Origin of the sequence: Empedobacter sp. UBA3475 (assembly GCF_002378465.1) — a bacterium.
GTDB lineage: Bacteria > Bacteroidota > Bacteroidia > Flavobacteriales > Weeksellaceae > Empedobacter > Empedobacter falsenii_B.
Genome location: NZ_DFRA01000033.1, coordinates 1 through 57,671, shown reverse-complemented (window position 1 = coordinate 57,671; position 57,671 = coordinate 1). Strand labels below are relative to the sequence as shown.

Here is a 57,671-nt window from a genome sequence, read left to right as displayed (position 1 = left end):
TCCTTTCTTGATATTTATCGATACATATTTAATTATATAATAAATAACAATAGGATTAAAAACAATTGGCAAATACATTGTAATTGAAGTATGATTAGCATTATAATCATCATTTAAATGAATACCTTCTTTTACAATATTGAGAAAAGTTGAAATACCAAGATAAATAACAATAGTAATAAATAAAACTATCCACATGCTTACATATGGTTTAAGCTTTATTTCTTTATCGTTCTTTCTGATTTTAAATTTTTTACCATTAAATTCATATTTGTACCACTTTCTATTTTCTAATGATTCAATTTCAATAGATACAACCTCATCTAACTTCTCTAAATTATTCATACTTAATATTTATATATAAAATATTTCACGTTTAATTTCCTGTTCTAAATTTTCGTTAATTGATTGTCTTTTTAATATCCAATCATTATTCTCGTTATATTCGTATATAGATTTTGATTCATTTTCAATATCTAAATTGTTTAAAAAATTATAAAAATCATCATCATTTACAAACTGACCTTCTTTTAAAAAATATACATCAATTTTTTTTCTATGTTCATCAAATATTTTGTAATTCTGAATAAATTTCTTTTTATACAACTCTTTATTTTTAAAATAAAACTTTTCAACATCATCAGAGTCACTTTTCTTTACACTCAAACAATTAAAAAACCATCTATAAGAATATTTACAGACTTCTGTTTTACCATTTTTTAATAATCTTTTCTCATAAATAAGATTACCATTACTATTATATTCAAAAATAACTTTTTCAAAAGGCTTTTCATTAATACATTCATAAAAATCAACTTGCCTTAGATTACATGAACCATCAAAATAAAAATCTCTAAAATATTTTCTATTTATAGGAGGTATCCATCCATCAGATTCAGAAATTTCATTACTTCTAATTTTTATTTTTTCTACTTGACCAATGTTATCTTCAATTATATCAATAAAATCATATTTATAATCAGGTTTATATTTAAAATTTAAAACTTCTGGATATTTTAATAGTTTACTATATAAATAGTAAATTAAAAATATAAGTACTAAAAAAACTAAAAGTAATTCAATATTCATATAGTGTAATTTTAGTATTTTTAAAAAGTTCGTTTTATAATATAGAAGATCCGGTACACATCATTTAGATTAATCGTAAAATCTTCACATTTAGGATTTCTCGAATGCAAAGTCAATTTTCCATTATAAGGATTATAACCTACAATATCTTTATGATAGATATTATTTTTTGTCATCAAGAATCCTCATTTATATTATCACCTTCTATAATGAGTTTTTTTCTTTTCTTGAATATTACGAAATAGTACAAAAGTAACCAAAACGTAACTCAGTAAAAATAGGAAAAATTACCTATTCAATAATAGTTTATGATCAAAAAATATTTTTCTAAAATCGTAAAAGATCAAAGAAAAGTATAAAGAAGTTATAAGTACTTGGTAAAACATTTTGTGCTCTTCAAAACGACTACAAAGAGAGTTTCTAACAAGAAGCTCTCTTTTTTTATGTCTTTAACTGAGAATTAAGATTGGATAAACTATTTTTGCATCATGAATGTAGAAGAATACAAAAAACAATATAAATCAGATCAAGCGGTTGGTGCAATTGCGATTGAAAATCGCTTAAAAGAAGTTTATGGGACTTTAGAGCCTCGTTTTTATTCGCCGCAGGTAATGTCTTTTCAAGGAGGTGATGATCCAATTGATGGAGTTGCGGTTTTTGATGTCAATGGGTATTATCATTTGGTGAGTTACGGAATGTCACATTTATACTATTCGGAAGAGAGTGTAGGAGCGGATTTTAGTAAGTGGGGATTTGAGTTTTCTTTCCGTGTGAAACCTGTTAAAGATGATAATGGTGAAGATCCTTTTTGGGTGGTTCAATTAATGAATAATTTGGGACGATTCGTGAACGAAACAAAAGTTTGGTTTGATGAATACCAATTTTTACCATTAGGAGGACCAATTCGTACAGATTCGGAAACGGATATTGTTGGTTTGGCTTTTATCAAGGATGATGATTTAGATGAAATTGATACGCCACATGGAAAAGTTACATTTATACAAATGATTGGTTTGAATTCGGAACAATTGAAAAGATTGGAAGATAATTCAACCAAAGAAGAAATAATGTCAGTGATAGCTGAAATAAAGTCAGTTAATCCAAAATTTGTGTGTGAATTATAGTAGAATTTCTAAAATAAAACATATTTACGTTAACCTATTTCTTAAATTATGTTAAATGTAAAAAACAGATTGTCAGTGTTTTAAGCTTGGTATTTGTTTTGATTATACCTAAATGTTAGTAGCACTAACAGTAGAATAAATTTTTCATAGGTTAGGTTAATAATTAGTAAAGCTAATTATGAAGCACTTCTTCGGAAGTGCTTTTTTTAGTATATTTAAGAAGAAAAAATAAAGATGTTTAAAAATTTATTCAACCGAAATAAAAATCAATCAAATAACAAAGAAGAATCAAAAACGATGACTTTCGAAGAAATTATTAATTCAGATAAACCAGTTTTGTTAGATTTTTTTGCAACTTGGTGTGGTCCTTGTCAAATGATGGGTCCAGTTTTGCAACAAGTGAAAGAAGAATTGGGAGATGATGTCAAAATCCTAAAAGTGGATGTTGATAAATATCAAGATTTAGCTGCACGATATCAAGTGCAAGGGGTTCCGACTTTTGCCATTTTCAAAAATGGTGAATTATTATGGAAACAAAGTGGAGCACGACCAAAAGAACAATTGGTTACAGAAATCAAAAAATATATTTAAAAATAGGTTTGCTTTGCAACCAAAGTCGATTAAAAAATCCGCTCAATGAGCGGATTTTTTTGCTTATGTAAATTTACTTAAAATTAGGTTTTCTTTTCTCAACAAAAGCAGTTGTTCCTTCTTTGAAATCTTCTTCGTCAAATAAATTTCCGAAACTTTCAATTTCAACTTCAAAACCATTGTCTTTATCTGACGCATTAATCGCTCGAATCGCGTGACGAATCGCTACAGAAGAATTTTTTGAAATTTTAGTCGCAATTTCTTTTGCTCGATCAATTAATTCAGCTTGCTCAACAACTTCATTCACTAAACCAATTTCATACGCGCGTTCAGCTGTAAACATATCTGCTGTCATAATTGCCTGCATTGCACGACCTTTTCCAATTAATTTTGGCAAACGTTGCGTTCCTCCATAACCTGGAATCAAACCTAATGTAACCTCTGGTAATCCTAATTTTGCATTGGTTGATGCTATACGAAAATGAGACGCCATCGCTAATTCTAAACCACCTCCTAAAGCAAAACCATTCACTGCGGCGATTACAGGTTTTTTAGAATTTTCAATTTTATCAAAAACATTTTCTTGTCCTTTTGCAGCTAATTTTTCACCTTGACGACCATCAAAACTTGCAAATTCTTTGATATCAGCACCAGCAACGAAAGATTTTTCACCAGAACCTGTTAAAATAATTACTCGAATAGCGGGATCAGAATCTGCGTCTGTAAAAAAGTTTGAAATATCATCTAATAAATCTTTGTTCAATGCATTTAATGCTTGCGGACGATTTAAGGTAACTAATGCAATTTTATTTTCTACTTCAACAATCAGATTGTTATAATTATATTCCATTTTGTTTGTGTTTTTATTATTCACTCAAAAATATCAATTGTTCACTCAACTAAAAAATTTATCAAAAAATAATTTGTACAATTCAAAATCCTTCCTAAATTTGTCCCAATGAAAACATTATTTACAAATAACTGGTGGTGGAATATCGAACAACAAAACGTTGGTTCGTAAGACCTCTATGCAGTTATATGTAGAAAAGGCTTGTCGTAACCGACAAGCCTTTTTTTGTGCTCTAAACCTAAATATTTAACAAATGAATTTAACTTTTAACATACAGAAAGAAACTGTTTTAGCCGATTTAACAACTCCTGTTCAGCTTTATTTGAAATTGCGAGATATTTATCCGAATGCCTTATTATTAGAGAGTTCTGACTATCATTCTAAGACAGATGCTAACTCTTTTATTTGTCTAAATCCGATCGCAACTTTTAAGGTTACAAACGGAATTGTGAATGAAACGTATGCGAATGGAGAAACAAAAGAATATGCGTTGAATGGTCAAGAATTGACAGAGAAATTCAAAAAATTTACAAGTCAGTTTATGATTCAAAATGGAGAAGATTTACCTGTAAATGGTTTATTTGGATACATTGCGTGGGATGCGATTCCACATTTTGAAACAGTAAAATTTTCAGCAAAAGGAAACGAAGCAACGATTCCAGAATTTTCGTATTCGTTCTATCAAAATATTGTGGTGTTCAATCATTTTCACAATGAAATTCAATTCATCGAATTTCAAAATGATGAAATAGATTCTAAATTTTCTGAAATTAAAAGTGTTGTTCATAACAAATCAATTGTTGAATATCCATTTAATGTAGAAAGTGAAATTCAATCGAATTTAACAGATGATGAATTCAAAGAAATGGTGACAAAATGTAAACAATCTTGTTTCCGTGGAGATGTTTTCCAAATTGTTCCTTCTCGTCAATTCAAACAAAAATTTTCGGGTGACGAATTTAATGTTTACCGCATTTTACGCTCTGTAAATCCTTCGCCCTATTTGTTTTATTTCGATTACGGAAATTATAAAATCTTCGGATCTTCACCAGAAGCGCAAATTATCATTAATAATAATCATGCAGAAATTCATCCTATTGCAGGAACAGTTCGCAGAACTGGAAGTCCAACTTTGGACAAAGAATTGACCGAAAAATTAATTGCTGACCCAAAAGAAAATGAAGAGCATGTGATGTTGGTCGATTTGGCTCGCAATGATTTAAGTCGAAATTCTGCTGATGTAAAAGTCGCACAATACAAAGAAATTCAGTATTTCTCGCATGTGATTCACATGGTTTCAAAAGTAACTGCTCAATTGGATCCAAGCGTAAATACGATGAAAGTTTTTGCAGACTCTTTTCCGGCTGGAACACTTTCTGGCGCACCAAAATTCAAAGCAATGGAATTATTAGACGGTTACGAAAATCAAAATCGTGGCGTTTATGGTGGCGGAATTGGATATTTAGGATTCAACGGTGACATCAACATGGCGATTGCGATTCGTACGTTCGTCAGCAAACAAAATACCTTATATTTTCAGGCTGGTGCTGGAGTTGTTTCCAAATCGGTCGAAGAAAATGAATTACAAGAAGTCAATCATAAATTAGGAGCGCTTCGTCGCTCAATAGAAATCGCTCAAAACCTATAAACTATGAAAATTTTAGTTATCGATAATTACGATTCGTTCACCTATAATTTAGTGCATTCATTAAAGAAATTCGCCGATGATATTACCGTTGTTCGCAATGATGGAATTACTTTGGAAGATGTGAATAATTATGATAAAATATTACTTTCTCCAGGTCCAGGAGTTCCTGATGAAGCCAATTTATTGAAACCAATCATCGAGAAATATGCTTCAACAAAATCTATTTTTGGCGTTTGTTTAGGACAACAAGCAATTGGAGAAGTTTTTGGAGGGAAATTATTAAATACACAAGAAGTTTTTCACGGAGTTGAATCTAAAATTGAAGTAATAAAAGACGAAGTGTTATTCCAAAATTTACCAAAAAAATTAGAAGTTGGACGTTACCATTCTTGGGTAGTTTCAAATGAAGATTTTCCTGAAGAATTAGAAATTACAGCAGTTGGTCCAAAAGGAGAAGTGATGGCTTTACGTCACAAAACGTATGATGTTCGCGGTGTTCAGTTTCATCCAGAATCTATTTTAACACCACTTGGAGATGAGATGATTAAGAATTGGTTAGAAGCTTAAAACGATGAAAAAATTATTAAATTTATTATTCGAAAATTATACTTTGAGCGAAAATGAAGCCTATCAAATTATGGTGGAAATTTCGGAAGAAAAATATTCGGCTGTCGAATTAGCTTCATTTATGACCATTTTTAATATGCGTAACATTACGTTGGAAGAATTAAAAGGATATCGTCGAGCGTTGTTAGATTTATGCATCAAAGTTAATTTACCAAAGCAAGCGATTGATGTTGTAGGAACGGGCGGTGACGGAAAAGACACTTTTAATATTTCGACATTGAGTTGTTTTGTCTTGGCTGGAGCTGGAGAGAAAATTATTAAACAAGGAAATTACGGAACGTCGTCTGTAAGCGGTTCTTCGAATATGTTGGATAATTTTGGTTACGAATTTTCTGTTAATCAAGATAAATTAAAACGTGAGTTCGAAGAAGTTGGAATTACATTTTTACATGCGCCACTCTTTCATCCGGCTTTAGCGAAAGTTGCTCCGATTAGAAAAGGTTTGGCGATAAAAACATTTTTCAATTTAATGGGGCCTTTGGTGAATCCTGTTCAACCAGAATTTCAAAATTTAGGAACATATGATGTCAAAACTGCTCGATTATATCATTATGTGATGCAAAATTCGGGCGTGAAATATTCGATTTCGACTGCGTTGGCTGGTTATGATGAAGTTTCGTTGACATCGCCTACAAAAGTGTTCAATAATTCGGGGGAATTTGTTTTAGAAAGTAAAGATTTTGGTTTAAATATTCTTCAACCTGATGAGATAAAAGGAGGAAAATCAATCGAAGAAAATTCAAAAATATTTTTGAGCGTTTTAGAAGGAAATTCAACTAAAGCACAAAAAGAAGTTGTTTTAGCAAATGCTGCTTTAGCGCTTAAAACAATTTATCCAACCAAAGATTTAATCGAATGTGTAGCAATTGCGAACGAAAGTTTAGACAGTAAAAAAGCATTGAATGTATTCCAAAAATTAATGAAACCATGAAAACGATATTAGACGAAATTGTCGCGCAAAAACGTATTGAAATTTTAGAAAAACAGAAAACTCAATCAATAGAAAGTTTTAGAAATTCAGAAAATTTTTTGCTTCCTGTTAAATCTACAAAAGCTTCAATTTTAGATAAATTAAAATCTGGAATTATTGCAGAATTTAAGCGAAAATCACCATCGAAAGGTTTTATTAACAAAGACGCAAATGTAAAAGAAGTTGTTTCCGGTTACGAAAAGTTTGGTGCTTCTGTCGTTTCTGTTTTAACAGATGAGCAATTTTTTGGCGGAAGTTTTGATGATTTAAAACAAGCAAAAGAAGTGTTGAATATTCCTGTTTTGCGTAAAGATTTTATTGTTGATGAATTTCAAGTGTACGAAACAAAAGCGATTGGTGCAGATTTGATGTTATTAATTGCAGAATGTTTAACAAAAGACGAAGTCTATAATTTAGCTAAAACTGCTAAGGGAATTGGATTAGAAGTTTTATTGGAATTACATTCAGAAGATCAATTAGAAAAGGTAAATGAATTCATTGATTTGATTGGAATTAACAATCGTAATTTGAAAAATTTCGAAGTTGATATTGAAAAATCAAAACAAATCTTGAAACAATTACCAACCGATTTAATTAAAGTTGCGGAAAGTGGAATTTCTGATCCTAAAACAGTAAAAGAATTAAGACAAGCTGGATTTCAGGCATTTTTAATTGGTGAAAATTTTATGAAAGCAGATAATCCATCTCAAGCATTTGAGCAATTTGTAAAAGAATCAAAATGAAACGTTTTCAAGTAAAGGTTTGCGGAAATAATAACATCGAAAATTTTAAAGAAATTGCAGCAATCGAACCCGATTATGTAGGCTTTATTTTCTATCCAAAATCAAAAAGATTTGTAGAAGACGAATCTATTTTTGAAGTTTTTCCGAATGCAGAAAAAGTTGGCGTTTTCGTGAATGAATCAGTCGAGAAAATTCTCGAAAAAGTTGAAGAATATAAATTAGATGTTGTCCAATTACATGGTGATGAAACAGCTGACTTTTGTGAAGAATTAATCAATCAAAAACATCAACGATTATTAACTGATGAAAACTTTTTAGACTTTAAAATTTGGAAAGCCGTTGGCATAAAATCGATTGAAGATTTTCAACAATTAACCACTTATCAACAAGTTATTGATAGTTTTGTTTTCGATACAAAATCAAATAATTACGGAGGAACTGGAAAGAAATTTGATTGGCAATTGTTAACAAATTATCAGTTATCAATACCCTTTTTATTAAGTGGCGGAATAACACTTGAAGATGCATTTATCTTGAAAAATTTTCAGCATCCGAAATGTATTGGATTTGATATCAATAGTGGTTTTGAGTCAGCACCAGGAATAAAAAAAACTGACGAAGTAAAACAGTTTATCGATACAATTGATGGACGAATTGAACAAAATTAAAAAAGAAACAAAATGAAATACGAAGTTGACGAAAGAGGTTTTTATGGTGAATTTGGAGGAGCATTTATCCCAGAGTTATTACATCATAATTGTGAAGAATTATCTGAAGCTTTAGCACAATATATCGATACAGACGAATTCAAAAATGAATTTAATTTGTTATTAAAAGATTACGTTGGTCGACCAAGTCCATTGTATTTTGCACCAAATCTTTCAAAAAGATATAACACCAATATTTTATTAAAGCGTGAAGATTTGAATCATACAGGTGCACATAAAATCAATAATGCGATTGGTCAAGCTCTTTTAGCAAAACGAATGGGTAAAACCAAAATTATTGCCGAAACTGGTGCTGGACAACATGGTGTTGCAACTGCTACTGTTTGTGCGTTGATGGGATTAGAATGTATCGTTTTTATGGGAGAAATTGACATTGCTCGTCAAGCACCAAATGTTGCACGAATGAAAATGTTAGGTGCAGAAGTTATTCCAGCAACCTCAGGAAGTAAAACCTTGAAAGATGCAACAAATGAAGCGATTCGTTATTGGATCAATAATCCTGAAACTTTTTACATCATTGGTTCTGTAGTTGGTCCTCATCCTTATCCAGCAATGGTAACGAAATTCCAAGCGATTATTTCAGAAGAAATTAAAGCACAAATGAAAGAGAAATATGGGAAAGAAAATCCTGATTACGTGATTGCTTGTGTTGGTGGCGGAAGTAATGCTGCGGGAGCTTTTTATCATTTTTTAAATGATGATTCTGTCAAATTAATCGCGGTTGAAGCGGCAGGTTTGGGCGTAGAATCTGGAGAAACTGCTGCTACAACTATCAAAGGAACAGAAGGAATTATTCACGGAAGTCGAACATTATTGATGCAAGATAAAGATGGACAAATTGTTGAACCTTATTCAATTTCGGCTGGATTAGATTATCCTGGCGTTGGTCCTTTACATGCGCATTTGTTCAAAACTGGACGTGCTGAATTCTTAAATGCAACAGATGATGAAGCCTTGGAAGCTGCTTTTATGTTGACAAAAGAGGAAGGAATCATTCCTGCATTAGAATCTTCTCACGCTTTAGCTGCTTTAGAAAAAATTAATTTTAAACCGCAAGACATTGTGATTCTGAATCTTTCAGGAAGAGGAGATAAAGATTTAGAAACATATATGAAAGTTTCCGAAAAATATTCTTAAAAATATTTGGTTAATTTTCAAAAATCACCTTACATTTGCACCCACGATAATGAAATCTATCGGGGTGTAGCGTAGCCCGGTCATCGCGCCTGCTTTGGGAGCAGGAGGTCGCAGGTTCGAATCCTGCCACCCCGACAAAATTTTCATCCGAAAATAGAAAGATTTATCGTAAAAGAATGACCGAATCGGGGTGTAGCGTAGCCCGGTCATCGCGCCTGCTTTGGGAGCAGGAGGTCGCAGGTTCGAATCCTGCCACCCCGACAAAATTCAATGAATTTTTGGATCGGTCCAGTAGCTCAGCTGGATAGAGCAACTGCCTTCTAAGCAGTAGGTCTCAGGTTCGAATCCTGACTGGATCACACGTTTTATTAAAAACCAGGAGAGGTGCCAGAGCGGTAATGGAGCAGATTGCTAATCTGTCATCGGGAAACCGATGCCAGGGTTCGAGTCCCTGTCTCTCCGCATTTTTTTTGAATGACCGAATCGGGGTGTAGCGTAGCCCGGTCATCGCGCCTGCTTTGGGAGCAGGAGGTCGCAGGTTCGAATCCTGCCACCCCGACAAAAACCTTTGTATATTTGCAAAGGTTTTTTTTATACATTTATTTCATGAAATCTATCTTAGGTAATAAAGAATCTTTTGTCTCATACTCTGTCGCTTTTCTATTTATTTTAATCATGATTGGAACAGCAATGATTTATGATGATAAAGAAATTATTTTACCAGAAGTTGCTGCATTATCTGTCGGAATTTTAACGTTTCGAGAAAATAAATGGCTACAACGACCATTTCATATTTTTTTACTTCCATCCATAACTGCTATTTTAGGATTTGGGATTAATTTTTTACCGATTATATTATCATTCAAATTAGCATTGGTATTGGTTGCAATGTTAATTGTCTTGAAAATTTTTAAAAGTCAACTTGCGCCAGCATTAGCTACGGGATTATTACCAATTGTTACAAATACAGAATCTTTTGTATTTCTATATGCGATATTTCTATTTGTCTTTTTACTTTTTCTATCAATAAAAATATTCAAACTAAAACCAACTGAAAATGCGGTTCCAATGATTTATACAAGCCATAACAGATGGTTAATCGGATTATGTGTAGTTTGGTTTACAGCTTGTTATTTTAGCGGTTTTGCACATTTCTCTGCTATTCCACCTATTATCGTAATTTCTTTTGAATCTTTAAATAATCCAACATTAAAATTAACCGTACGTCTAAAACGTATTCTTGTAATGTTCATGGCTACAATGGCTGGTTGTTTAACAATGCATTATCTTGATAATTGGTTAATCATTGGCTTGATCGATTTGATTATCGTAATGTTTATTTTGAAATTAACAGATTTACGCTTACCTCCTGCTTTTGCAATGGTTATTTTACCAATGATTTTACCTTCTGACTCGATAAAATATTTACCTGTTGCAACATTAATCATGAGTATATTTTTTATGCTATCGATTTATATTATTCAGAAAGTTGCTTATCCAAAAGCGATTGATTTCAAATAAAAAAGTCATCCAAAATTGAATGACTTTATGACTATTTTAATATGTTTCTTCGATTGATTTTACCATATTATAAATGAACTCGTTGTAAGGTGTCGGAATATTATATTGTTTTCCTAAACTGATAATTTCGCCTGCAAATTCATCCACTTCCGAATATCGTTTTGCTTCGCGATCTTGTAACATCGAAGTTTTACCAAATTCATCCACAATTTTCATCGTAGATTTCATTCGATCCACTTCTTCTTGACCAATTGCAACTCCATGTGCATTCCCAACTGCAAGAACTTCATTAGAAATCATATCCATTAAAACCTCGAGATGTTGATTGGTACGAAATTGTCCATATGGAAACTCCAACAAAAACGTCAATTGATTTCCGACAACATTTACCAAATATTTCGCCCACTGCGCTTTCTGAATATCATCCGATAATTGATTTGGAATTTCAGCAACATTCATCAATTCATGTAAATCGACTAATTTATCATGATTAATTGAATCCATTTTCCCAAAAATAATTTTTCCTATACTCGAAAACGTCACGCGATTATCAACTTTTACAGCATCCATATATGCAACTGCATTCACCACACGATCCCATCCAAAATGATCTGCCAAAACACGTTCAGAAGAAATTCCGTTCATCAAACTTACAATCATTGTGTTTTCACCAACAAAAGGCTTCATATCTTCTATCGCTTGCTGTAAATGTGAACTTTTAACGACTAAAAATATATAATCTGGATAATTATTCTCCTCGATTTTTGTGACATAATTAAAATCATACGCTTTATCATTCACAAAAATTTGCGATTTTTCGTATCGATTTTTTCGCTCCTCATCTACAATTACACTTACAATTTCTGGATTATATTCATAAAAACTCGCTGCATATTTTGCTCCTAAAGCTCCCAATCCAAGAAAATAAATTGATTTCATTTTTTTGTTATTTAGAAGATAAATTTAAAATAAAATCTACAACATTTACGAATTAAAGTCTTTGAAAAAATTTAATATTTCGGTTATAATTAGTTTTGATAAACTTTTGACAATTCTTTTGGATTGAGATACAAATAATAAATCAAATTACGCAAATCATCAAGGTTTGAGCTAGAATCTACAGCTATTTCATTCTCTTTTTGAAAATTCTTTTTCAATACATCATACAATTGATTTATTTTCTTCCAATTATCTTTTGCAGCAATTTTTTCAACAGATTTATTATTCGCAGATTTCGCTAATTGTGAGGGCATTTTCTGAATCGCTTCAAATAAAACATATAGATTGTTGACATGATTGATATAATTGTATGTTTCATTTACGGCAAAATAATTCAGAAGAGTTTTCTCTTCATCCGAAATTTTCAAGCTTGAAATTAACATCATTTCCTCACCTAACCATTCATAAGCCGACAATCCAATTTGAGAAGCATTTGACGTCACAACCATTCTTGGAATTGGTTCTGCATTTGCAATTTTATTTAAAGTAAATCCTGTTTTTTGATTCAGAATATTCAATCGATTATTTGCAGGAGCAAGACATTCAAAGCATAATCGCAATTGTATCCTAACGCAATAATCTCTTCAAATTCAGAAAAAATATCGGCAGAAGTATCGTTGTTAAAACTCTCAAAATTTTGCAAACAATTATCTTGATATTTTTCTATAAAATCATTCATAGAAGAATAATCTTTTTTATCATCATCCCAAATAAGATTAAAATTATAAGCAAAAATATTCACAAATTGCATCGTTTTACTTTGAGGATTTTCATCAACAAATTTTTGATATACTTCTACTTTAGGAGATTCTATATCGTAATCATCCATCAACGCAATTAAAAATCGTTCATTGATTGGAGTTTTAGTTCCAAATTTCTTTCCAACTGACTTTTTAAATTTCTCTTTATAATCAACAAAATATGATTTTTGATTATCATTCACCACAAAATAAACTTCGAGTTCAGAAAGAAGCCCAACTTTTTTGCCTAATTCTATATTATTATCCAACATATATTTTTCGAAAGTAGAATAATCAATTCCTTTTTCTTTCGTTTTTTCTAAGATCGTTTCATCAGGATAAACTCTCGAACCAAAAGGTAAAGAATATAAAAAAGGTCCATCTGCAAAAAGCTGAACAGAGGTAAATAATGTCAGTAAAAAAGTAAAAAGTAGTTTTTTCATAAGGTTGATTTTTATATAATTAGAAATTTTATTGAATATTTTTTCAATTTTTAGATGATTTAACATGAATAAAATTTATTATTAAAGCATTTTCTTTATATTAATTCAAACAAGACAATTCTTCAAATTGTTCTTTTAGAAAATAGTTTTTACATATATTTAACAAATTAATACATCACACGTGAGTCAAATAAATAATACTGAAGAAAAAGAATTACAAAGAGGCCTTACTAACCGACATATTCAATTGATTGCTTTAGGTGGCGCGATTGGAACTGGTTTGTTTTTAGGAATTGGACCTGCTGCTGTTTTAGCTGGACCATCTGTTATTTTGGGATATGCAATTGCAGGAATTATAGCCTTTTTTATTATGCGCCAATTAGGAGAAATGGTTGTTAACGAGCCTGTTTCAGGAAGCTTTAGTCATTTTGCATATAAATATTGGGGATCTTTTGCTGGATTTGCTTCTGGTTGGAATTATTGGATTCTTTACGTTTTAGTAAGTATGTCCGAATTGACTGCAATCGGAATTTATGTACAATTTTGGTGGCCAGAAATTCCATTATGGGCGTCGAGTTTGTTCTTTTTTATTGTGATTAACGCATTGAATTTAGGCTCAGTAAAAATGTTTGGTGAAGCTGAATTTTGGTTTTCTATCATCAAAGTAATTGCCATTATTGCTATGATAATCTTCGGAGCTTACTTATTAATAAGCGGAACTGGAGGTGAACAAGCAACAATACAAAATCTTTGGAACAACGGAGGTTTTTTTCCAAAAGGTTGGTTATCTGGTAATAGCGAAGGCGGTTTTAGTGGATTATTCGCCGCAATGGCTCTTATTATGTTTTCTTTTGGAGGTTTAGAATTGATTGGCATCACAGCTGCTGAAGCTAAAAATCCAGAAAAAACAATTCCAAAAGCAACCAATCAAGTAATTTATAGAATTTTAATCTTCTATGTTGGAGCATTAATTATCTTATTTTCGTTAGCTCCTTGGGAAACGATTACGGATAAAAGTAGTCCTTTTGTAATGGTTTTTGAGAATTTGAATCATTTGAAACTAAATATTTTTGGTAACACAATTGATTTTTCAAGATTAATTGCCAATGCACTAAACATTATTGTTTTGACGGCTGCTTTATCAGTTTACAATAGCTCTGTTTACAGTAATAGTAGAATGTTATATGGTTTGGCAGAACAAGGAAATGCGCCTAAATTCTTAAAAAAATTAAACAAAAATCACGTCCCTGTTATGGCGATTTTAGTTTCATCTTTTTTCGCAGCAATTTGTATTTTAATTAATAAAATAATTCCAGAAGATGCATTTCATGTATTGATGTCTTTAGTGGTTTCTTCGTTGGTAATTAACTGGATTATGATTTCGATAACACATCTTAAATACCGAAAACAAAAGAATTTGGAGAATACAAAAACATTATTTCCATCTTTCTTGTATCCTATCAGTAATTATATTTGTCTAATTTTCTTATTTGGAATTTTAGTGATTATGTGGTTTACAGGACTTAAAATTTCAGTAGAATTAATTCCAGTTTGGTTGATCTTCCTTTACATCGCTTATCGAATTGTAAAAGAAAATAAAAAGACTAAGAATTCTTGATAAATTTTAATTTAAAATAGTTCATATAAAAGCTTCAAGATTACTTGAAGCTTTTTAATTTTACATCATGAAAAAAATAGTTGTTGGATTCATTTTGATGATGAGTTCTATTGTGTTTTCACAAGAAATTTATCAAGTTATAGCGCAAGAAGGATTGACAGTTAGAACAAGTCCGAATGGAAAACGAATTGGTAAAATTCCGTATGGATATCCTGTTAAAATTTCAGAAAAAGGTGAAGCGTTTGCAATTAAAGATAATGGGAAAGCAAAAAGTGGAAACTGGGTGAAATTAGATGTTAGCTCGTCTAAATTAATTTTGGATGAAGGAGTTAATGATTCTTCTGCTCAAGGCGATTTGTATGCGTTTAGTGGTTATTTAATCACACAACAAAATTTTGTCAATCAATTCGAAACAGAAATTTCTACGCACCCAGCTTTTAGCGAATTTTATTTAGCAACAGCTTACAAATGCTTCGCAATTAAAGGCGACTTTTTTGGTGACGGTGTGGTGGATTATTTATATAGAATGATTGATACAAAAGGAAATATCCGTTTATTTATTGTGAATAATATGAAAAAAGGAAGTCAAATTTATGGTTTGGGAGGAGCAAAAGATCCGTTCAAAATTACAAATTATGATTTCGGAACGTTGATGATGATTCCAAAAGGAACGCCACTTTATTCGAATTATAAAGATGGAGTGAAACGAAATTTAAATGGAGTTTCTAAAAATGAAATCGTAACTTTAGATTATGATGCGATTTATGCGCATCAAGATAACGCAAAAGAAGGCGGATTTATTTACCGAAAAGATGGTAAATGGAATTGGCTGAACCAAAAATAAAACTAAAATAATTATGCAAAATATAGAAGGTAAAGTAGCTTATATAACGGGGGGAACAAAAGGAATTGGATTAGGAATTGCAAAATCATTGGTAGAAAATGGTTTGAAAGTGGCAATTTCTGGACGAAACATTGATGATGTTGAAAAAGCTCGTCATTATTTAGGAAATCAAAATGTATTGGCTATTCAGTCGGATGTGAGACATTTCGAAGATGAACAAAATGCAATTGAGCAAATTATTTCTGCGTTTGGACGTTTGGATATTGTGATTGCAAATGCTGGTTTAGGAAAATTTGCACCAGTTGATGAACTTTCTTTAGAAGATTGGAATGCGATGATTGATACTAATCTAACAGGAGTTTTTCATACGATAAAAGCGTCTGTTGAAGCACTAAAAGTTTCGAAAGGATATTATATTTCGATTGCTTCTTTGGCGGGAACAAATTTCTTTGCGAATGGAGCGGGTTACAATGCTTCGAAATTTGGCGTTGTCGGTTTTACACAAGCTGCGATGTTAGATTTGAGAAATTATGATATCAAATGTACAACGATTATGCCTGGTTCTGTGACTTCAAACTTTAATGATCATGTGCCAAATTCAGAGGATGGATGGAAAATTCAGCCCGAAGATTTAGGACAAATGGTAGTTGATTTATTGAAAATGAATCCAAATGTTTTGCCAAGTAAAATAGAAGTTCGTCCTACTAAAACAAAATAATTTAAAGATCTCGATAAGAGATCTTTTTTTATGAAAAAAATATTTCGTAATTACCAATAGTTTACATAGTTTCGTGGAAAAATAAGAAATACAATAAAGGTATTTTTTAACGAGCACTTTTTAATGAGTTTTAAAAAATCAGTCAATCATTTTCGTCGTACAATTATGCGTCGATTAACAGGAGGAATAGGTGATGGTAATTTGCCAAAAATAGACAAAGAAAAACCTCTTGAACTTAATAGAGTACTGATAAACAGACCTAATCAGCGTCTAGGAAATATTCTATTGATTACACCTTTGATTCAGGAAATTATCCGATATAATCCAGATGTTAAAATTGACTTATTTGTAAAAGGTAAGGTTGCCACGATTATTTTTGAGAACTATCCACAAGTTGATCAAATTATTGAATTACCTAAAAAACCTTTCAAAGAATTGATTCAATACGCTAAAGTTTGGCTAAAAATCAAGAAAAAGAATTACGATTTAGTGATTAATGTTGATAAAAATTCATCTTCAGGACTACTTTCGACTTCTTTTGCAAATTCTAAGTATAAAATTTTTGGAAATGAATTTGAAATGAATTCGAACCAAGAAATTCATATTCATCAAGCACAATATCCAGTTTATCAATTCAGAAAATATTTAGAATTATTTAAAAATAAAAAAGGAAATTTAGGTATTCCAATTCTAAATATTCAGTTAACAGAGCAAGAATCTACGAAAGGAATAGAAATGTTAAATGAATTGATTCAAGATCCTTCAAAGAAAACGTTGGCGTTTTTTACGTATGCAACTGGTGTAAAATGTTATGATGAGGAATGGTGGATAGAATTTTATAATTTATTTTATCCAAAATATTCGCAAGAATATAATCTAATTGAAATTTTACCTGTCGAAAATATTTCGATGCTAAATCATAGATTACCTACTTATTATAGTAAAGATGTGAGAGAAATTGCAGCGGTGATGAAAAGTTGCGAATTTGTGATTGCAGCCGATTCTGGTATGATGCATTTGAGTTGTGCAGCGCCTACAAAAACAATTGGTTTGTTTAAAGATCAAAGCTTCTTAGAGCGTTATAAACCTTATGGAATAGGAAATGCTGTAGTCTTGATTAATAATGAAGATAAGGGTATTCTTGTTCAAGAAATGGATAAATTATTGGTTTAAAAAAAAACTGTTTTTTATCATCAAACAAAGTTCGTTTCGATTTGATATGAAATAAATTAGCTTCAACAAAAATATTTTAATTTCGTTTGATTATTTCATAGCTTTGTCCTCTGAAATAATTTAAAAATGTCAACAGAGTTTACAATTATCATCCCAATTTATAATGAGGAAGATAACTTGATAAGATTGGAAGAAACAATGAATCAATATCTGTCAAAGTCAATAAAACGGACTGAAATTTTATTGATTAATGATGGTTCTAAAGACAAAAGTTTGGCTCTTATCAAAGAGATTTGTAATAGAAATCAAGCTTTTCATTATATTTCTTTTGACAAAAATTATGGTTTATCTGCAGCTATAAAAGCTGGTTTTGATACAGTGGAATCAAAATGGGTTGGTTATATCGATGCGGATTTACAGACTGATCCAGAAGATTTCAATAAATTATTAGCGTTAGCAGATCAATATGATTTGGTGACTGGAGTTCGTGCAGATCGCAAAGATTCTTTCGTGAAAAACATGTCATCTAAAATTGCCAATTCTATTCGTAGAGCATTTACCAATGATGGAATGGATGATACGGGTTGTCCATTAAAAGTTATAGATGCTGAAAAAGCGAAAAAAATTCCGATGTTCAAAGGATTGCACCGTTTTTTACCAGCTATGATTTTATTACAAAATGGAACGGTTACTCAAGTTCCTGTCAAGCATTTTCCTCGTATTGCAGGCGAATCAAAATTCAATTTATGGAACCGTTTATTAGGACCGTTAATGGATTGTTTTGCATTTGTTTGGATGAAGAAAAAATACATCAATTATAAAATTCAAGAAAGAGCGTAATGCCAAATTGGGTTATCATCAGTATTGGTTTTCTTGCACAAGCACTTTTTTCGAGTCGTCTTATTTTACAATGGATTGTTTCCGAAAAGAATAAGAAAGTTCTTACACCAAAATTATTTTGGGAAGTTAGCTTGTTTGCCTCTGTTTTGCTATTTTTATATGGTTATTTACGTCATGATTTTTCGATTATGTTGGGACAAACATTGACGTATTATATCTATATAAGAAATATTCAACTTCAAAATCATTGGAAAGAATTTCCGAAAATAGTACGCATTTTCTTGTATATTTTTCCTGCATTAATTGTTTTATATAGTTTCAATAACGGAATTTTTGATGTAGATTTATTATTCAAAAACGAAAAAATTCCGATGTGGCTTTTATTTTTAGGAGTCGTATCTCAGGTACTTTTCACATTTCGTTTCGTCTATCAATGGATTTATTCCGAACGAAAACACGAATCGCAATTACCAATGGGATTTTGGGCCATTAGTTTAACAGGATCATTGTTGATTTTAACTTACGCGATTATTCGAAAAGATCCCGTCTTATTTGTTGGTCATTTTATGGGATTTATCGTTTATGCTCGAAATATATTAATCAAACGAAAAGAAAAAAATGGTTCAGTGGATTAAGCAAAATTCAGTTTTATTTTTAATCATCGTAACAATTTTGATGTTGTTTGTCAATCTTGGCGTTTTACAAACGAACATTATGGAAGCTCGAAACATTATTTCGGCGCGAGAAATGGTACACGATGGAAATTGGATTTTTACCACGCTTAACGGTTTGCCTCGTTATGAAAAGCCACCTTTACCAACTTGGATTACAGCTGTTTTTGGAAGTGTTTTTGGTTTCGAAAACTTTTTTTGGCTACGCATTCCAGTTGTTCTAATTACCATTTTATTAGTCGTTTGGTTCTATAAAACATTAACGCATTTCGATTTAACAAAACAACAAGTTGTTAATTCTTCATTGGTTTTAATCACTTCATTTTACGTGTTTTTCTCAGGGAGAGATAACAATTGGGACATGTACACGCATAGTTTTGTGATGGGAGCAATATTGTTTTTGGTGAAAGAATTTCAATCATCAAAATTTAATTTATTCAATTTTATTGCTGCATTTTTCTTGTTGGCTTGTTCGATAATGAGCAAAGGTCCAGTTTCGTTGTATGCGTTATTTTTACCTTTTTTAATTGCCTATTTTATTGTTTATAGATACAAATTAGGAAGAAATTTAGGAATTACAATTTTAACGATAATATTAGGTTGTGTTGTAGGATTTGCATGGATGATGTATGTGAAATATTTTGATCCAGAACATTTTTTAGCGGCTTCTCAAAAGGAAGTGAACAATTGGCATAGCTATAATACTCGCCCAATTTATTATTATTGGAGTTTCTTTACGCAATCTGGTTTATGGACAATTCCGGCTTTGGTAAGTTTGATTTATCCCTATCTAAAGAATAAAGTTGCAAACAAAAAAGCCTATCAATTTGCTTGGTTATGGACGATTTTATCGGTGGTTTTATTATCTGTAATTCCAGAAAAAAAATCAAGATATTTATTACCAGTTTTAATTCCTTTAGCGATGAATATTGGCTTTTATATCGAATATTTACGATTAGAATTCAAAAATTTATCAAATAAAACTGAACGATATTTTACCAATTTTGCGTTTGGTTTATACGGAATAATAGGAATCGCAATTTCAGTTGGTGTTTTTATTTATACAAAAGATCGTTTGTCAGAATTTTTGGTTTGGTCGATTCCTTTTGCTGTCGTAGGATTAATTTTAGGAATCTCAATTTTTAAAGGATTAAAGATAAAATCATTCGAACAGATATTTTACTCAACTATTTTATTGATGTGCTCGGTTGTTGCATTTGGATTTCCACTTTCTAAATTAACTTTTTCCGAAGAGTTGTATTCTTCTGCTAAAAATCTAAAGAAATTAGAACAACAAAATCAAATTAAAACATACGAATGGCAAAGTTTTGTTCCAGAAATAGTGTTGGATTATGGGACTTCAATTCTTGCAATTAACGATGGAAAAGAAACTGTTTTCCCGAAAGAAGAGAAGTTTGGAATGTTAGCAAGTCCTTCAGATTCTACTTTTTTTGTGGATCATTTCAATAATTATTCAATAAAAAAAATTGGTGTGGTCGATTTGAATCATTCTTCAAAAGATCAAAAAAATTATAATGATCGTATTCAAAGAAACTATTATTTGATTCAAAAAAAGTGATTAAATTTCGAGTAAAATTTTTAGCTTAAATTTTCGTTATTCTAATAAAATCTTTTGCAGTTTCGGATTCTATTTTTTCTATGTTTTTGGTTAGTGAACAGTTTTGTTTTTGCTCAACATTCTGGGTGGAAAAATCCTAATTTTAGACAAGATTCTGTTCAACTTTCTGATACGATAAAGCTGAAAAATAAAGGAATTTTATCCGAAAAATTTCAAATTTTAGATTCGACAGGAAATCCAATTTCAAAAGAATTTTATACGATAAATTTCGAACGAAACGAAGTTTATTTTAATTCATCAATCGCCAAACAAATGGTGAAAATTCAGTATTTTGTTAATCCAAAATTAGCCGAATCTGTTTTTTATGCTAAAAATCCGAATATCATTGTTAATGATGCAAAACCAGTTGATATTTTTCATCGAATAGAACCGAATTCAAAACAAGCGAACAAAGATGTTTTTGATGGTTTGAATAGCAAAGGTTCGATGGTTCGTGGAATTCGTTTTGGAAACAATCAAAGTGCGTCTGTGCAATCTTCGTTGGATTTAGAATTGTCTGGAAAATTATCAGATGATATTACGGTAAATGCAGCAATTGCGGATAATAATGTGCCAATAGAATCGGATGGATACACGCAAAATTTGCAAGAATTTGACAAAGTTTACATTGAATTAGCGAGTAAAAACTCAAAAATTCGAGCTGGTCATATTGATATTAATACAAATCAAGAAAGAGATTTTTTCAATCCATTCAATCAAAAAGTAACAGGTTTACAATTATCAACTCAGTTGAAAGGAGAAAAATCGTCGACCAATATTTTTGCTTCGGGAAGTATTACACGAGGCGAATTTATGCGCGTTAATTTTGTTGGACAAGACGGAAATCAAGGTCCTTACAGGCTTTCTGGAAAAAATAACGAATTGTATGTGATTATTATTTCGGGAAGTGAAAAAGTATATATTGATGGCGTTTTGTTGGAGCGAGGAGAGCAAAATGATTATGTGATTAATTACAATACGGGCGAAATTTCTTTTACTTCAAACCGATTGATTACCGCAAATACGCGCATTAATGTGGAGTATTTGTACAATTCTCGAAATTATTCACAAGTTTTACTTTATGGTGGCGCTGAATATGAATCGGAGCGATTGAAATTGTCAGGTTTTTTCTTTTCTCAAGGAGATTCGAAAAATAATTCACTTGGAAATGATTTGACAGATGCTGAAAAGCAAATTTTGGCAAATGCAGGAAATGATCCTGATAAAATGTACACTGTTTCTGCTGAGAAAACGACTTATGATTCGAATAAAATATTGTATCGAAAAGTAAATCAAAATGGGTTAGATATTTTTGAGTATTCGACGGATCCAAATGATGAATTGTATCAAGTGGCTTTCACGTATGTTGGTGCGAATCAAGGAAATTATCGACAAATAAATGCGAATCAAAACGGAAAAGTCTTTCAATATAACGAAGCAATTGCTGGCGTTTTACAAGGTGATTATGAACCTATAAAGCAATTAATTTCGCCTAAAAAGTTACAAATTTATACATTGAATGGTCAATATCAATTGAAAAATAATGGAAATATTGGTTTTAATTTAGGTTTGAGTAATTATGATCAAAATTTATTTTCATCGATTGATGATCAAAATAATTCTGGTTTAGCAACTCGTGTTTATGGTGAAAAAACATTTTCTTTCAAAAATTGGAAAATTACACCTTATGCAGAATGGAATTTTATCAACAAAAATTATAAAAGTGCCGAGCGTTTACGAGCTGTTGAATTTGCTCGAGATTTTAATTTAGATCAAGAATTAAGTGGTGTTAATCAGAATTTTATCACAGCGAAAATTAATTCATCTTGGAAAGAAAAATTTACTGCGCAATATAAATTCGATTATCTTGAAAATACTGGTTTGTACAAAGGTTTGAGAAATCAACTTGATGCAAATTACAAAACTGAAAAAGATGAAATTGTTGCACAAGCAAATATTTTATCAACAAAAGCAACGCTTCAAAATACCAATTTCGCACGTTATATGGTGGATGGAAAACGAAAAATTGGAAATAAATTTTGGGTTGGAGCGAGAGTTTGGGGCGAAAATAATGACATGGATGATTTGACAAAAAATCAAAAATCAGATTTAAGTTTTAAATGGAATGAATTTCAGTTGAAAGGAGGTTTTGCAGATTCGCTTGGTCATAAAATCGATTTGACGGTTTATCAACGTCAAGACGATTCGGTTCGTTTAGGGACTTGGCAAAATATTCAACAAAGTAAAGGAGCTATTTTTAATTCAACATTAATACAAAAACAAAATCATCAATTAAATTTAAATTTCCATTATCGACGAGTTAATTATCAATTTTTAGATGCGCCGAACGAAGATTTTATGACAGGAAGCGTAAAATGGTACAAAGCTTTTTTCAATCAAGGTTTACAATTAAATGTAGATTATGAAGTGGGAAGCGGTGTGGAACCGCAGCGTGAATTTCAGTATGTAAAAGTTTCGGATGGAATGGGAATTTACAAATGGACGGATTATAACGGCGATGGAATTGAGCAAATTGACGAGTTTGAAGTGGCAGAATTTATCGACCAAGCAAATTATATTCGCGTGTATACGAATACAATCGAGTATTTGAAAACGAATAAAAATCAATTCAATTTTACGTTGCGTTTTCGTCCAAAACAAGTTTTTAATACCGAAAATGAATTCTGGAATCGTTGGATGTTTCAGCAAAATATCTCGGCAAGTAACTCGTTGCGCAAAGAAGGAACGACGTTAGAATGGAATCCTTTTACGAATTCGGCTCAAATTTTAGGTAAAACAAGAAGTATTCGTTCGTCGATTTTCTTTAATCAAGGAACACAATATAAATGGTCGTCAAATTTTATTTACAATCAACAACAATCCCAAACGTATGTTTACACAGGTTCTGAATACCGTGATTCAGACAGTTATTTGTTGCAAGCGCGTTATAAGATTTTGCAAGATCTAATCGCAAGTTTCGATACTGAATATATGGTGATTAACAGCGATTCTGAATTATTTTTGAGTAGACGATATAAGTTAAATAATCTTCGTTTATCACCAAAAATTACGTATCAAACAGAAAAAAATCTTGTTGCGTCGTTGTTTTATAATTATCAAAATAAGAAGAATGTTTCGGGTGAAGAGCAATTAAATCAGTCGGATTTGGGAACAGAAATTCAATGGAACGGTTCGGATAAAATGAGTTTGTTGGGAAGTTTTAGTTTTATCAACAATAAATTTATCGGAAACCAAGAATCTGTTGTTGGAAATCAAATGATGGAAGGTTTGCGCGCTGGAAATAATTTTGTTTGGCAGTTGCAAATCCAACGGCAAATCACAAGTTTTTTGCAATTGAATATTTCGTATGATGGACGAAAAACCGAAGAAAATAAGCCAATACATACGGGAAGTGTGCAAGTGCAAGCGAGGTTTTAAATAATAAAAGACGATTTTATAAAATCGTCTTTTATTATTATTTTTACATTCTATTTACTTCATCTTGATTTCCAGTTTCGCGATTTTTTACTGATAATTTATTACTTCCGAATTTATAATTCAATCCAATTCTTATGCTTTGAGTATCCCATACATTCGCAAAAGTTTGTACGATTCCATTGTTATTTTGTGATAAATATTCTTGCGCTTTGAAAATATCTGTTGCATTCAAACTCAATTCTAATTTTTTATCTAACATCAAATATTTGAACGAAAGATTGAAACGAGCATAAGGTTTTAGTTTATAATTTTGGAAAGTTTCTCCAAAATTTTGAAAATAAATCAAGTTAATAAACATCGTTTTTTGTTGATTAAGCGTAAAATCATTTGTCGAAAATAATGAACTCGACCAACCTTTGAATCGCTTAGAAGAAATTGCAACATTTGCGCTCGAATAAGAAACTTCAAAAGTAGTAACGCTTGACCACCATTTTGTAGGATTTATCGTCATATTTTGGCTCAAACCAAAGCTATCCGAATCTACAAAATTCATCCAAACAAAAGTATTATGTTTTGTGTTCTCATCAATGATTGAAGCTTGATTGACACCATCTCTCAAACTTGAATAATAAAGTCGAGTATCAAATTTTTTGTAAGTAAAAGTAAGTTCTAAATTGTGTGTAAAAGCTGGTTTCAAAAAAGGATTTCCTTCGTTGTAAACATATTCGTTTTGTATCATTCGAAAAGGATTTAAACTTTCGTAATTTGGACGATTGATACGACGCGAATAATTAATTCCTAAACTTTTACTTTTATCAAAAGTATGCAACAAATAAAATGACGGAAACAGTTTGATATAATCTGTTTTATTCGTTTGATTATTTTCTCTCGAAAAACCTTCTGTTTGTGTTGCTTCTAATCTCAAACCAGCTTGCATCTGCCATTTTTCTCCAAACTTTTTACTTCCGTTCAAATAAATTGCTTCGTTATTTTCTTTGTATTTGAAAAGATTCGACAAATTTTCATCAAATGTATAGTTGTAATTTTCGTCTGCTTTATATGCTTCAACCAAATTATTTGATTTTGATTGCGAAAATTTAGCCCCAAAACTCCAATTGAAATTTGTTAAAGGAAGTTCTACATCAATTTTAGATGAAAAATTCTCAATACGATTGTTTAAATTACTTTTTCCACCAAAAAAAGAATCTTCTATTAACTGATTATTTTTGTAAGAATTGGTTGCATAAGTTCTATTCATAGGAGATGAATAATTGGCGTAATCGGCATCAAATGAAATCTTTTTACCTAATGAATCAAGTGCAAATTCAGAATAAAGATTGACCAAAGATTGATTCGTCTTACCATTTTCGAATGAATTTCCTTTATTTGTTTGATAAACTTCGTTCGTTAAATTCTTGAAAAACATTTCTTGTGGATTTTCTGAATTATATTTCGAATTGTTGAACGAAAATTTAGAGCCAATTGTCCATTTATCGGTTAATTTATAATCAACAGAGAATCGTCCTCCTAGATATTTGTTGATATAATCTGTGTAAGAAATGTTGTGTCTGCGCGCATCAGAGAAAAATAATTCGTTGTTCCATGTTCTCAGAAATCTTCTATCTCCAGCATTCAACGAAGTCTGAACTGTCCATTTATCTTTTTGTAAATTGTAAGCTGCATTGTAGCGCTCTGTGTTTCTTTTACTTCGCGTATATGATGCTCCAATAGTGGAATTCCAGCTATTATTTTTTATTTTTTTTGTTACAATATTTATAATTCCACTATTTCCTTCTGCCTCATATTTTGCAGGCGGAGTCGTAATGACTTCAATTTTTGAAATATCAGAAGAGCTCATACTCTCCAAATAATTAATCAAATCCGTTTGCGACATATAAGTTGGTTTGTCATCAATCAAAACCATTACAGAATTTTTTCCAGAAACCGCAATATTGTCATTTGTTACATTCAAACCAGGAGTGACGCGTAAAACATCCATTGCAGTTCCGCCAGCAGCTGAAGTAGAATTTTCTACATTGAAAACAAAACGATCGATTTTTCGTTCCATGATTTTCTTTTCAGCTCCAACGACAACTTCTTTCAAGTTTGTAGATGTTTTGATTTCAATCTTTCCTAAATCGATAGAATTATTCAATTGAATATCTTTCTGAAAAACAATTTCTTCAAAATAGTTGATTTCAAATTTGTACGTACTTTTCTTTGCTTCAATAGCGAATTTTCCAAGTTCATCTGTTGTTAAATTGATGATTGTGTCTTGATTAGATAAGGTTATATCAACATAAGGAAGCACTTTGTTTTGCTCCATAACTTCTCCTGTTAATGTATAATTTTGAGCAAATAGAAAACTAGCGCTAAATAAAATGATAAGTTGAATAAATGTTTTCATGTTGAATTAATTTTAAACAAATATTCTCCAAATCGATTCTTTTTGAACTTTAAAATCGACAAACCCTACTATATTATCGACGAATTTGATTAAAACCAAAAACCTCGAGAATCTCTTGAGGTTTTTGATTTAATTTATTTTTCCTTCATAATAAACAGGATTTCCTTTTTCATCGAAACCAATTATAGTTAATTGATAATCTTTTGGTTTATCGTTGTTGAAATATTCTATTTCTGTGTCTTCTCCTGGAGCTGTATACAAATTAGGATTCCAAAATAAAGTACTTCTTATGTCATTCGGAACATCGTTGTAAAGCGATTCGTAATCATCATTGTTAAAATATGGAAGGGATTGATTATAACCACCAATTTGAATTAAATTATTAGGTAACATAGGCGTGTTATCAACTGGCGCATCACTTCCTCGTTTAGAGTAAATTGCAATTGCATTACCAAGTAAACCAGCGCCTTTGAAAATTTTTACCATCGCAATATCTCTAGGATTAATACTAGTTAAATTATCTGAAGTCATTTTCATTTCGTTCCAATAAATTGCAACTTCAGAATTTCTAATTTTTGGAACTCCGTTAGAAACCGTTAATCCTGCAACTCGTCCAGCTAAAAAGTCCATAATATTTGTATAACCTTCTATTGGCTGAGATTCGTTTACGAAATCTATCACAGTTTCGTTTATGTTATTGAACATTCCGCTACTTAATTCATTGTTCAGCTTCTCAGTTTTCGATTTTTTATCCGCTTTTACAACAACTTCTTTCAGACGAATACTTTTATCATTGATGATTTTGATGTTCTGTTTATACGTATTCTGCTTCTCGACTTCTTCTTTATTCGTAATTTCTTCTAATAAATAAGGCGTTGCAGGCAATTTGGATTTATAACTTGTACTTTTATAATTTGGCACAACAGATAAAGTTAAAGTTCCGTTGTTGGCAGATTTTCCATTTTCCGAATTCAAGAAATAATTCATCGCCATTGGCCCATAATAAAACAAATTATTCATCTCGAAGTTTCCTTCATAATCAGTATCAAGCGTTGCAAATTCTTTTCCATTATTCTGCATTTTATAAATAATACTCAACGAAGCATTGCTCAATTCTCTCCCGTTATTATATGCTTTCACTTTGTAGGAAAGATATCTACGATCGTTGTCAATAGTAGGTTTTACGATATTTCCAACCACTAAATCTTCCCAATTAAATCTTTTCCATTTTTCTGTTATTAAAAGCGCATCCAGATTTTCTGAGAATTCATTATTTTTAAAATATTGTGTAGGATGATTAATTTTCGAACTAAAATCTCGCGTCAATAACATTGCAGAAATTAAATTGTCTTCATCATTATTTTTTTGATCTTTGATAACAGCCGAAAAATTAATTTCTTCAGGATATTTTACCTTAATTGTGTTTAATTCTCGTGGATTAGCCGTTGTTTCGAAAGAAATTTCAGGTTTTTTGTACGATTCTTTTGGATTGATAAATATCAAACGATGAGCAACCTGAATATCATTTGCATCAAAAATGGCAATGTTCAAAATACCTTTGTCATTGTCTAAAACCTCTTTTGGAACATAAGTTGAAACCGATTCCACACTTTTTACAATTTGAGAACTCATTACAAGTTCATTATTAATTGTTCCAATAATTTTATGATTCAATAAAGGATTTTCTTGATTGATGCTTTTTAATTGGATCACAATGTCTTTGCTATTTCGAACAACTTTCATCAGAATCCCATTTTTTTTAGCTTCAGGTAAATCAATAATTTGTTGATTTCCTTTTTCGTCATTTAATTGTACTTGATAAGATTTGCCTTCTTCTGCTCTCAACGCAAAAGTCGCAACGTTTTCATCTAGATTATCAAATGTTGTAATTTTATTGGTAGGATTATTTTTCTCGAATACAAAACCATTCCATTTTTTTGGTAAATCTCCGTCCGATTTTAATCTTACAGCAAATTTAGTTGTCTGATTTTGAATGAAATTTCCACCTTCAGCAAAAGCTTTTGCATTCCATTTTAAATTTGGATTTGGAACAAGTTTTAATTTAGAATTTGGATTATAAATCTTGACTTGATTGATATGTTGAAATTCTTCTGAGAAGAAAGTCATGTACGTTGTGTAGGCTCTTACAAAGTAAATTCCTTCTTCGTTTTCGTTTTTGGTATTCAGTGTTCCGTCACTTTCACCGTTCACAATCGGAACCAATTTTCGGTCGATTAATTTTTTGTCTTTATCGTATAATTCAACAATAAGATTTGTAGAAATTAAGCTTGGTTTGTAGCCATTTAATGTATAAGCTTTGAACCAAATATTATCTCCAGCAATGTAATCTTCCTTATCAAATAATAAATAAACTTTTTCTTGAGCGTAATTTGTATCCAGACTTTTTATAGCCGTTTCCAATTTTGATTGCGCAAAAGTTGTAATCGAGCAAAAGTATAATGCGAGTAAATAAATATATTTCATGCGAGAATGATTAATCTAATAGAATGAATTTGAATTCTTAAAATTATCATTATTTAGATGATTTTCATTCATACTTTTTATTAAAATTTATCATAACTTTTGATTGAATGACGATTTTTCTTCTCGAATAATGTTAATTTTTGTTAATGAATTTAATTAAAAGACTTTAACAAAAAAACCTCGAGAATTTCTCGAGGTTTTGATTTATAAAGAAATGTTGTTGGATTAAATTCCGTCAACAATTGCATTTAATGTTGCAGATGGACGCATTGCAGCAGTTGTTTTAGCAAAATCTGCTTTGTAGTAACCACCAATATCTTGAGGTTTACCTTGTGCACCAATTAACTCTTCGTTAATTTTTGTTTCGTTTTCTTCCATAGCTTTTGCAACAGGAGCAAATTTAGCAGCTAAATCAGCATCTTTTGTTTGATTTGCTAATGCTTCTGCCCAGTACATTGCTAAGTAAAAGTGAGAACCACGGTTATCGATAGTTCCTAATTTACGACCTGGAGATTTGTCAGTTGCTAAAAATTTAGCATTTGCTTCATCTAAAGCATCAGCTAAAGTTTGAGCTTTTGCATTTCCTTGTGTTTGAGAAACGTGCTCTAAAGAAGCTTGTAATGCTAAGAATTCACCTAAAGAATCCCAACGTAAGTAACCTTCTTCTACGAATTGTTCGATGTGTTTTGGAGCAGATCCTCCCGCACCAGTTTCGAATAATCCACCTCCGTTCATTAATGGAACGATAGATAACATTTTAGCAGAAGTTCCTAATTCTAAAATTGGGAATAAATCTGTTAAGTAGTCACGTAAAACGTTACCAGAAACAGAAATAGTATCTTTTCCTTCTCTTGCACGGCTTAAAGTTTCTTTCATCGCGTCTTTAACGTCCATGATACGAATATCTAAACCTGTTGTATCGTGATCAGCTAAGTATTTTTCAACTTTTTTGATGATTTGTTGATCGTGAGCTCTTCCTTTATCTAACCAGAAAATTGCTGGAGTATCAGATAAACGAGATCTGTTAACCGCTAATTTAACCCAGTCTTGAATAGGAGCGTCTTTCGTTTGAGACATTCTGAAAATATCAGAAGTTTCAACTTTTTGCTCTAATAATGTGTTTCCGTTTGCGTCTTCAACTTTGATTGTTCCGTTTGCAGGAGCTTGGAAAGTTTTGTCGTGAGAACCATATTCTTCCGCTTTTTGAGCCATTAATCCAACATTAGGAACAGAACCCATTGTTGTAGGATCTAACGCTCCATTTGCTTTCATATCGTCTACAACAGCTTCGTAGAAACCAGCATAAGAACGGTCTGGGATGATCGCTACAGTATCTTCTTCAGCGCCATCTTTGTTCCACATTTTACCTCCGTTTCTTACCAATGCAGCCATAGAAGCATCAACAATAATATCAGAAGGAACGTGGAAGTTCGTAATTCCTTTATCAGAATTCACCATTGCTACACGTGGTCCGTTTGCTAGATCAGCTTCAATTGCAGCTTTGATTTCTGCTTCTTGAGGTTGACCTTTTATTTTTTCGAATAAATCTGCTAAACCATTGTTTGGATTAATATCTAATGCTTTGAAAGTATCAGCATATTTTACAAAAACATCTTTGAAGAAAGTTTCAACGATTGCTCCAAAAATAACAGGATCAGAAACTTTCATCATTGTTGCTTTTAAGTGAGCAGACAATAATACGTTTTTATCTTTTGCTTCTTGAATCGCTTCTTGAACAAATGATTTTAAAGAGTTTAAGTTCATTACAGAAGAATCAATTACTTCTCCAGCTTTTAGAGGCGCTGCTGATTTTAATTCTTGTACAGAACCATCTTCTCCGTAAAATTTGATTGTATATTCAGTTGCGTTTTCTAACGTAGTAGAATTTTCAGTACCGTAGAAATCACCAGATTTCATGTAAGCAACTTCTGTTTTGCTATCTGTAGCCCAAGCTCCCATTTTGTGAGGATTTGCTTTTGCATAGTTTTTAACAGCTTTAGGCGCACGACGGTCAGAGTTTCCTTCACGTAAAACTGGGTTTACAGCAGAACCTAAAACTTTTCCGTATCTAGCTTTGATTGCTTTTTCATCTTCATTTTTTGGTTCAGCTGGATAATTTGGTACAGCAAAACCTTTCGCTTGCAATTCTGCAATCGCTTCGTCTAATTGAGGAACAGAAGCCGAAATATTAGGTAACTTAATGATATTTGCTTCCGGAGTAGTCGCCAAAGCTCCTAATTCTGCTAAAGCATCAGGAATTCTTTGTTCTTCTTTTAAGAATTCAGGGAAGTTAGCTAAAATACGTCCAGCTAAAGAAATATCTGGAACTTCGATTGTAATATCAGCTGTTTTCGTGAATCCTTGTACGATTGGCAAAAATGAGTGAGTTGCCAACATCGGAGCTTCATCCGTAAGTGTGTAATGAATTTTTGACATTATGTTTTAAATTTTTTTGAGACTATTTTAATAATAGTCAATTAAAAATACATTTTTTCAATTTTGAATGCAGAAACTGCAAACTTTGCAAATATACAATATTTAGCAGATTAAGTTGACCATAAATCAATCATTTACACTAATTTTAGTATAATTTTTAACATGATTTTTGATAGGTAGTCAAGTTGATAATTTATTGAAACAAAATTGTTCAAGTTGATAATTTTTGACTGTTTTTTTTTTCAACTTCATGTATAATTTCACTTTTGAAAGAGCTGTCTATTTAATTCTTTTAAGAAACCAATTTTTATACACTTAGTTTCTTTCTTAATTTTGCATAAAAACAATTCTTTTGAAACAAAATCTAGCGACAATCGCATTTTATAATGTCGAAAATTTTTATTCTAAATCTTCAGACAAATCTTTTTTGCCAAGTAATTTTATCAAATGGAAAGATAATCGTTACGATACAAAGGTGAATAAGATTGCATTTTGCATCTCTAAAATTGGCAAATTAGAAACAAATGAATTACCATGTTTGGTTGGTTTGGCTGAGGTTGAAAATGAAGAGGTTTTGCAAGATTTGATTCAAAATGATTTTTTGAAAGATGGCGATTATAAAACACTTTTATATAAATCATTAGACGAAAGAAAAATAAATGTTGGATTAATTTATCGTCAACAATTTTTTGAAGTTATAGAAAGCGAACCAATTAGATTTATCTTTAAAGATCAGTATGATACAAAATCTTATACACGAGATATTTTGTATGTGAAAGGAATTTTAGTTGGCGAAATTATTCATCTTTTTATTGTTCATTTACCTTCTAAAATTGATAAAGAAGTCAATCAATTAAAACGTCAACATATTTTTAAAACGATTCGAAAAAGAATTAACGATTTGTTAACCGAAAATTATTCGGCAAAAATTGTTGTGATGGGAGATTTTAATGATGCTCCAACAAATTCTGACTTAATTGATGAATTGGATACACGTTCTAAACAAGAAGAGATAAACAGAAACGAATTATTCAATCCAATGGTCAGTCTACAATCCTATAAAAGAGGTTCGATGATTTTTAAAAAACAATGGATGTTGTTTGATCAACAGCTTTTTTCGAAAGGATTTTTTACTTCTCACACAAATTTAGAATATATAAAAACAGATATTTTTGATGCTGATTTTTTGAAGAATACAGGCGGAAAATCTACAGGTTTGCCATTCAGAACTTTTGTTGGCGGAAAATATTTCGGTGGATATAGCGACCATTTTCCCGTTTATACCATTTTAAAATATTAAATTTGTAGCGGTATAATTTTAAGAATAGGTGAGAATCCACGAAAATGGTCAGGTTGAGATTGACGGAATCGATAAGTTGATTCTGAATGCCTTTATGGACAATGCTAATATACCTGTTTCGCAATTAGCAAAAGAATTAGGTATATCAAATACGGCTGTTCATCAACGTATCAAGAAATTAGAAGCTTCTGGAGTGATTGATTCGACAAAAGTAATTGTAAATCCTTCAATTTTAGGTTATTCAACGATGTCATTTGTTGGTGTTTTTATGGACAAACCTTCTTCTTATAAATTAGTTGTGAAAGCTTTGGAAGAGATTCCAGAAGTAGTGGAAGCTCATTTTACAACGGGAAATTACGGGATTTTCCTTAAAATTTTGAGTCGTGATAATCTACATTTAATGAATGTGTTGAACAAAAAAATTCAGCAAATTGATGGCGTTACACGTACAGAAACTATAATTTCGTTGGAGCAACCAATAGATAGACAAATAAAACTTTAATATACAAAGATGAATATTAATCAATATTTAGACTCGACGTATCTTAAAACACCTGAACAAGCAGGTATTTCGAATTCTGATACATTAGAGATGGTGCATAAGTTAGCACAAGAAGCTATTGATAATGATATCTATGCAGTAATGATTCGTCCTGATTATGTAAGATCAGTTCGTGAATTATTAGATGAGAAAAAATCGAATGTTGTTTTGGGAACTGTAATTGGTTTTCCTGAAGGGACTTACGATTTGAATGAAAAGTTGAGAGAAGCGCAAAAAGCAATTGCTGATGGAGCCGATGAATTAGATTTTGTAGTAAACTACGAAGCGTTCAAAAAAGGTGATAGTGATAAAGTAAAAGAAGAAGTAGAAGCTGCAACATTAGTCGCATTGCGTGAAGGTAAAGTTGTAAAATGGATTATCGAAACTGCTGCTTTAACAGATGAACAGATTGTTGCTATAACACAATTAATTCGTGATACTGTTTTAGAAAAAGCAGGTGAAGAAAAAGCATCAAAAGTTTTTGTAAAATCTTCTACAGGTTTTTATAAAACTGAAAATGGAGAACCAAATGGAGCAAATGAGCATGTTATTAAATTGATGCTTGAAAATTCAGGTTCGCTTCCAGTGAAAGCTTCTGGCGGAGTTCGCACAACAGAAGAAGCTGAAAAAATGATCGCTTTAGGCGTGAAAAGAATTGGAACATCGTCTGCATTGGCGATTGTAAAAGGAGAGCAAGGAGCAAAAGGTTATTAGAAAATTTCTACATTAATACATTTAAAAGTCTCAATATTTATTGAGACTTTTTTTTATTCATTAAAAATAAGCTTTCTTTTTTAGTTAATTTTTTAAAATACTTAAATAGCATATTGTATTTTATTATTTTTGGAGCACTAAAATTATAACTTGATTTATATCAAGTAATTTGGTTAAAAATGGTCGTAATTTTGCATTGATAACACTGATAAAATAGTATAGACGTATGTTGTTGAATAATCGTAAAGTTTATAATAATTTGGTTTTTGATGTAGGTATAACTGCATTTGAATTGAATGATATCCTACATACAGAAAAATTGAGAAAAGAGTTATCTGTTGATGAGTATTTTGGAATAATCTGGTCTGGTTCTAAAAAATTTGTTCATAAAATAAATGGAAAAGAATATTCGATTCCTAAAAACCATTTTCTTTTTATAGCTCCCAATATCTCTCAAGAATTTGTGAAACAAACTACTCGTACTGATGCTTATTATATTGTTTTTAAACAAGAATTTTATTCAAAATCAATCGAAGAAAACTTGAAGTTAGAAAATTCTACACTTTTTTCGCGAGATATTATAAATATTGTTGAGAATACAATTTGTTCTGCTCCAATTTTTGAGGCTAATTATTTGCAATATTTCATTACTGCATTCGAAAATGAATTAGATATGAAACTTGCTCATAATCTCTTGGAACGTATTATTATCAATGGTCAAATGGAAACATTTGATATGCAAAGCCAATTTATACAAGATGATTTTGATGTAGAACTTGCGACAAAATTCAAAAAACTTTTGCAAGAAAATGTCAAGGAAAATAAACAAGTATCTTTTTACAGTGATAAACTTTTTATTACAAAAAGAAGGTTAGATAAAGCAACTCAAATCGTTTTTGGAAAAACAGCAAAAGAAATGATTGTTGAAGAATTGATGAAAAATGCAAAGATTTTATTAGTCAACTCAAAAATGTCAATAAAAGACATTGCGCTGGAACTCAATTTCCTTCAAGAAACCAATTTTACTGCGTTTTTTAAGAAAAACACGGGGATTTCTCCGACTAAATTCAGACAAAGTACTCCGAATTAAATAGTTAGAAATGTCGTTTTTCATCATCTTTTGGTATGATTTAATCTTTTAAGAACACAAAATAACTTCTACATTTGCATCGCATTTGAGAATAACCAATCTTAAATATATAAACTACCAGTTTATTTAACAAATATTTTTTAATAAATTTTTAACAAATTATAAAATCATGAAAAAATTAGCATTTTTTTTAACAATTTTCTGTGGATTAGTTTCTGGAACAGTTTTCGCTCAAAATCCGACTACGACTGGGCCTGGGCCTATAACAGCAACAGCAACATTAAACGTAGAATTACGCCCAATTCAAACAATTGTTATTGGTGGTGATAATACAGTTAATTTAGTGTATAAAACAAAAGAAGATTATTATAATGGTGTAACTGCAAACATGAAAGACCACTTAATAGTTTATAGTACTGGTGGTTTTGCTGTTAAAGTAGGATCTAAAAATGAGAAGTTAACTTCTAAAAATAATGAAGTAAAAGGAGAAATTGAAGCAAATAAAATTAATTTAGAAGCAAGTGCAGGTAGTGGAAATTCATTATCTTCATATGAATTTAATGAAAAAGTTGCATTGAATACTGAAGCTAAACCATTATTTTCAAGTACAGTTGGTGGTACAGATTTAAAATTCAACGTTGCATATACTGGACAAGGAGGAGACGCTTATGTTAACAAATATAACAATGTTGAGAATCCTACCGTGTATACAACTACTGTAACTTATACAATAGAAGCACAATAATATAAAAAATAGGAAGTGATATTGAAAAATATCACTTCTGTTTTTGCTTATGAAAGTTCTTCGTTTTTTAACAATCGTTTCTTTTTTAGCATTAATCATTTCAACTAAGATTAGTGCACAATCAGGTATTACTGTAAGTCCACCAAGGACTTATTTTGCGTTAAATCCTGGTGAGTCTGAGCGTAAAAAGATTATGGTAACCAATGTAAGTGATGCACATACATTAGAGTTGTCTGTTTCTTTTAATGATTGGAAGTATGATGAGTTTGGAGGTAATGTAGTCTCTGAACCTAATACTTTACCAACAAGTAATGCAAACTGGATCACAGTTTTACCAAGTAATACATTTACACTTTTGCCAAAAGAATCGAAAGAAATAGAAGTTCTGATGCAAGTTCCAGAAAAGATAAACACAGAGAGTGTGCATACAGCAATGATGTACATCACGCAAACAAATCCGATTGCTGGACAAAATAAAAGTGGAGAAAATATTATATTCTCGATTCGTACAGGTATCAAAATTTATCAACGGTTAAATATTGCACGTGATACAAATGTAGAGTTTACAAATTTTGTTTACGATAAAACTGAAAATCGTTTGGTGCTTAATATTTCCAATGAAGGAAATGTTTGGAGCGAAGGAACGATTACAAATGAAATCATTAATCAAGAAAATGGTCAACAAATAAAATTGCAAGATGCAGTTTTTTATAGTTTACCAACTGATAAAAGAATTGTATATATACCATTGCCAAAGGATTTGCCAAAAGGCTCGTATATTGTTACCTCAACTTTAAGTTTTGAGAAAGATGATCAATTGAAAATTGCTGAATTGACGTTCTCAAATGATAAATAATAATTTGTTTCAGAAAATAGTTTCAACAATTACATTATTGTTGACAATGGCAGTTTCTGCTCAGTTTACGTTAAATGCTCATAATAAAGGTTGGGTGCAAGTAAATGGAAGTAATGGAGTTACGACGGCTAATGTTGTGGCTGTAGAAATGCACATGTCTGGTGCTTTAAATTATAAAAATTGGTCTTTAGTTGCGCGTGTTGTTTCGCCTATTGTAAATTCTGAGAAAAAAGAATTTCCTGTCGAAAAACTGAAACTAAAATTTAATAATTATACAACTTCTCAATATTATTCAGAGAATTATCCTACAATAAATCAATTAGGAGTTATTCAGAATAACATCGCGATGAGTTTTTCTCCAAATTATTTTATTCGAAATTCTCCTTTAACAATAGCAACATCAGCAGGAAAATATGGAGCAATTGTCTTGAATTATGATATTGTGATTGATGCAGGAACATATCTAAATGCTCTAAAATCATGGAACAATTATCCTATTCAATTCGAGTTTTCTTTATTGAATGAATTTGGAACCCTGATTGGTAAAAGTCTTTTTCCGATTGAAATGCAAATTAGTCCAAACGGAAATTACGAATCAGCTCCGGCGTTTTCTATTGCGGTCGATGGTTCTGCTGTAAATGCAGAATTGGTTTTCAATACAATACAAGATTATAGAAATGGTGTGAAGAAAGAATATCAAAATGGCTTAATTGTTTCTTCTGATACAGCTTACGATATTCAAGTTTCGTCGATTAATCAATATTTACAATCAAGTGATGCACAGAATTTGGAATTAAATTCAATCAATGTTCAGATTAAAGACATCGAAACAAATAATCTTTCTAAGGTTATAAAACTTTCGAATTACAACCAATCATTGATGACGAATAGTTCTAAAACAGCTTCAAAAAAGTATAATATTATTTATTATACAACTCCGTCGGATAATAAAATTTTGAATAGCAAACCTGGGAATTATTCAACTTCTTTGTTGTACACGATTACACCTTTGTAAAACAATATGTTCTTTTCAATCAATTATTTTCAGAGCGTATTTTTTATTCTGCTTATGCTTGTTAGCGGACAAAATTTGCATGCTCAAGCTATAAATAATGGTTTGAAATTTAGTACAATAAAAGAAGTTAAATTAGAAGATAGCAACAACTTTTCTGTTATTCTTCAATTAGAAAATACAACCAATGATACGATAAATGCTCGTCTAGGACTTAAAATCCCTTCGGCTATAAGATCGTATTCGCAAGATAATCTTCAAATAAAAATCAATCCAAACAAGAAGGCTTTTATTCCTATGCAATTTACAGTGAGTAAATCGCAAATGGCTGGGAAATTAGATTTAGAATTCAATATTATTGATTTTTTAAGTAAAAAAGAAATAGGAAAATCTGTTACTTCAGTTGTTGTTTTGCAAAAGAGAAACATCAAAATTTTTCCTGTCCAGAGTAATATTTTTTACCGTCAAGAAGGAGATTCTATTCATTATGAATTAAAAGTAATGAATATGGGAAATCAAGCCGAAGAAATTTTGTTAACCAATGTACTTCCTGATTTCAGAGGAAGTTATACTTATAATAACAAACGACTTATAGTTGAAGCTTTTCAAGAAAAAATTGTTCGATTTTCTAAATATGTCGACCGAGATATGATGAAAATTGAAAGTTTTCAGGCAAATGTTTCGGGTTATACAACGACCAAAGATTTTGCAGGAAATGTGTTTTTTACGATACAGAATGCAAGTTCCAATCGTGTGTATATAGATCCAACAATGCTAAATCAGAATTGGACCAATTTTTCTTCAAATTATGTTCGATTAACTGCTCGCGATATTAATTCTGCTAATGCGAATTATAACTTAATGGCTCATCAAGAATTTTCGGTTGGGTTGAATGAATTTGCATATAATATTAATGGAACAACTTGGAATAAGAATCAAGACATGGTTTTGACAGATTCTTGGGTGAAATATCAACGCAAAGACAAAGGAATTTTAATCGGATCAATCAATAACAACGATTTTGATATTCCAGTTAACGGACGAGGAGTGATGTTGTTTAATAATTATGATAAGAATGATAACCGAATTGTAGTCGGAACGGTCGAAAAAAATTATAATTTATTAGATGATTTGACGAACGATGTTTTCAAGAATAGCAACACAACTTTTGCGAATGGACGATTTTTAATAAAAGATAAAAACGAATTAGAAACAACAGCTTTGTTTGATAGAACTTATTCTACAACGAACTTTATTTTGACAAATGGTTACAAATGGGTTACACCAAATAAGTGGAATCATTCAGTGAAATTTGGGTATGGTTTATCAAAATTTAAAGAGACAAATGATGTTGAAAATTCATTATCGGTTTCTGCAAATGTTTCTGGAACAATTGGTAAATTTGATTTTTATAGTTCCAATTATTACAGCTCAGGATATTATCCGGGGACACGACGTGGAGCATTGTATCTTAATCAGCGTTTTCAACGAACGTTTTCTAAATTTTCGTTGTGGTCTTCGTTAACGGTTACCAATAACAATCCGAAATCTATCGATCCATATTTGATGAATTATACAAAAGCGAATGAGTCGAAAGCGTTACGTTTTGAGACGGGTATATCATTCAAATTGGCAAGTCATTTTAATGTTTCGATTTCTCCTAAATTGAATATAGAAAAATCAAATATTCTGAATTATGAGACGTTTAAGTATATGCCGATGGACTTTAAATCAGCTTATTTGAACGGAACATTTACGTGGTTGTCTAATTCTCGTGTGCATCAGTTGGTGTTGAATGCTTTGGGAGGATTTTCTGAACTAAAAGAATTGAGAAATGCTGATCCAATTGTTTATGGACAATTAACGTGGAGTGTTAAAAACTTTCAGTTAAACTCAATTTATCAAAGAGGAAGTATGATGATTGCAGAAGTTTATTCGATGAATAATTTAAATCATCAATTAGAACGTTTTACAAATTCGGCGAGTTTTCGTCAAAGCTTTTTTCAAAAAAAATTAAATACAGCAGTTTCTACTTATTATAATATTGACAAAAATTTTGGAAATACTCTAACTTTTGGAGCTTCTTTAGATTATCAACCCATTGATAATTTTATTGTGAGTACACAAGCTAATTTTAGTCATTATGATTCGAAAAATTTTAACAACAAACAAACTTATTTGCAGGTTGGTGTTCAATATAATTTGCCTGCGAAACGCACTGTGACAGATGTAAAAGACGGAACATTGAATTTGTTTGTGTTTTATGATTACAATGCAAATGGTATTTTTGATGAAGGTGATAAAGTGGCTGATAGTCGTAATGTAAAGATAAATGAAACGAATTTTATTACAGATTTAGAAGGAAATATCAAGTATAAAAAAGTTCCTTATGGTAATTATATAATCAAACTTCCTGGACAAAAATGGTTTGCACAAGATTTCGCGGTTAATATCAATGCGAAAACGACTTCTATTTCTATTCCAATGCAACAAACTGGTGTTGTAAGAGGAAAAGTTGAGTATGAATTATCTTCAAATTTGGAGTATCAGGTTTCGGCAAATTTATTCGGATTTACATTGATTTTTAATCACGAAAATGGACAGGTTTTTACAGTTAAAACAAATGATAGAGGTGAATATACAGCTTTTTTACCTGTCGGAAATTATACGTTTCATCTTGTAGAAAATAGTTTACCAGAACATGTTTATGCAAAAACATATTTGAATAAAGTAACGGTAGAAAAGGAACAAAATACAGAATATGAACCGCTTATTTTGAAAATTAAGGAGCGAAAAGTTAACATCAAACGTTTTGGTAATTAATGGATATTTTGATTTACTTTGCATCAAAATAAAACCTAAATGCCACTAACTTTTTGCCATCCAGCAATTGTTCTTGCGCTAAAAAAGCTAAAATCGAATTGGTTTTCGATGACGGGATTAATCATTGGTTCGATGTCGCCAGATTTAGAATATTTCTCTCGAATGGAGATTGTAGCGACGTATATTCATTTGTTTTGAGGCGTTTTGTATTTTGATTTACCAATTGCTCTTATTTATTGTTTCGTTTTTCACTTATTTGTCCGAGATGTTTTAATTCATCGTTTACCTTATTTTTTAAAAGAACGATTTGCTCAATTCCTAATTTTTGATTGGATTGATTATTTCAAAAAACATTTGATAATTGTAATTCTCTCAATTATAATAGATGCATATTCACATCTTTTTTGGGATGCTTTTACCCATGAATGGGGATTTTTTGCGAAACATTTTCATGCTTTACAGAAAACTTGGGTTCAAATTCCTTTCAAAAATTTCGAAGTAAAAGGGTATAAATTTCAACAACATTTTAGCACTTTTTTAGGTACGATTTTTATAGCTTTTTGGATTTATAAAATGCCAAAACAAATTCTTCTAAAAACTAAATTTGATTACATTTTTTTGGTTAAAAGTAGTTCTATTTACAACTATTATTTCCACAATACGATTAGTTTTCTTCCCAATAGAAATTGCTTTAGGAAATATTATTGTTGTTATCGGAATGAGTATTTTTTTGAGTTTGATTATTTTGGGTTAAAGGAGAAACTATTAATAAAAAAATAAAAGGTTATCAAATAATTGACAACCTTTTATTTTAGAAGTGATTAAAAACTCACTTTATCTTTTATATAATTTCCGTTTTGACAGAATTGTTTTAATTCATTTTCGATGAAGATTTCAATAGCTTCCGCATTTTGCGAAGGATACAATAAATGTACATTTGCGCCAGCATCTAATGTAAAATACAAATGATTTCCTGTTTCGCGGCGGAATTCCCACAATTTTTCTAAAGCAGCAACTGTATTTGGTTTCATCAAAATAAATGCAGGATTCGACATCATCATCATGGCGTGCAATGTCAAAGCTTCATGTTCTACCAATTCTCCAAACGCTTTGATATCGCCAGATTTTAAAATTGGTAATAAAGCTTTTAAGTTTTCATTTGCTTCCACAAAACGACGTTCTGCATACGGATGTCCATTCATTAAATTGTGACCAACAGTAGAAGAAACCGATTTTTGACCTTCGTGAATCAATAAAATGGTATCATGAAAAGTTTTGAAAACATCATGAATTTCGACATCTGGATATTTTGTTCCAAATAAATCTGAACTACCTTCGATAAAATCATTTTCTCCCCATTCAACCAAACCTTTGTAAACCGAACGACAAGCACTTCCAGAACCTAAACGAGCCAAGAAAGAAGCTTTTTTCTTGGCGTCTTCTTCTGATAAATTTGCGCCAAGAATATTCTCAATTTGAACTAAACATAATGCCATTGCCGACATTCCAGAAGCTGAAGAAGCAATTCCAGAACTATGTGGGAAAGAATTATGTGTGTGAACTTCAAATTTGAATTGATTCAAAAATGGAATGTAAGCCGTAATTCTTTCGAAAAAAGTAATGATTTTTGGAGTAAAACTTTCTTTCAATTCACCTTCTAAATAAACTTCAACTTCGAAAGCATCCGATGTTTTTGGCGAAAATTTTAATTCAGTTTCTGTATAGCTATTGGTTAACGTATAACTAATTGAACTATTGGTTGGAATTTGATTTTTCTTTTTTCCCCAATATTTTACCAACGCAATATTTGATGGACTTTTAGCAGAAACGCTTCCTGATTTTAATTCCGAAGCAGTTGTTGAAAGTGTTGAAATGAATTGTTGTTCCATAAAACAAAAGTAAACTATTTTGTAGAATTCAGCTTTTGAAAGCGTTTATAATGATAATCAATTGCTTCTTTGATTGGAATAAATTCGTATTGAAGCAAATTTTTAACTTTAGAATTGTCGTATTTGGTATAAGTTGTCAACGAATAATAATTCGCTTTTGTCATATATTTTCCACCAAAAATACGACTAAAAATAGATAGATTTTTAATGATTTTCAAGGTTGTATTCGAAACATTTTTGATTGAACGTTTGCTATTGATCGAAACAAGATCAAATACTTCTCGGTAACTTTTATTTTCAGAAATTACCACAAATTTTTGATTGTAAACTTGTTGATTAATTAACTCTAAAAAAATCTTCACCACATCGCGAACATCAACAAAACCAGTTCCACCAGAAGGTGCATAATCGCTTTTTGACGAATTTTGTTGAAATAAACTTTCGCTTGCACGTTTAGTATCCAATGTTCCGATGATTACACCAGGATTAATAATAATCACTTTAACACCTTCTTGTGAAGCGCGCCAAACTTCCATCTCGGCTCTAAATTTTGAAATAGAATACGACGAATGTGTTAAGCTATTGTTCCAAGGAGAAAGTTCATCAATCATTTTTGTAACAGGATTGATATCATCCATGGAAGCAATCGAGCTGATAAAGAAAAACTCCTTTATTCCGGCATCTATCGCTTCGTTGACCAATGTTTCTGTTCCTAAAATATTGGTATTAAAAATCACTTCTTCTTGACGTTCATCAAATGAAACAAATGCAGCAGCGTGGTAAATTGTTTCGATTCCTTCTAATAAATTCGGAAGTTCAGTTACATCCAACAAATCACCATCAATCCAATGAATAAATTGATAAAATTGCGAAGCATTTTGTTCCGCAAAGAAATTTTGGATGGTTTCTGTGTTCGATGTTTTTCGTTTTAAGGCACGAATAGGTTGTTGCTTTTTTGCCAATTCTACCAACAAATGCGCGCCAACCAAACCTGTTCCTCCCGTTACGAAAATCATACTGAATTATAAATATTTTTTTTTCTTGAACCAAAAGTAAATAAAAATTACCACTAATAACATGACAAGTAAACAAATTGGATAGCCTAATTTGTAATTTAACTCGGGCATGAAATCGAAATTCATTCCATAAATTCCAGCGATAAAGGTTAAGGGTAAGAAAAATGCAGAAAAAACGGTAAGCGTTTGCATGATTTCGTTAGATTTCTGTCCATTTAACGAAAGATAAATTGTTAACAAACTTTGTACGTCATCTACAATTTGTGAATGCAAGTGTAACATTTTTACGTTTTCTTCGTACAAATCCTGCGATGAACTTGTCTTTTTGTTATCTGCGCGATATTCTTTCAGTGCTTCAAGCGTATAATCTAATATTTTTTTGCAAGCTGTAGCTTCTCGTTTGATTTTATATAAGGTAGGAAGTTTAATTTTTCTGAAATCATCCGTAAAAATGAAATGTTCGAGTTGATTAACTTCTTCGTCCATTTGATATGCAGGCTCTTCGTAAGTTTTGATGGTTTCGGAAATAATACGATATAAAATACCTTTGATTAAGATTCTAGAAGAATCAGTATTAGCTAAATACTTTTTCTGAATTTTGTCAAAAATATCCGTTTCCTTTTGATGAACAGTCACGATAAAATCTGCACCGATGTAAATACTGATTTTGTGACTAAATTCTCGAATGATGTTTTTCAACATGCGATGTTCTTTATCAAAAAACCGAATCAATAAAAACGAAACATTTTGATCATCTGATTCGTATTTTGGTAAATGGCCAGGTTCTAAACTATCTTCTATCGTTAATTTCTGAAAATTATATTTTGTTGCAATTTCATCTAATTCTTCTTTGGTTGGATTATGTAAATTAATCCATTTGAATTTTTCGTTTTCAAAAAGCGTTTGCATTGAAAGTGTTTTTTAATGTGTTAAATAACAAAAGATTATATTGAATAATTAAAAATATGTAATTATAAGTGGTTTTTTGTGTTAAAATTATGATTTTTTTGGAAATGTGTTAAAAAATGTTAATATTGCATTAGATAAATCAAAAACACATGAGAAAAAAAATGACTTCTTTATAATTGATCGCTTTTCTTGGGTTAAGTACACTTGTATTTGCTCAAACAAAAGGGACAGTGAATGATGCAAATGGTTTTCCAGAGTCTGACATTGAAGTTTCTGTAAAAGGAACTCAGAATATTGTGTATACAGACGAAAATGGAAATTTTGACATTGATGCTAAAGTTGGAGATATTTTAGTTATTAATGGCGAAGAGTATATAGTTACAAGTAATAATTTAGGAGTAATCAATCCTAAAAAAACTAGTACTGTAGATTTACAAGAAACTGTAGTTACAGCTTATGGTGTTCAAAAGAAAGAAACCGTAGTGGGTTCTAATGTTCAGATTAAATCTGAAGTTTTTGAAGATCGTGCATTAACTAATGTTGCAAAAGCCTTAGAAGGTGGAGCTCCTGGAGTTCAATTTTCAACTTCTACAGGACAACCTGGTTCTGGTGCTAATATTCGAATAAGAGGTATTTCTTCTTATAATTTATCAAATTCACCATTATTTGTTGTTGACGGTGCTATTTTCACAGGGTCTTTGTCTGATATTAATCCGAATGATATCGAATCGTTTAGTGTTCTAAAAGACGCTTCATCTACTTCATTATACGGATCTGCAGCTGCAAATGGAGTTGTAATGATTACGACAAAAAAGGGGAAGAAAGGAAATAAAGGGAAGTTCACATTTAGCTCGAATACCGGAGTTGTAACAAGAGGGGTGCCTGAGTATGCTAAGGTAGGAGCTGAAGATTATTATAAATTGACTTGGACATCAATGCGTAATGGTTATTTAGAATCAAACCCAAATGCTACAGTAGAACAAGCGAATCAATGGGCATCAAATAATTTGATAACTCAGAATTTGAAAAACAACATTTATAATGTTCCAAATAATGAGGTAATTATTAATGGTGAGTTGAATCCAAATGCGTCAATGTTGTATAACGACTTTGATTGGATGGATGCTGTGACTAGAGTTGGATCTCTTCAACAATATAACTTGAGTTATGCAGGTGCTTCTGATGATACAAATTACTTTGCATCTTTAGGTTATAATAATGAAGAAGGTTATATTATAAAATCTGACTTCGAAAGATATAACGCTCGTGTAAATGTAGATTCTCGTGTAAGTAAATGGTTGAAAATTGGTACAGATATAACGGGTGCATTAACAAAATCTAAACAAGCAGAAGATGGAGAAGGTTCATCTTATATTAATCCATTTTATACTGCACGTTTTATGGGGCCAATATATTCACCGTATTTATACGATGATGAAGGGAAAAGAATGTACGATGAAAATGGTAACGTAAGATATGATGGTACTTTTACAAGAGGTCGTGGAGCAGGAGCAGGAGTAGGACGTAATGTTTTGCAAGAAACATTATTAAACGATCGTTTTCGTGAAATGAATGCTGTTTTCACCAGAACTTTTGCAGAGTTTAATTTGTTGCCAGGATTAACTTTTAGAACGAATGTTGCATATGATATCCAAAATTATAACTTCAAATCTTATCAGAACAAAGAAATTGGAGATGCAATTGGTACAGCTGCATTAGGGATTACAAGACAAAAAACAACATCATTAACTTTAAATCAAATTTTATCTTATCAAAAATCATTCGGACTACATAACTTACAAGTAGATTTAGGACACGAGTCTATTGATCGTAATATACAATATGCTTATACGAGAAAAACACACGAAGTTGTTGGAGGGATTAGAGAATTATCAAACTTTATCGTAAATACAAGTAATACTGGATACTCAATCGATTTAAGAAAAGAATCTTACTTTGGACGTGTTAATTATGATTACAATAGTACTTACTCTTTATCGGCTTCGGTAAGACAAGATCAATCTTCTCGTTTTGCACAAGGTAGAGATAAAGGAACATTCTGGTCAGCAGGTGCAGGATGGAATATTCACAAAGAAGACTTCTTGCGAGGTTCTAGTGTTGTTAATAATCTTAAGTTAAGAACTTCTTATGGAGAAGTTGGAAATGATGGAGGAATTGGAGAAGAACCAGGATATAATGCGGATTTAAATCTATATGTTTTAAATAGAAATAATGGTTTAGAAACTGGAATTTTATTGGATCAGATTGGTAATCCAAATTTAACATGGGAAAAGAATAAACAATTTGACCTAGCAGTAGAGTTTGGTTTATTGAATAATCGTATTAATGGTTCGGTTGAATATTATCAAAGGAGAACAGATGGAATGATTTTTCCTGTCCCAACACCAGGTTCAGCAGGAGTACCAGGTAATTCGATCAATGCTAATTTTGGGTCAATGGAAAATCGTGGAATCGAAATTTCTTTGGATTTTGGAATTGTTCGTAATGAAAATTTAAAATGGAATTTCATCGTCAACGCATCTACTATTAAGAACGAAATGATAAAAATGCCTGAAGGACAAGATGCAATTATAAATGGGACAAAACGTATAGCTAAAGGACGTTCTATTTATGACTTTTGGTTAAGAGAATATCATGGTGTAGATTCTACAGATGGACGTTCTTTATATGTGCAAGATCCTGAAAAAGACGATGACAAAAGTACCCGTGTAATTGATGGGAAAAAATATACAATTGATCATCAAAATGCTAAGTATGGTTATGTAGGAACTTCTATTCCTGACTTATATGGTAGCTTTTCTAATAATGTTTCTTATAAAGGGTTTTATTTGAACGCAATGTTTGCTTATCAAATAGGAGGAAAAACATATGATAGTAACTATGCGAAATTTATTTCGACATCTCCTGAAGGTGCAGCAATTAGTGTTGATATGTTAAATGCATGGAAAAACCCCGGAGATATAACGAATATTCCTAAAATGTCTACAAATAACGAAGCAGCAAATTTGGCATCTTCTTCTAGATATTTAGTGAAATCGGATTATTTATCATTAAGAACGGCAACATTTGGTTATACGTTCAATAAAGAACAAATTGAAAAATTAGGGGTTTCCTCATTCAAATTATTCATTACAGGGGAGAACCTTGTTAGCTGGACAGCTAGAAAAGGAATGGAGCCGGTACAATCATTTAACGGGACAACTTCTTATCGTTATACTCCTCCAAAAATATGGAGTGTAGGAGTTAATGTTCAATTTTAAATTCAAAAAAATGAAAAAAACAATACTTATATTAGCTACATTAATGTTGGGAAGTTCAACAATGTTAACTTCTTGTGCTGATGATTTCTTAGATACAATTCCTACTTCAGAAATTGGAGATGAAACAGCATATTCTACAGGAGAAAACTTGATGACGATTATTAACGGGATGCATAGAAATATGTATGTTAGACAAAACTCTTCACAAGGTCAAAATGGATATACAGCCCAATTAATTGTAAGTGATGTATTAGGTGATGATGTTGTGTTTCCTTCTACAGGTAACGGATGGTTCGTTTCTACATTGAGATGGTTAGATATTAACAACGAATCTTCAGGAAATATCGCTTATCCATGGAATTTTTGGTACTCTATGATGCGTAATGCAAATAATGTTATTACATATGGGCAAGATGCAGGAGGTAATCAAACATTAAAGAATAATGCAATTGGACAAGCATATGCTTACAGAGCTTTTGGCTATTTTCAATTAGTTCAATTGTATGCTAATAGATACGAAGCAGGAAAAACGAATTCTCAATTAGGAGTAGTTATTCGCTTAGATCCTTCACCAGAGTTAATGGAAGATCCTAAAGAAAGATCTACAGTAGAAGAAGTGTATAAACAAATTTGGTCAGATTTAGATCAAGCTGAAAAACAATTAACAGGTATTTCTAAACTACACAACTCACATTTTTCTTTAGATAACGTACAAGGACTTAAAGCTCGTGTCGCATTGGTGCAACAAGATTATGCGAAAGCAGCACAATATGCGAAAGAAGCAAGAGGGGTATTGACACTTATGACTCAAACTCAGTATAAAGCTGGTTTTAATGATTATACGAATCCAGAATGGATGTGGGGTGTTAAAATTATTTCTGATCAGACAGATTATTTTGGAAACTTCCATGCGTACATGTCAAGAAATTATAACTCAACACAAATTAGAACAGCTCCTAAAGTAATGAATACGAAATTGTATAATGCATTTCCTTCTACTGATGTGAGAGTACAAGTTGTGGATCCGACAGGAAAACATACAAGTTTAGGTTTGCCATCAAATTATTCGTTATTTGCTTATACATCTCAAAAATTTCTATCAGAAAGTACTGCGTCTTCATTAGGCGATGTGCCATTTATGCGTGTAGCTGAAATGTATTTAATAGAAGCAGAAGCATTATATAAGTTAGGTAAAGAAGCAGATTCGAAAACAGTATTGTCTACTTTAGTAAAGGCAAGAGATACATCTTTTACAACATTTACAACTACTGGAGATGCTTATTACCAACAAATTTTGTTGAATAGACGTTTAGAGTTGTGGGGAGAAGGATTTAGATTCTATGATTTAAAACGTTTAGGGCAAAAACTTGATCGTACTGGAGCAAATCATAATACAACTGTTATTAATAATGTGTATACAATTGAGGCATCAGACAATAGATGGCAGTGGGTAATTCCTCAAGCTGAGATAAACTCAAATCCATTATTAAAACAAAATCCATCATAACATTTTTAATATAATTTATCCTCATTAATTATATACTTAAAATAGAGGTTTTCCATTAGGAAAACCTTGATTTTTTATATCCAAAAATCTCTATTATAATCTACTGAAAAATCATAACTTTGTACCTTGTAAAAATTAGATAAAAAATATATTAAAATACTATGAATCCATTAATTGAAGAATTGACTTGGAGAGGACTGGTTCACAATATTATGCCAGGGACAGAAGAACAACTAAATAAAGAAATGACTTCTGGTTATGTAGGTTTCGATCCTACAGCAGATTCTCTTCACGTGGGAAGTTTGGTTCCTATTTTCTTATTGGTTCATTTGCAACGTCACGGTCATCGTCCAATCGCCTTGGTTGGTGGTGCAACTGGTTTTATCGGTGATCCTACTGGTAAAGCAGCAGAGAGAAGTTTATTAGACGAAGAAACATTGAATAAATATGTTGCTGGAATTAAAGCACAATTGTCTCGTTTCTTAGATTTTGATACGAATAATGGAAATTCAGCTTTATTGGTGAATAACTATGATTGGATGAAAGATTTTTCGTTCATCGATTTTGCACGTAATGTCGGAAAACACATTACTGTAAATTATATGATGGCAAAAGATTCTGTAAAATCTAGACTATCTTCTGAATCGAATGTCGGAATGTCTTTCACAGAATTTACATATCAATTGATTCAAGGATATGATTATTTACATTTGTACAAAGAATTAGGTGCAAAATTGCAAATGGGAGGTTCTGATCAATGGGGAAATATTACAACAGGAACAGAATTAATTCGTCGTACAGTACAAGGTGAAGCTTTTGCTTTTACTTGTCCATTAACAACTAAAGCGGACGGAACTAAATTTGGGAAATCGGAAGGTGGAGAAAATATTTGGTTAGATAAAAACCGTACTTCTCCTTATAAATTCTACCAATTTTGGTTAAATCAAGCGGATGCTGATGCTGAACGTTACATCAAAATTTATACGTTCTTAGAAAAAGAAGCGATTGATGATTTAATCGAGCGTCATCGTCAAGAGCCACATTTACGCGAATTACAACGTAAATTAGCAACTGAAATTACAATTTTAGTTCATGGTGTTGAAGAATTACGCAAAGCAGAAAAAGCATCTCAAGTTTTATTCGGAAAATCAACTTCAGAAGATTTGAAAGAATTAGATGGAGATACTTTCTTATCAGTTTTCGAAGGTGTGCCTCAAGCAACTATTGCAAAAACTGATATCGAAGCGGGATTGGATATTGTTACTGCTTTAGCAGAAAAATCAGGCTTCTTAAAATCAAATTCAGAAGCGCGTCGTGAATTAAAAGCAAACGCAATTTCTGTAAACAAAGAAAAAGTAGCGGAAGAATTTGTATTAACAACAGAAAATTTAATTGCTGATAAATATGTTTTATTACAAAAAGGTAAAAAGAATTATTTCATCTTAATTGTTGAATAATTTTTTAGATAAAACATTTCCAAAATAGAAAGCAAGCTGAATTAAGCTTGCTTTTTGTTTTGAAAACTATTTTTTTATCTCAATTCTGAAAGATAATTTTTTATGGCTTCTGAAAGATTTCCGGTTGAATTTTCTAAAACGCGTAAAAAAGCACTTCCTATAATTGCTCCATTTGCGTAATTCCAAGCTTTTTCTACATCAGCCTTTGTCGAAATCCCAAATCCAATTTGATGTGGTTTTGTTAAGCCTAGATTTTTAACATTTGACAAAAAATCTTCATTATAATTAGATTGTGTAGCACCAGTTGTAGCTGAACTCGAAACGATATAAACAAATCCAGAAGTTGCATCATTAATCTCTTTAATGCGTTTTTCTGTTGTTAAAGGTGTAATTAAAAATGTAACTTTTTGATCGTATTTCTCAAATAATTCTTTGTGTTGCGTCAAGTAAATTTCGTACGGCATATCAGGTAAAATCAAGCCTGAAACTCCACTTTCTTGACAGTTTTGTAAGAATTTTTCTAATCCGAATGTCATTACTTGATTGTAATAACCCATCAAAACAATTGGCGAAGATATTTGATTTTGAACCGATTTTAATTGCTCAAACAAAATGTCCAATGTCATTCCATTTGCTAACGCTTTTTCACTTGTAGCTTGTATTGTTGGACCATCAGCTAAAGGATCAGAATATGGAATACCGACTTCGATAATGTCAACATTATTTTGATCTAATTCTTTTAAAATAACAAGAGTATCCGATAAATTCGGATACCCAGCTGTTGTGTATATTGTAACGAGGTTTTTATTTTTTTGACTAAATAATTGCTCTAATTTGTTCATTTTTATTTTGCTTGTTTTAATAAGATTGTATAGACTGGAAAGTGGTCAGAATAACCGTTTGCACGATAAGTATCGCCGCTCCACATACGGTTAGGGAAGCCTTTATATGCACCTTCTGTCGCTTTTAAATAATCTTTGTTGTAAATTTCAGTTTTGAAGATTTTATACGTTGAATAATCTTTATTTTTTGTAACCAATGATGAAGTTGAGATAAATTGATCAAATAGATTCCAAGCATCACGATAAGCTAAAGTACCAACACCTTTTTTATATAAAGGTAACATAGGATCGTAATATCCGTTATCCGAAACTTTAGCAATTTCTCCAGCCGGATCAAATATGTTTTTAATACTTGGAGAAATAGGATCATCATTAAAATCACCCATTGCAATTACTTTTGCATTTGGATTTTTAGATTTTAACTCATCAAAAATTCCTTTCATCACCTTTGCTGCTTCCATACGAGCTGGCATCGAAACTTTTTCTCCACCACTACGAGAAGGCCAGTGATTCACTAAAAAAGTGATTTCTTCACCGTCTAATAAACCTGTAACTTGTAGAATATCACGCGTATATTTGCGTTTACCTTCAGCATCATAATTGAAAATTGGATGAGGTCTTGCATCAATAACCTTGAAACGAGATTTTTGATACAATAAACCTGTATCAACTCCACGAGCATCAAACGAATTGAAATGAACAACACCATAATCGTATTTTTTCAAAGCAGAGCTTTTTGCTAAATCTTCTAAAGTTTCTCTTGTCTCGATCTCACAAATACCTACGATTACTGGAGCAGAGCCTGTAACATCTGCGCCTAATTCGCTAATAACTTTTGAAATATTATTGACTTTTTGGAAATATTTTTCTGTATTCCATCTTTTATTTCCGTTTGGTAAAAATTCTTCTTGAAGAATTAATGGACGGATAATTTTCTTTCCTTTTATATTTTCGTACGTATAACTTTGTTTGAATTCTTCTGTTTCGTACTTCGATATGTCAGATTCTGCAATCTGAATGTGATAATTTTTGTCATTAAAAGGTAAAGTTCCATTTACATATCCAACTGATTTTATGGTGTCAAAAAGATTTTCAACATTGTAAAAGGCTACAGTTGCACTTGAATATTTGCTTTGAGCTTTAACATTTAACGTTAAGAATAAATTAAAAATTATTAATAAAGTTAAAGATTTATTAATTTTAAACATATGTTATTAATTATGAATTTATTAAATTTGTTGTCCTATTTTTTCTGATGAAGGAAATAGAGAGCTAATTTATAAATAAAAATTCGTTTGAATGAACAAATTATTGTTAAGTCTTTCAGTCTTTGCTGCAACTGTCGCTATGGCGCAGGCGCAAACAAAGGTTACTGGGGTAGCAAAAAATGCTGCTACAGGTGAAGAGGTTTATAACCTCACTGTACGTTTGGACGGAGGAGCAGTAAGCGATGCTGCTATCACCGATCGTATAGGTTATTTTCAGTTTGTAGATATTCCGGATGGAACATACAAATTACAAGTTTATGGCGTGGGCTATGACCCATATGAAAAAGAAATCACTGTAACAGGGCAAAAAGAGCTTGACTTAGGTGATATTAAATTAACATTTAATCCAAATACAGCAGAAGTTGGAATTATTACATTAACAGATGATGAATTATCTGATGATGAAAGTTCGACAGCTTCAAATTCAGGACTTTTACAATCTTCGCGCGATGTTTTTGCTCGCGTTTCTGCGTACGAATTAGGTTCGTATTGGTTTAAACCAAGAGGTTTAGACAACAAATATAATGACGTATTATTTAATGGGGTTCGTATGAACAAAATGGATAATGGTCGTGCAACTTTTAATAACTGGGGAGGTTTGAATGATGTAACTCGTCGTCCAGATGAGTTAACATACGGAATCGAACCTTCTAATTATGCTTTTGGAGATTTAGGAGGAGTTACAAATTTTGATACTCGACCTTCAACAATGCGTAAAGGAGTAAGTTTGGCTTATTCTAATACAAATCGTTCATACAGAAATCGTGTAATGGCAACATACAATACAGGATTAATGGATAACGGTTGGGCATTTATGGTTTCAGGAAGTAGACGTTGGGCAGATGAAGGTATTATAGAAGGTACTTTTTATGATGCATATGCTTACTATTTAGGTGTTGAGAAAAAGTTTAATGAAAAACATACCTTAAACTTTACAAGTTTTGGTGCGCCAACTCGTCGTTCTACAGGTTCACCTAATACGCAAGAAGTTGTTGATTTAAAAGGTATTTACTATAATTCTTATTGGGGATGGCAAGATGGTGAAAAACGTAATGAACGTGTAAAGAAAACTTTTGAGCCTATTAATATGTTGACGCATCATTGGAATATTAATAATAAATCAAAATTAACGACAACTATTTCGTATCAATTTGGAAAAGAAAGTGGATCTCGTTTAGATTGGTTTAAAGCAAATAATCCTTCACCAACATATTACCGTAATATGCCGAGTTACTTAGCTTTTAATGGAGCGTCTGCTGATGCAATCGCAGAAAGAGAGCAATTATGGAGAAGTGGTCAAATCTCTCAGTTAGATTGGGCAAGTATGTATCGTGCGAATGAAAATAGTACGACAGGAAGAGCGGCTTATTGGTTAACTGCAGATGTTAATGAAGATAAAACAGCTACGGCTTATACTAATTTTCAAACAGAATTAACTTCAAATATAGATTTAACAATTGCTGCATCTTATCAAAATACAAAATCTAAATTGTATCGTGAGATTCAAGATTTATTAGGTGCACAATATGTATTAAATGTAGATGATTTTAATGTGACGACAAATTTACCTGTTAATCATTTTTATAATTTCAACTTATTGGATCCTGATTATGTTGCTAAGAAAGGAGATAAACAAGAGTATTACTACGAAATTAATCGTGATTATGCAGATTTATTCGCGCAGTCTAAAATTAAATCTAAATACTTAGATGTTACTATTGGGATGAAAGCTGCTTTAACGAAGTTTTACCGTGATGGAAAGTTCCAAAATGAAATGTATAAAGACAATTCTTATGGAAAGAGTAAAACATATGATTTTGTAGACTTTGGTGTAAAATCTAACTTTTTAGTAAAATTAGATGGACGTAACTTTATTCAAGCAAATGTAATGTATCAGACAGAAGCACCAACTTCTGATGAGATTTTTCCAAATGCACGTCTTAATGATGTAACTGTTAATGGAATTGAAAGTGCTAAAATATTTTCAAGTGATTTATCTTATATTTTAAGAGCTCCACGTATCAAAGCTCGTGCGACGGCTTTTTATACTAGAACAAAAGATGAGATAGAGAAGGCTTTTGGATATATTGATGGTGTTTCGGATCAAATTTTTGTTTCTGAGGTGATGACAGGTGTTGGAAAAGAATATTTAGGAACTGAGTTGGCTGTAGAAGCGCAAGTTTTACCAGTTCTTACAGTTTCTGCTGTAGCTGCTATTGGACAATATGTATACAAAGACAATTCTGATTATAACCTATATTCTGATGAATTCGGGATTAATGGAATTCCTTACAAAAATTATGGAACTGCTTATTTAGAAAACTATAAACTTGCTTCTGGACCTCAATCAGGATTTACTTTAGGTGCTGAGTATCGTGATCCTAAATTTTGGTGGGTTGGTGTTTCTGGAAACTATTTAATGAACAATTATGCAGACCCTGCTCCTTTTAGAAGAACAATTAATTTTATTACCCAAAACGGGGTTCCAGTTAACGGAGTAACAGAAGAAGGGTTGAAAGAAGTTTTGAAACAAGAGAAGTTTAGTGATGAGTTTATGTTGAATATCAATTTAGGGAAAACGTTCCGTATTGGTAAATATTCAGCAGGGATTTCAGGAACAGTAAATAATGTACTGAATAATAAAAACTATGTTACAGGAGGTTTTGAACAAATGCGTACAGGTAATTATAATAATGCAATTGATAAAAACTACCAACGTATGTTTGGTTCAAAAATGTTCTACGGAATGGGAACAACTTATTTCGCTAACATTTATTTCAGATTTTAATTTTATTAACAACGAACACAATTTAAAATGAATACAATATCAAAATTAACAATAGCTGGTGTTTTAAGCTTAGGTTTATTTACAGCGCAATCTTGTGTGCAAGATGATGATTATGCAACACCTCCAATTGAATGTAATTTACCAAGTCCTAATATTTCTTTGGCTGATTTAGTTTCTAAAGTAACTGCTGGATCTATAAAATTAGATGCTAATAAAGCAATAGCAGAAGATTTAATCGTACAAGCATATGTTATATCTAGTGACGAAACGGGGAATTTTTTCAAAACGATTTCTTTACAAGATAAAGTTGAGAACCCTACAACAGGTATCCAAATAGAAATTGACGGAAGTAATTTATATAATTCTTATCCATTGGGAGCGCAAGTACAAATTAATTTGAAAGGGTTAATAGTTGCGAATGATCGTGGAGTAATGAAAATAGGTTCTGTAGATCCACAATATACTGTTGGTCGTATTCCAAGTGCTGTCATGTCAACTTATATGGTTAAAACATGTGAAGCAATCCAAACGATTAAACCAAAAGTTGTTTCTTCATTAACAGATGCTTTAAAACCTGAAAATCTAAATACATTAGTAACGATAGAGGGAGTTCAATTCAGTGATCCTGATGGAGATAAAACGTATGGGGTTTCAGGTGCAACAGTGAATAGAGTGATTGTGGATAAAAAAGGAAAAGAAACAGATTTACGTAACTCTGGCTACGCAACATGGTATGCAGATGTTTTACCTAAAAAAAGCGGGTCTATTACAGTAGTAGTTTCTCGATACAATTCAACTTATCAAGTATTTATTCGCGATACAAATGATGTGAAGTTTGATCAACCTCGTTTTGATGTAGGTGGAGGCCAAAATCCAGGTGGAGGCAATAATTCCGAAGCAGCAAATTTATTGTTCAAAGGTTCTGATTTCAATGTTTGGGCTGACTTTTTATCTTCTATTAACTCTTTTGGCTTAGTGAAAGATACCTATGCAACTAGCGGAGTTGGTGTTGGTAGAGATAACACAAATGCATTACTTTTAAAAGGAACACCAAAAGCAAATGATTACGTATTTACAACTATTGTAAATAATACAATTCCTGCAACTCCAAAGAAAATTACATTTTATGTAAAAGGAACATCTGGGAAATCATTGTCACTAAATGTGTATAAATCTGATAAAAAATACGTAGTATATAATGTAGGAGATTTATCGAATTCAAATGTATCTTTATCACCAATTGATGCAAATCAATATACAGGTAAAATTGATACTAAAGGCGAATGGGTTCTTGTTACTCTAAATATTGAAGGAGTAGATATTCAAAAAACTGCTGGTGAAAATATTTTTGCACTAAAAGTAGGAAAAGATGAAGCTTATGATTTAGTTATCGATAATATCAAAATTGACTAATTAATCAGTTTAAATATTATAATAAAAAAGGCAACCAATTGGTTGCCTTTTTTGTTTTTATTAGGTTAATATATTCCTAAATATTCTTCATTTTTTAACGTGATTTCACTTTCTGAAATGTATAAAATTCAAATAAAAATTATCTGTTAATGAGTATCGATTTTAATTTTATAAAAAAAAATAAAAAAAAGATTTATTAATCATTTAATAATGGATAATTGATAAAAATAAAGCAATGTATGTCTTATTTGGATAAAATGTTAATTATGTATCATTCGTTTTTTCTATAGAAAATAGTGTTCAGATTTGTTACCCTATTTTATAAAAATAAGACTATGAAGAGAATTGGATATCCTAACAAAACTTCCGTAGTAAGAAAAGATATAAGACACCCGTTGTGCATTTTGATTAATAAATAATATAGTTGTTCATTTCATTGAAAATAAGTAAATTAATTTAACTTTAAAATATTTACAATGAACAACTTAGTTGCTAATTATGAAAGAATATTGGTAGTTCTACGAAAATATCCACAGATACACTTTTAATTTATCAACGTAGAAGACCTAAACTTTTTGATTTAGAACTCATAAGTCTTGTTTTAACAGCTGAATTTATGGGTATTGATAGTGAAAATCATTTATTTCGAAATCTTCCTAAAGCGCTAAGTTGTAAAATTGAGCGTAGTATTTACAATCGTAGAAAACGTAGATTATCAGAGCAAATTAATAGTATTCGACTTAAATTAGCGAAAGAATTTAAT

Annotated in this window: 44 protein-coding genes, 5 tRNA genes and 2 pseudogenes (1 of these 51 running past the window's edge); 37 read left to right on the top strand and 14 right to left on the bottom strand. The window is 31.3% G+C overall.

Annotated features, from left to right (window positions below):
* On the bottom strand, nucleotides 1-345 hold the 5' portion of the coding sequence (locus tag B3I31_RS07390; RefSeq protein WP_286495268.1) for a hypothetical protein. The gene continues 57 nt to the left of window position 1, outside the view; only the first 345 of its 402 coding nucleotides appear in the window; the start codon lies at nucleotides 343-345; its stop codon lies off the left edge, out of view.
* Nucleotides 346-354: 9 nt separating this feature from the next.
* Nucleotides 355-1,089: a hypothetical protein gene (locus B3I31_RS07385; RefSeq protein WP_286495267.1), complete on the bottom strand. Its 735-nt coding sequence runs from the start codon at nucleotides 1,087-1,089 to the stop codon at nucleotides 355-357.
* Nucleotides 1,090-1,577: 488 nt separating this feature from the next.
* On the opposite strand from B3I31_RS07385, the gene B3I31_RS07380 reads away from it, so the two are divergent.
* Both B3I31_RS07380 and trxA read left to right on the top strand, forming a co-directional pair.
* On the top strand, nucleotides 1,578-2,213 hold the full coding sequence (locus B3I31_RS07380; RefSeq protein ID WP_286495266.1) for a suppressor of fused domain protein: 636 nt from the start codon (nucleotides 1,578-1,580) through the stop codon (nucleotides 2,211-2,213).
* Between the two features lie 234 nt (nucleotides 2,214-2,447).
* On the top strand, nucleotides 2,448-2,804 hold the full coding sequence (gene trxA, locus B3I31_RS07375; RefSeq protein ID WP_084106970.1) for a thioredoxin: 357 nt from the start codon (nucleotides 2,448-2,450) through the stop codon (nucleotides 2,802-2,804).
* A 73-nt stretch (nucleotides 2,805-2,877) separates the two neighbouring features.
* Here trxA and B3I31_RS07370 read toward each other — a convergent pair whose 3' ends face one another.
* Nucleotides 2,878-3,654 carry an enoyl-CoA hydratase/isomerase family protein gene (locus B3I31_RS07370; RefSeq protein ID WP_219033920.1) on the bottom strand — a complete coding sequence of 259 codons (777 nt, stop codon included), beginning with the start codon at nucleotides 3,652-3,654 and terminating at the stop codon, nucleotides 2,878-2,880.
* A gap of 253 nt (nucleotides 3,655-3,907) precedes the next feature.
* Here B3I31_RS07370 and B3I31_RS07365 point away from each other — a divergent pair, with 253 nt between their 5' ends.
* From B3I31_RS07365 to B3I31_RS07310, 12 genes are all read left to right on the top strand, one after another.
* Entirely contained in the window at nucleotides 3,908-5,302 is a 1,395-nt protein-coding gene (locus B3I31_RS07365) for an anthranilate synthase component I family protein (RefSeq protein WP_219033919.1), read from the top strand.
* 3 nt (nucleotides 5,303-5,305) lie between these two features.
* Nucleotides 5,306-5,869, top strand: coding sequence for an anthranilate synthase component II (locus B3I31_RS07360; RefSeq protein WP_125349948.1), 564 nt, complete (start codon nucleotides 5,306-5,308; stop codon nucleotides 5,867-5,869).
* A gap of 4 nt (nucleotides 5,870-5,873) precedes the next feature.
* A complete protein-coding gene (gene trpD / locus B3I31_RS07355) occupies nucleotides 5,874-6,860 on the top strand; it encodes an anthranilate phosphoribosyltransferase (RefSeq protein WP_125349947.1) in 987 nt (328 codons plus the stop codon).
* The gene (trpC, locus tag B3I31_RS07350) at nucleotides 6,857-7,642 is read left to right on the top strand and encodes an indole-3-glycerol phosphate synthase TrpC (protein ID WP_125349946.1); all 786 of its coding nucleotides are present in this window, start codon (nucleotides 6,857-6,859) and stop codon (nucleotides 7,640-7,642) included. The genes trpD and trpC overlap by 4 nt, the downstream gene beginning before the upstream one ends.
* Complete coding sequence (locus B3I31_RS07345) at nucleotides 7,639-8,310, top strand: phosphoribosylanthranilate isomerase (protein ID WP_125349945.1); 672 nt, start codon at nucleotides 7,639-7,641, stop codon at nucleotides 8,308-8,310. The genes trpC and B3I31_RS07345 overlap by 4 nt, the downstream gene beginning before the upstream one ends.
* Nucleotides 8,311-8,322: 12 nt before the next feature.
* The gene (gene trpB, locus B3I31_RS07340; protein ID WP_125349944.1) at nucleotides 8,323-9,507 is read left to right on the top strand and encodes a tryptophan synthase subunit beta; all 1,185 of its coding nucleotides are present in this window, start codon (nucleotides 8,323-8,325) and stop codon (nucleotides 9,505-9,507) included.
* A 60-nt stretch (nucleotides 9,508-9,567) separates the two neighbouring features.
* A tRNA-Pro gene (locus B3I31_RS07335) sits at nucleotides 9,568-9,642 on the top strand.
* Between the two features lie 51 nt (nucleotides 9,643-9,693).
* Nucleotides 9,694-9,768, top strand: a tRNA-Pro gene (locus B3I31_RS07330).
* Nucleotides 9,769-9,792: 24 nt separating this feature from the next.
* Nucleotides 9,793-9,866, top strand: a tRNA-Arg gene (locus B3I31_RS07325).
* Nucleotides 9,867-9,885: 19 nt separating this feature from the next.
* Nucleotides 9,886-9,969: transfer RNA gene (locus B3I31_RS07320), tRNA-Ser, on the top strand.
* Between the two features lie 22 nt (nucleotides 9,970-9,991).
* A tRNA-Pro gene (locus B3I31_RS07315) sits at nucleotides 9,992-10,066 on the top strand.
* 47 nt (nucleotides 10,067-10,113) lie between these two features.
* Nucleotides 10,114-11,028, top strand: coding sequence for a hypothetical protein (locus tag B3I31_RS07310; RefSeq protein ID WP_125349989.1), 915 nt, complete (start codon nucleotides 10,114-10,116; stop codon nucleotides 11,026-11,028).
* Between the two features lie 36 nt (nucleotides 11,029-11,064).
* Here the strand turns inward: B3I31_RS07310 and B3I31_RS07305 are convergent, their stop codons facing one another.
* From B3I31_RS07305 to B3I31_RS07295, 3 genes are all read right to left on the bottom strand, one after another.
* Entirely contained in the window at nucleotides 11,065-11,967 is a 903-nt protein-coding gene (locus tag B3I31_RS07305; protein WP_125349990.1) for a ketopantoate reductase family protein, read from the bottom strand.
* Between the two features lie 89 nt (nucleotides 11,968-12,056).
* Nucleotides 12,057-12,545, bottom strand: a complete 489-nt coding sequence (locus B3I31_RS07300) for a hypothetical protein (RefSeq protein ID WP_221855472.1) — start codon at nucleotides 12,543-12,545, stop codon at nucleotides 12,057-12,059.
* Nucleotides 12,542-13,210, bottom strand: coding sequence for a hypothetical protein (locus tag B3I31_RS07295; RefSeq protein WP_219033914.1), 669 nt, complete (start codon nucleotides 13,208-13,210; stop codon nucleotides 12,542-12,544). Before B3I31_RS07295 ends, B3I31_RS07300 begins: the two co-directional genes overlap by 4 nt.
* A gap of 181 nt (nucleotides 13,211-13,391) precedes the next feature.
* Between B3I31_RS07295 and B3I31_RS07290 the strand changes: the two genes are divergently transcribed.
* The 8 genes from B3I31_RS07290 (at nucleotide 13,392) to B3I31_RS07255 (ending at nucleotide 24,130) form a co-directional block, all read left to right on the top strand.
* A complete protein-coding gene (locus B3I31_RS07290; protein WP_371875724.1) occupies nucleotides 13,392-14,828 on the top strand; it encodes an amino acid permease in 1,437 nt (478 codons plus the stop codon).
* Nucleotides 14,829-14,895: 67 nt separating this feature from the next.
* On the top strand, nucleotides 14,896-15,672 hold the full coding sequence (locus B3I31_RS07285; RefSeq protein ID WP_291059743.1) for a hypothetical protein: 777 nt from the start codon (nucleotides 14,896-14,898) through the stop codon (nucleotides 15,670-15,672).
* Between the two features lie 13 nt (nucleotides 15,673-15,685).
* Nucleotides 15,686-16,390, top strand: a complete 705-nt coding sequence (locus B3I31_RS07280) for an SDR family oxidoreductase (RefSeq protein ID WP_038330800.1) — start codon at nucleotides 15,686-15,688, stop codon at nucleotides 16,388-16,390.
* A gap of 123 nt (nucleotides 16,391-16,513) precedes the next feature.
* The gene (locus tag B3I31_RS07275; RefSeq protein WP_291059741.1) at nucleotides 16,514-17,563 is read left to right on the top strand and encodes a glycosyltransferase family 9 protein; all 1,050 of its coding nucleotides are present in this window, start codon (nucleotides 16,514-16,516) and stop codon (nucleotides 17,561-17,563) included.
* A 126-nt stretch (nucleotides 17,564-17,689) separates the two neighbouring features.
* Entirely contained in the window at nucleotides 17,690-18,403 is a 714-nt protein-coding gene (locus B3I31_RS07270) for a glycosyltransferase family 2 protein (RefSeq protein WP_180905753.1), read from the top strand.
* Nucleotides 18,403-19,038, top strand: a complete 636-nt coding sequence (locus B3I31_RS07265) for a lipid-A-disaccharide synthase N-terminal domain-containing protein (RefSeq protein ID WP_291059738.1) — start codon at nucleotides 18,403-18,405, stop codon at nucleotides 19,036-19,038. Before B3I31_RS07270 ends, B3I31_RS07265 begins: the two co-directional genes overlap by 1 nt.
* Nucleotides 19,022-20,653 (top strand): ArnT family glycosyltransferase, encoded by a 1,632-nt coding sequence (locus tag B3I31_RS07260; RefSeq protein WP_291059736.1) that lies wholly within the window; start codon nucleotides 19,022-19,024, stop codon nucleotides 20,651-20,653. Before B3I31_RS07265 ends, B3I31_RS07260 begins: the two co-directional genes overlap by 17 nt.
* A gap of 93 nt (nucleotides 20,654-20,746) precedes the next feature.
* The gene (locus B3I31_RS07255) at nucleotides 20,747-24,130 is read left to right on the top strand and encodes a hypothetical protein (protein WP_291059734.1); all 3,384 of its coding nucleotides are present in this window, start codon (nucleotides 20,747-20,749) and stop codon (nucleotides 24,128-24,130) included.
* A gap of 43 nt (nucleotides 24,131-24,173) precedes the next feature.
* Here B3I31_RS07255 and B3I31_RS07250 read toward each other — a convergent pair whose 3' ends face one another.
* The 3 genes from B3I31_RS07250 to B3I31_RS07240 form a co-directional block, all read right to left on the bottom strand.
* Nucleotides 24,174-26,537 (bottom strand): TonB-dependent receptor domain-containing protein, encoded by a 2,364-nt coding sequence (locus B3I31_RS07250; protein ID WP_291059732.1) that lies wholly within the window; start codon nucleotides 26,535-26,537, stop codon nucleotides 24,174-24,176.
* 129 nt (nucleotides 26,538-26,666) lie between these two features.
* Nucleotides 26,667-29,021, bottom strand: a complete 2,355-nt coding sequence (locus B3I31_RS07245; protein WP_286495255.1) for a hypothetical protein — start codon at nucleotides 29,019-29,021, stop codon at nucleotides 26,667-26,669.
* A gap of 225 nt (nucleotides 29,022-29,246) precedes the next feature.
* The gene (locus tag B3I31_RS07240) at nucleotides 29,247-31,457 is read right to left on the bottom strand and encodes an NADP-dependent isocitrate dehydrogenase (protein WP_291087832.1); all 2,211 of its coding nucleotides are present in this window, start codon (nucleotides 31,455-31,457) and stop codon (nucleotides 29,247-29,249) included.
* Nucleotides 31,458-31,809: 352 nt separating this feature from the next.
* On the opposite strand from B3I31_RS07240, the gene B3I31_RS07235 reads away from it, so the two are divergent.
* The 9 genes and pseudogenes from B3I31_RS07235 (at nucleotide 31,810) to B3I31_RS07195 (ending at nucleotide 41,318) form a co-directional block, all read left to right on the top strand.
* Nucleotides 31,810-32,757 carry an endonuclease gene (locus B3I31_RS07235; RefSeq protein WP_291052490.1) on the top strand — a complete coding sequence of 316 codons (948 nt, stop codon included), beginning with the start codon at nucleotides 31,810-31,812 and terminating at the stop codon, nucleotides 32,755-32,757.
* A 28-nt stretch (nucleotides 32,758-32,785) separates the two neighbouring features.
* A complete protein-coding gene (locus tag B3I31_RS07230; RefSeq protein ID WP_114998761.1) occupies nucleotides 32,786-33,259 on the top strand; it encodes an Lrp/AsnC ligand binding domain-containing protein in 474 nt (157 codons plus the stop codon).
* Between the two features lie 9 nt (nucleotides 33,260-33,268).
* Nucleotides 33,269-34,012, top strand: a complete 744-nt coding sequence (gene deoC, locus B3I31_RS07225; RefSeq protein WP_114998760.1) for a deoxyribose-phosphate aldolase — start codon at nucleotides 33,269-33,271, stop codon at nucleotides 34,010-34,012.
* Between the two features lie 226 nt (nucleotides 34,013-34,238).
* Nucleotides 34,239-35,102, top strand: a complete 864-nt coding sequence (locus B3I31_RS07220) for a helix-turn-helix domain-containing protein (RefSeq protein WP_291087828.1) — start codon at nucleotides 34,239-34,241, stop codon at nucleotides 35,100-35,102.
* Between the two features lie 169 nt (nucleotides 35,103-35,271).
* Entirely contained in the window at nucleotides 35,272-35,847 is a 576-nt protein-coding gene (locus tag B3I31_RS07215; RefSeq protein ID WP_291087825.1) for a hypothetical protein, read from the top strand.
* A 49-nt stretch (nucleotides 35,848-35,896) separates the two neighbouring features.
* Complete coding sequence (locus tag B3I31_RS07210) at nucleotides 35,897-36,703, top strand: molecular chaperone (protein WP_291087822.1); 807 nt, start codon at nucleotides 35,897-35,899, stop codon at nucleotides 36,701-36,703.
* Nucleotides 36,693-37,718: a hypothetical protein gene (locus B3I31_RS07205; protein ID WP_291087819.1), complete on the top strand. Its 1,026-nt coding sequence runs from the start codon at nucleotides 36,693-36,695 to the stop codon at nucleotides 37,716-37,718. Before B3I31_RS07210 ends, B3I31_RS07205 begins: the two co-directional genes overlap by 11 nt.
* Before the next feature lie 102 nt (nucleotides 37,719-37,820).
* A complete protein-coding gene (locus B3I31_RS07200; protein WP_291087816.1) occupies nucleotides 37,821-40,538 on the top strand; it encodes a hypothetical protein in 2,718 nt (905 codons plus the stop codon).
* A gap of 39 nt (nucleotides 40,539-40,577) precedes the next feature.
* A pseudogene (locus tag B3I31_RS07195) lies at nucleotides 40,578-41,318 on the top strand (DUF4184 family protein).
* Between the two features lie 41 nt (nucleotides 41,319-41,359).
* Here B3I31_RS07195 and B3I31_RS07190 read toward each other — a convergent pair.
* Genes B3I31_RS07190 through B3I31_RS07180 form a run of 3 tightly spaced genes read right to left on the bottom strand, consistent with a single transcriptional unit; the run spans nucleotide 41,360 to nucleotide 44,352 of the window.
* Entirely contained in the window at nucleotides 41,360-42,427 is a 1,068-nt protein-coding gene (locus tag B3I31_RS07190; protein ID WP_291071223.1) for a diphosphomevalonate/mevalonate 3,5-bisphosphate decarboxylase family protein, read from the bottom strand.
* Nucleotides 42,428-42,441: 14 nt separating this feature from the next.
* Nucleotides 42,442-43,443 (bottom strand): NAD-dependent epimerase/dehydratase family protein, encoded by a 1,002-nt coding sequence (locus tag B3I31_RS07185; RefSeq protein ID WP_291087813.1) that lies wholly within the window; start codon nucleotides 43,441-43,443, stop codon nucleotides 42,442-42,444.
* A gap of 6 nt (nucleotides 43,444-43,449) precedes the next feature.
* On the bottom strand, nucleotides 43,450-44,352 hold the full coding sequence (locus B3I31_RS07180; RefSeq protein ID WP_291087810.1) for a CorA family divalent cation transporter: 903 nt from the start codon (nucleotides 44,350-44,352) through the stop codon (nucleotides 43,450-43,452).
* A gap of 176 nt (nucleotides 44,353-44,528) precedes the next feature.
* On the opposite strand from B3I31_RS07180, the gene B3I31_RS07175 reads away from it, so the two are divergent.
* From B3I31_RS07175 to tyrS, 3 genes are all read left to right on the top strand, one after another.
* Nucleotides 44,529-47,633: a SusC/RagA family TonB-linked outer membrane protein gene (locus tag B3I31_RS07175; protein ID WP_291087808.1), complete on the top strand. Its 3,105-nt coding sequence runs from the start codon at nucleotides 44,529-44,531 to the stop codon at nucleotides 47,631-47,633.
* A gap of 10 nt (nucleotides 47,634-47,643) precedes the next feature.
* Nucleotides 47,644-49,140 carry a RagB/SusD family nutrient uptake outer membrane protein gene (locus tag B3I31_RS07170; protein WP_291071217.1) on the top strand — a complete coding sequence of 499 codons (1,497 nt, stop codon included), beginning with the start codon at nucleotides 47,644-47,646 and terminating at the stop codon, nucleotides 49,138-49,140.
* A gap of 161 nt (nucleotides 49,141-49,301) precedes the next feature.
* Nucleotides 49,302-50,597 carry a tyrosine--tRNA ligase gene (gene tyrS, locus B3I31_RS07165; protein ID WP_280050042.1) on the top strand — a complete coding sequence of 432 codons (1,296 nt, stop codon included), beginning with the start codon at nucleotides 49,302-49,304 and terminating at the stop codon, nucleotides 50,595-50,597.
* A gap of 74 nt (nucleotides 50,598-50,671) precedes the next feature.
* On the opposite strand, the gene trpA is transcribed toward tyrS, so the two are convergent.
* Entirely contained in the window at nucleotides 50,672-51,439 is a 768-nt protein-coding gene (trpA, locus tag B3I31_RS07160) for a tryptophan synthase subunit alpha (protein ID WP_291071215.1), read from the bottom strand.
* 2 nt (nucleotides 51,440-51,441) lie between these two features.
* Nucleotides 51,442-52,647, bottom strand: coding sequence for an endonuclease (locus B3I31_RS07155; RefSeq protein WP_291047845.1), 1,206 nt, complete (start codon nucleotides 52,645-52,647; stop codon nucleotides 51,442-51,444).
* A 91-nt stretch (nucleotides 52,648-52,738) separates the two neighbouring features.
* On the opposite strand from B3I31_RS07155, the gene B3I31_RS07150 reads away from it, so the two are divergent.
* From B3I31_RS07150 to B3I31_RS14675, 3 genes and pseudogenes are all read left to right on the top strand, one after another.
* Entirely contained in the window at nucleotides 52,739-55,495 is a 2,757-nt protein-coding gene (locus B3I31_RS07150) for a carboxypeptidase regulatory-like domain-containing protein (protein ID WP_291071214.1), read from the top strand.
* Between the two features lie 27 nt (nucleotides 55,496-55,522).
* Nucleotides 55,523-56,908, top strand: a complete 1,386-nt coding sequence (locus B3I31_RS07145; protein WP_291071213.1) for a DUF5689 domain-containing protein — start codon at nucleotides 55,523-55,525, stop codon at nucleotides 56,906-56,908.
* A gap of 476 nt (nucleotides 56,909-57,384) precedes the next feature.
* Nucleotides 57,385-57,671, top strand: a pseudogene (locus B3I31_RS14675) (IS982 family transposase); the annotation flags it as partial.

Coding starts and splice junctions, on each gene's coding strand:
- B3I31_RS07385 (WP_286495267.1), bottom strand. CDS start 1,089: ATGAATATTGAATTACTTTTAGTTTTTTTAGTACTTATATTTTTAATT.
- B3I31_RS07380 (WP_286495266.1), top strand. CDS start 1,578: ATGAATGTAGAAGAATACAAAAAACAATATAAATCAGATCAAGCGGTT.
- trxA (WP_084106970.1), top strand. CDS start 2,448: ATGTTTAAAAATTTATTCAACCGAAATAAAAATCAATCAAATAACAAA.
- B3I31_RS07370 (WP_219033920.1), bottom strand. CDS start 3,654: ATGGAATATAATTATAACAATCTGATTGTTGAAGTAGAAAATAAAATT.
- B3I31_RS07365 (WP_219033919.1), top strand. CDS start 3,908: ATGAATTTAACTTTTAACATACAGAAAGAAACTGTTTTAGCCGATTTA.
- B3I31_RS07360 (WP_125349948.1), top strand. CDS start 5,306: ATGAAAATTTTAGTTATCGATAATTACGATTCGTTCACCTATAATTTA.
- trpD (WP_125349947.1), top strand. CDS start 5,874: ATGAAAAAATTATTAAATTTATTATTCGAAAATTATACTTTGAGCGAA.
- trpC (WP_125349946.1), top strand. CDS start 6,857: ATGAAAACGATATTAGACGAAATTGTCGCGCAAAAACGTATTGAAATT.
- B3I31_RS07345 (WP_125349945.1), top strand. CDS start 7,639: ATGAAACGTTTTCAAGTAAAGGTTTGCGGAAATAATAACATCGAAAAT.
- trpB (WP_125349944.1), top strand. CDS start 8,323: ATGAAATACGAAGTTGACGAAAGAGGTTTTTATGGTGAATTTGGAGGA.
- B3I31_RS07310 (WP_125349989.1), top strand. CDS start 10,114: ATGAAATCTATCTTAGGTAATAAAGAATCTTTTGTCTCATACTCTGTC.
- B3I31_RS07305 (WP_125349990.1), bottom strand. CDS start 11,967: ATGAAATCAATTTATTTTCTTGGATTGGGAGCTTTAGGAGCAAAATAT.
- B3I31_RS07295 (WP_219033914.1), bottom strand. CDS start 13,210: ATGAAAAAACTACTTTTTACTTTTTTACTGACATTATTTACCTCTGTT.
- B3I31_RS07285 (WP_291059743.1), top strand. CDS start 14,896: ATGAAAAAAATAGTTGTTGGATTCATTTTGATGATGAGTTCTATTGTG.
- B3I31_RS07280 (WP_038330800.1), top strand. CDS start 15,686: ATGCAAAATATAGAAGGTAAAGTAGCTTATATAACGGGGGGAACAAAA.
- B3I31_RS07275 (WP_291059741.1), top strand. CDS start 16,514: ATGAGTTTTAAAAAATCAGTCAATCATTTTCGTCGTACAATTATGCGT.
- B3I31_RS07270 (WP_180905753.1), top strand. CDS start 17,690: ATGTCAACAGAGTTTACAATTATCATCCCAATTTATAATGAGGAAGAT.
- B3I31_RS07265 (WP_291059738.1), top strand. CDS start 18,403: ATGCCAAATTGGGTTATCATCAGTATTGGTTTTCTTGCACAAGCACTT.
- B3I31_RS07260 (WP_291059736.1), top strand. CDS start 19,022: ATGGTTCAGTGGATTAAGCAAAATTCAGTTTTATTTTTAATCATCGTA.
- B3I31_RS07250 (WP_291059732.1), bottom strand. CDS start 26,537: ATGAAAACATTTATTCAACTTATCATTTTATTTAGCGCTAGTTTTCTA.
- B3I31_RS07245 (WP_286495255.1), bottom strand. CDS start 29,021: ATGAAATATATTTATTTACTCGCATTATACTTTTGCTCGATTACAACT.
- B3I31_RS07240 (WP_291087832.1), bottom strand. CDS start 31,457: ATGTCAAAAATTCATTACACACTTACGGATGAAGCTCCGATGTTGGCA.
- deoC (WP_114998760.1), top strand. CDS start 33,269: ATGAATATTAATCAATATTTAGACTCGACGTATCTTAAAACACCTGAA.
- B3I31_RS07220 (WP_291087828.1), top strand. CDS start 34,239: ATGTTGTTGAATAATCGTAAAGTTTATAATAATTTGGTTTTTGATGTA.
- B3I31_RS07215 (WP_291087825.1), top strand. CDS start 35,272: ATGAAAAAATTAGCATTTTTTTTAACAATTTTCTGTGGATTAGTTTCT.
- B3I31_RS07210 (WP_291087822.1), top strand. CDS start 35,897: ATGAAAGTTCTTCGTTTTTTAACAATCGTTTCTTTTTTAGCATTAATC.
- B3I31_RS07205 (WP_291087819.1), top strand. CDS start 36,693: ATGATAAATAATAATTTGTTTCAGAAAATAGTTTCAACAATTACATTA.
- B3I31_RS07190 (WP_291071223.1), bottom strand. CDS start 42,427: ATGGAACAACAATTCATTTCAACACTTTCAACAACTGCTTCGGAATTA.
- B3I31_RS07185 (WP_291087813.1), bottom strand. CDS start 43,443: ATGATTTTCGTAACGGGAGGAACAGGTTTGGTTGGCGCGCATTTGTTG.
- B3I31_RS07180 (WP_291087810.1), bottom strand. CDS start 44,352: ATGCAAACGCTTTTTGAAAACGAAAAATTCAAATGGATTAATTTACAT.
- B3I31_RS07170 (WP_291071217.1), top strand. CDS start 47,644: ATGAAAAAAACAATACTTATATTAGCTACATTAATGTTGGGAAGTTCA.
- tyrS (WP_280050042.1), top strand. CDS start 49,302: ATGAATCCATTAATTGAAGAATTGACTTGGAGAGGACTGGTTCACAAT.
- trpA (WP_291071215.1), bottom strand. CDS start 51,439: ATGAACAAATTAGAGCAATTATTTAGTCAAAAAAATAAAAACCTCGTT.
- B3I31_RS07155 (WP_291047845.1), bottom strand. CDS start 52,647: ATGTTTAAAATTAATAAATCTTTAACTTTATTAATAATTTTTAATTTA.
- B3I31_RS07150 (WP_291071214.1), top strand. CDS start 52,739: ATGAACAAATTATTGTTAAGTCTTTCAGTCTTTGCTGCAACTGTCGCT.
- B3I31_RS07145 (WP_291071213.1), top strand. CDS start 55,523: ATGAATACAATATCAAAATTAACAATAGCTGGTGTTTTAAGCTTAGGT.